Below are 57671 nucleotides of genomic sequence, written 5' to 3' on the forward strand. Positions count from 1 at the left end.
CCCAGGACAAGAAGTACTACCGCTACGCCGAGCCGGCCGACGGGCCGATCGTGCAGCGCTTCGCGAGCCTGGCCAAGGAGCTGGGCATCGTGATGGTGCTGCCGATCTACGAGGAGGCGGACACCGGGGTCTACTACAACACCTCCGTGCTCGTCGACGCCGACGGCACGATCCTCGGCAAGTACCGGAAGAACCATCTGCCCCACGTCGAGAAGTTCTGGGAGAAGTTCTACTTCCGCCCCGGCAACCTCGGCTACCCGGTCTTCGACTCCGCGGTCGGGAAGGTGGGGATGTACATCTGCTACGACCGCCACTTCCCCGAGGGCTGGCGCGAGCTCGGGCTCAACGGGGCCCACATGGTCTTCAACCCCAACGCCACCAAGCCCGGGCTCTCCAACCGGCTCTGGGAGATCGAGCAGCCTGCCGCCGCGGTCGCCAACGGCTACTTCGTGCTCGCACCCAACCGGGTCGGCCTGGAGGACAACGAGTACGGCGACGAGGCGGTCAACTTCTACGGGATGTCGCAGGTCGTCGACCCCCGCGGCAACTACGTGGGCGAGCTCGGCTCGGGCGAGAAGGAGGAGCTGCTCGTACGCGACCTGGACATGGACATGGTCCAGGAGATGCGCGACGACTGGCAGTTCTACCGCGACCGGCGGCCCGATTCGTACACCGCCATCCCCCGACCCTGAGGAGGGCCTCCGCATGACCACGCTCATCACGGGCGGCACGGTCGTCTCCGCGACCGGCCGCACCCAGGCAGACGTGCTGGTGGACGGCGAGAAGATCGTCGCGCTCATCTCCCCCGGGAGCACTCCGCTGGGGACGATCGAGGCCGACGTGACCATCGACGCGACCGGGAAGTACGTCATCCCCGGCGGCGTCGACGCCCACACCCACATGCAGCTGCCGTTCGGTGGCACCAACGCCAGCGACACCTTCGAGACCGGCACCCGGGCCGCAGCCTGGGGCGGCACCACGACGATCATCGACTTCGCGGTGCAGCGCTACGGCGAACGCGTACAGGACGGGTTGGCGCACTGGCACGAGCTGGCCGCCGGCAACTGCGCGATCGACTACGGGTTCCACCAGATCATCGGCGGGGTCGACGACGACGCGCTCAAGGCGATGGACTCGCTCGTGGACGAGGGGATCACCTCCTACAAGCTGTTCATGGCCTACCCGGGTGTCTTCTACTCCGACGACGCGCAGGTGCTGCGGGCGATGCAGAAGGCGACCGACCACGGGCTGCTGACCATGATGCACGCCGAGAACGGGCCGGCGATCGACGTGCTCGCCGCGCAGCTGGCCGAGTCCGGCAAGACGTCTCCCTACTACCACGGCATCGCGCGTGCCTGGCAGATGGAGGAGGAGGCCACCCACCGGGCGATCATGCTCGCCGACGTGACCGGGGCTCCGCTCTACGTGGTGCACGTCAGCGCCAAGCAGGCGGTCGCGCAGCTGGCCACGGCCCGCGACCACGGGAAGAACGTGTTCGGCGAGACCTGCCCGCAGTATCTCTACCTCTCCCTCGAGGACCAGCTCGGCGCGAGGTCGGAGGAGTGGGGCGACTTCGAGGGCGCCAAGTGGGTCTGCTCGACCCCGCTGCGCTCGCGCGAGGAGGGCCACCAGGACGCGATGTGGCAGGCGCTGCGCACCAACGACCTGCAGATGGTCTCCACCGACCACTGCCCCTTCTGCATGAAGGAGCAGAAGGAGCTCGGCAAGGACGACTTCCGGGCCATCCCCAACGGGATCGGGTCGATCGAGCACCGCGTCGACCTGCTCTACCAGGGCGTGGTGACCGGGCAGATCACGCTCGAGCGGTGGGTGGAGCTGATCGCGACCACACCAGCGCGGATGTTCGGGCTCTACGGCCGCAAGGGCGTCATCGCACCTGGGGCGGACGCCGACATCGTCGTCTACGACCCGAACGGTCACACCTCCATCGGAGTCGGCAAGACCCATCACATGAACATGGACCACTCGGCCTGGGAGGGCTACGAGATCGACGGGCATGTCGACGTGGTGCTCTCCCGCGGTTCCGTGGTCGTCGCCGACGGCGAGTTCAGGGGCACCAAGGGCCATGGCAGCTACCTCAAGCGCGACCTCTCCCAGTACCTGGTGTGACGTCATGGACTTCGGTGTCGTCCTCCAAACCAACCCGCCCGCCTGGCGGGTCGTCTCCCTGGCGAAGCAGGCCGAGGCGTACGGCTTCGACTACGTGTGGACGTTCGACAGCCACCTGCTGTGGATGGAGCCGTACGTCATCTACAGCCAGATCCTCGCCGAGACCCGCACCATCAAGGTCGGTCCGTTCGTGACCAACCCGGCGACCCGCGACTGGACGGTGACGGCGTCGGTCTTCGCGACCCTGAACGAGATGTACGGCAACCGCACCGTCTGCGGGATGGGGCGCGGCGACTCGGCGGTGCGGGTGCTCAACGGGAAGCCGTCGACGATCAAGGAGATGCGCGAGGCGACCCGGGTGATCCGCGAGCTCGCCAACCGGCGCCCGGTCGAGATCAACGGCACCACGCTGCAGTTCCCGTGGGCCAAGCGCTCCGAGCTGGAGGTGTGGATCGCCGCCTACGGCCCGCTCGCCTTGAAGGCGGCCGGGGAGGTCGGCGACGGGTTCATCCTGCAGCTGGCCGACCCCGACATCACCGAGTGGATGATCGGGGCGGTCAAGAAGGCGGCCTCCGACGCCGGCCGTGACCCGGAGTCGCTCACGTTCTGCGTGGCCGCTCCCGCGTACGTCACCGACGGGTCGCCCGAGGTCCTGGATCATGCCCGCGAGCAGTGCCGCTGGTTCGGCGGGATGGTGGGCAACCACGTCGCCGACATCGTCACCAAGTACGGCAGCGGTGCCGTCCCGCAGGCGCTCACCGACTACATCAAGAACCGCGAGGGCTACGACTACAACGAGCACGGGCGGGCCGGCAACGTCCACACCCAGTTCGTGCCCGACGAGATCGTCGACCGGTTCTGCATCCTCGGCTCGGTCGAGGAGCAGGTCGCCAAGCTCGAGCAGCTCAAGAGCCTCGGCGTCGACCAGTTCGCCGTCTACCTGCAGCACGATGCGATGGACCAGACCCTGGCGGCGTACGGCGATCTGGTGATCCCCCGGGTGAACCGGCCCGCGACAGCGAAGGCCTGAGGGTGGGTCGCGTCGTCACCGGGGTCACCCGGACGGTCAGCGGGCTGCTCGGGCTGGCCCTGGTGGTGGCGCTGTGGGAGGGCTACAAGCAGTTCGGTCCCGAGGCCGGCTGGGGCATCGGGGAGGCGCGGATCCTGCCGCGGGCGACCGACCTGGCGATGCCGCACGTGTGGGAGATGGGCACCCGGCTCCTCGAGCCGGAGACCTCCGCCTCGACCTCCTCACCGCTGTGGCTGGTCATCCTCCAGGCGGCCCTGGTGTCATTGGGGATCGCGTGCGTCGGGCTGCTCGTCGGCACCGTCGTCGGACTCGCGTTGGCGCTGGCCATGGACCGGTTCCAGCTCGCCGAGCACGGCCTGCTGCCGTGGATCGTGCTGTCCCAGACGGTGCCGCTGATCGCGTTCGCACCGATGGTGAAGTCGTGGGGATCGAACATCGCCATCGGCGCCTGGGAGTGGCCGGCCTGGATGTCGGTCGCCGTGATCGCCTCCTATCTCGCCTTCTTCCCGGTCGCCGTCGGAGCGCTGCGAGGGCTCCAGTCGCCGACCGTGGCGCAGCGCGAGCTCTTCAGGACGTACGACGCCGGCTACTGGCCCACGCTGCGCAAGGTCAAGCTGCCCGCCGCCGTGCCCTACCTGCTCTCCTCGCTGCGCCTGGCAGCGGCCGCCGCTGTGGTCGGGACGGTCGTGGCGGAGGGATCGATCGCCTACCTGGACGGCATCGGACGCAAGCTGATCGGCTACGGCGGCCAGGCCTCCGGCGACCCTGCCAAGGCGTGGGCGCCGATCTTCGGCGCGGCCGTCCTGGGGCTGCTCGCCGCCGGGGTGGTCTGGCTCGTCGGTGTCGCACTGCGGCGCTATCGGCGGGGTGAGGCGACATGATCGACGACGGAAAGGCCACCGTGACCTCTGACTCCCCCTCGACGACGCCCACACCCGAGAGCGGCGACGAGCCGGTCACCCCCGCCGTCTCGCTGGCCGGGGTGACCAAGCAGTTCGCGAGCAAGCAGGGCCAGGTGCAGGCGCTGGCCGACATCGACCTGAGCGTGGCACCGGGCGAGTTCGTCTCGCTCATCGGGCCCTCGGGCTGCGGCAAGTCGACGCTGATGAGGCTGGTGGCCGATCTCGAAACCCCCTCCGAAGGGATTGTGCAGGTGTTCGGCAAGACCGCGACGCGCGCCCGGAAGGACCAGGACTACGGGATCGCTTTCCAACAGTCGGGGCTGCTGGCGTGGCGTACGGTCGCCGACAACATCGCGGTGCCGCTGGAGCTGCACAAGGTCTCCAGGCGCAGGCGACAGGAGCGGGTCGCCGAGCTGGTCGCCCTGGTCGGGCTGGAGGAGTTCACCGGGCACTACCCGGACCAGCTCTCCGGCGGCATGCAGCAGCGGGTGGCGATCGCCCGGGCTCTCGCCGAGCAGCCTCGGCTGCTGCTGATGGACGAGCCGTTCGGCGCGCTCGACGAGATGACCCGCGAGCGTCTCCAGACCGAGCTGTCCCGGCTGGTCCGCAAGACCGGTGCCGCGGTCGTGTTCGTCACCCACTCGATCCCGGAGGCGGTCTTCCTCTCCGAGCGGGTCGTGGTGATGTCGCCGCGGCCGGGCCGGATCACCCGGATCGTGCCGACCGGCCTCGGCCCCGACATCGTCCGCGACGAGGTGCTGCGCGAGTCGGAGCGCTTCTACGAGCTGGTCACCGAGGTCCGCGAGGCGCTGCACTCGCGGCTCGCCTCCGGGGCAGGCTCATGACGCTGTCGCCCTCGCGCCTGCTCGCCCCGCTCGTGGTCGGGCTCCTCGGCCTCGCCCTGTGGGCGCTCATCGTCGACGGGCTCGGCATCGGCACCTTCTTCCTCCCTGGTCCCGGCGAGGTCGTCACCGCACTCGGGGAGAGCTGGGAGCCGATCCGCGCCGCCTTCTGGGTCACCGCGGTCAACTCGCTGTGGGGCCTGGCTGCGGGCGCGGTCCTCGGCGTCGCGCTCGCCGGCGTCGCCGCCGCCACCCGGCTCTTCGACGGCATGCTCGGACCCCTGGTCGCGATCCTCGCGGTCATCCCGATCGTCGCGATCGCGCCACTGCTCTACACGATGCTCGGCACCGACCAGGAGACGCCGCGGCGCATCATCGGCGGCATCGCCGCGTTCGTACCCGTCTTCATCAACACCCTCCGCGGCCTGCGGCAGACCACTCCCCTGCAGCGCGATCTGATGAGGACGTACGCCGCCGGGCCGGTGCAGCGCTTCCGCACCGTCACGCTTCCCGTCGCGATCCCGTACACCTTCACCGGGCTTCGCGTGGCCGGCTCGCTGGCGGTCATCTCGGCGCTGGTCGCGGAGTACTTCGGCGGGGTCAACAACGGTCTCGGCAGCGCCATCAAGAACGCCGCGACCTCCAACCATGCCCGGGCATTCGCGTACGTCGGGGGCGCGATCGTGCTCGGCCTGCTGGTCTTCGCGATCACGGCCGCACTGGAGCGGCTGGCGCGCAGGGCCTATCCGTCAGGAGAGAGCCGCTAGGCGTACGGCCTCCTTCTCGCAGTGTCGCGCGGAGGTCTCGACAAACTAGGACCACCGGAGGAGAAATGAACAGTTTCATACGACAAGGGCTCGCTGCCGCGGCCGCCGTGGTACTGACCTTGGGGCTCGCCGCCTGCGGCGGCTCCGACAGCGAGGGTGATGGCGACGGCGACCTCACCCAGGTCAAGCTGCAGCTGCAGTGGCTGCCGCAGGCACAGTTCGCCGGCTACTACGCGGCGATGGACCAGGGCTTCTTCGAGGACGAGGGGCTCGACGTCGAGATCATCCCCTCGGGTGGCGACATCGTGCCGCAGGACGCCCTGGCCAACGGAGACGTCGACTACGCGGTCGCCTGGGTGCCGAAGGTGCTGGGCTCGATCGAGGGCGGCGCCAACCTGACCAACATCGCCCAGATCTTCCAGCGCTCGGGCACGCTGCAGGTCTCCTGGGCGGACTCCGGCATCGAGTCGGTCGCCGACTTCGAGGGCAAGAAGATCGGCTCGTGGGGCTTCGGCAACGAGTGGGAGATCTTCGCGGCGATGGCGGCGGAGGGACTGGACTCCAAGTCCGTCTCGATCGTCACCCAGGACTTCAACATGAACGCGTTCCTCCAGGGCGACATCGACGCGGCTCAGGCGATGACCTACAACGAGTACGCCCAACTGCTGGAGGCCGAGAACCCCGAGACCGGGGAGCTCTACCAGCCCTCGGACTTCAACGTCATCTCCTACGAGGACACCGAGGGCGCGATGCTCCAGGACGCGCTGTGGGCAGACACCGAGCGGCTCTCGTCGGACGCCGACTACGAGGAGACGACCGTCAAGTTCCTCAAGGCGGTCGTCAAGGGCTGGGCCTACGCCCGGGACAACGCCGAGGAGGTCGCCCCGACCATGGCCGAGCACGAGTCCACCTGGGGACCCTCGCACGAGCTGTGGATGCTCAACGAGACCAACAAGCTCATCTGGCCGGCCGAGAACGGCGTCGGGGTCATCGACGAGGCGGCCTGGAAGCAGACCGTCGACGGCGCGCTCTCCGCGACCAACGAGAAGGGCGAGAAGCTGATCAGCAAGGCTCCGCCGGAGACCGCCTACTCCAACGAGTACATCGAGAAGGCGCTCGACGAGCTCGGCGACGAGGTCGACAGCAAGGGCACCGACTTCAAGCCCATCGAGGTGGAGGTCACCGCCGGCGGCGCGTGATTCAGTCGCCTATAGCACCCGAATGTAACGAAAACGTAGCCGTCGACCTGATATACCGTCGTAATCGGTATTCCGGTTCGGCGGCTACGTTGCCGTTTCCGGCGTAGAGTGAGAATCCAGATCCATGTCCGCCCACGCACCCCAGGGGACAGCCTTGACCAGCGCCGAAACCACCTCAGCGGGGGTCACCCCCGACCCCGTCCTCGATGCCCGCGCCTACGATCTCGACCGGGCGCACGTCTTCCACTCCTGGTCCGCCCAGGCGTCGCTGAAACCGCTGGTCATCGCCGGCGGCAAGGGCTCGCGGGTGTGGGATCACTCCGGACGTACGTATCTGGACTTCTCCTCCCAGCTGGTCAACACCAACATCGGCCACCAGCACCCCCGAGTGGTGGAGGCGATCAAGAAGCAGGCCGAGACGCTGACCACGATCGCGCCGACGACGGCCAACCTGGCCCGCGGCGAGGCGGCCGAGCGGATCACCGACATCGCGCCGGTCGGCTTCAACAAGGTCTTCTTCACCAATGCCGGGGCCGACGCGGTCGAGAACGCGATCCGGATGGCGCGCATCCACACCGGCCGCGACAAGGTGCTCTCGACCTACCGCTCCTACCACGGCAACACCGGGGCGGCGATCGTCGCGACGGGCGACTGGCGACGGATCCCGAACGAGTACGCCCGCGGCCACGTCCACTTCTTCGGCCCCTACCTCTACCGCTCGGAGTTCTGGGCGACCACGCCGGAGCAGGAGGCCGAGCGCGCCCTCCAGCACCTGCGCCGGGTCATCGAGTCCGAGGGACCCGCCTCGATCGCGGCGATCCTCTTGGAGACCATCCCCGGCACCGCCGGGATCATGATCCCGCCGCCGGGCTACCTCCCCGGGGTCAGGGCGCTGGCCGACGAGTTCGGGATCATGCTCATCCTCGACGAGGTCATGGCCGGCTTCGGCCGCACCGGCGAGTGGCTGGCCCTGGATGCCTACAACGTCGTTCCCGACCTGATCACCTTCGCCAAGGGGGTGAACTCCGGCTACGTACCTGCCGGCGGGGTGATCATCTCCGACCCGGTCGCGGCGACCTTCGACGACCAGGTCTTCCCCGGCGGGCTCACCTACTCCGGGCACCCGCTCGCGATGGCGTCGATCGTGGCGACCATCGAGGCGATGAACGAGGAGGGCATCGTCGACAACGCCGCGACCATCGGCACCGACCACATCGCCCCCGGCCTCGCCTCGCTGGCCGAGAAGCACGACGTGATCGGCGAGGTACGCGGCACCGGGGTCTTCTGGGCCCTCGAGCTCGTCGCCGACCGCGAGACGCGGGAGCCGCTGCCGGCCGCGACGATGGGCCGGATCAAGTCCGACCTCATCGCCCGCAACCTGATCCCGTTCACCATGGAAAACCGCATCCACGTGGTGCCCCCGTGCGTCGTCACCCCCGACGAGGTCGCTGAGGCGATCTCGATCTACGACGACGTGCTCGGCTCGCTGTAACAGCTCTCTAAAGGACGCATGACATGACCGATCTCCCCATCCTCGACCACTGGATCGGCGGGGCCACCAACCCCGGCACCGGCACCCGTCTCGGCGACGTCTACAACCCCGCGCTCGGCACCGTCCAAAAACGCGTGCGCTTCGCCTCGGCCGCCGACGTCGACACCGCCGTCTCCGCGGCCAAGAAGGCGTTCGAAGAGTGGAGCGAGACCTCGCTCACCCGGCGTACGGCCGTGCTCTTCAAGTTCCGCGAGCTGCTCAACGCCCGCAAGGGCGAGCTCGCCGAGATCCTCACCGCCGAGCACGGCAAGGTGCTCTCCGACGCCGCCGGCGAGATCGCCCGCGGGCTCGAGGTCGTCGAGTTCGCCTGCGGGCTCTCCCACCTGCTCAAGGGCACGGTCTCCGAGCAGGTCTCGTCCGGCGTGGACGTGACCACGCTCAAGCAGCCGCTCGGCGTGGTGGGCATCATCAGCCCGTTCAACTTCCCCGCCATGGTGCCGATGTGGTTCTTCCCGATCGCGATCGCGGCCGGCAACGCGGTCGTGGTCAAGCCCTCGGAGAAGGACCCGACCGCGTCCAGCTGGATCGCGGAGCTGTGGTCGGAGGCAGGGCTGCCCGACGGGGTCTACAACGTCGTGCACGGCGACAAGGAGGCGGTCGACGCGCTCCTCGACAACCCCGACGTCGCCTCGATCTCCTTCGTCGGCTCCACCCCGATCGCCCGCTACGTCTACGAGCGCGGCACCGCCGCCGGCAAGCGGGTCCAGGCGCTCGGGGGCGCCAAGAACCACATGCTCGTGCTGCCCGACGCCGACCTCGACCTGGTCGCCGACTCGGCGGTCAACGCGGGCTTCGGGTCAGCCGGCGAGCGCTGCATGGCGATCTCGGTGGTGCTCGCGGTCGACTCGGTGGCCGACAGCCTGATCTCGAAGATCACCTCGCGGATGGCCACGCTCAAGACCGGCGACGGCACCCGGGACACCGACATGGGGCCGCTGATCACCGGCGCCCACCGGGACAAGGTGGCGAGCTACGTCGACGTGGCCGCGGCCGACGGTGCCGAGGTCGTCGTCGACGGGCGAGGGATCGAGGTGGACGGCGACCCCAACGGGTTCTGGGTCGGGCCCACACTGGTGGACCGGGTGCCGACCACGTCGACCGTCTACACCGAGGAGATCTTCGGCCCGGTGCTCTCGGTCATCCGCGTCTCCGGCTACGAGGAGGGCCTCGAGCTGATCAACTCCGGCCAGTTCGGCAACGGCACCGCGATCTTCACCAACGACGGCGGCGCCGCCCGCCGGTTCCAGCGTGAGGTGCAGGTCGGGATGGTCGGCGTGAACGTGCCGATCCCGGTGCCCGTCGCCTACCACTCCTTCGGCGGCTGGAAGGCCTCCCTGTTCGGGAACGCGAAGGCGTACGGCCCCGCGGGGCTGGACTTCTTCACCCGGGAGAAGGCGGTCACCACCCGCTGGCTGGACCCGTCGCACGGCGGGATCAACCTGGGTTTCCCGCAGAACTCCTAGTAGTCGTAGTCGTCGTCGGGGCCGACCGCGTCGAGCTTCTGCTCGGCGTAGTCGGCCTCGTTGACGTCGTCCGGCGTCGAGGTCACCGTCTCCTCGGCGTCCAGAGGCGCCTCGTCGTCGACGGTCTCCTTCACGACATCGGTCGCCTGCTCCTCGAGGTCTGCCTCTGCTGCGTTCTCGCTCATCTACCCTCGCTCAGATCGATCCGTGTGCTCGGTCTCCAGTAGACCACCGCCACCCGGGTGCCGCCACGGATCGCTGTGGCTCAGCGCCGGCGTGGGGCCCCCAGGGCAAGGCGGAGATCCTGCTTCAGGGTCGTGTACGCCTCCTTGGGCTGCCGATTCACATCCCAGAGCAGCGCGTAGCCCTCCCCTTCGAACCAGCCAGGTACCCAGGAGTGGGTGTCATCGATGCCCCAGACCGTGAACGATGTGCAGGCGCGTACGGCGAGGCAGGCCTGGAGCATCTGGGAGAACTCATAGGGGTGGGCGAAGAGCGCCAGGTTGTCCGTCGGGACCTGGGTCTCGGCGGAGTCGACGAAGGCGCGTACGTCGGCCTCGGTGACCGCCACCTCGAGACCGAGGTCGGCATAGCGCTGCAGGTCGGCGCGGAAGCGCTCGCCGGAGAAGCCGTACTGGGTGTCGAGGTGGCCCTGATTGCCGACACCGTGGATGGGTACGCCCTGGGCGACCAGGCTCTTGACGAACGCGTAGACCGCGTCCGCCTTGGCGTTGTGGCCGTCCTCCCCGGCGATGTTGTAGTCGTTGTAGAACAGCCGCGCCTTCGGGTCGGCCTGATGGGCCCAGCGGAAGGCGTCGGCGACCACCTCGGGTCCGAGCCGGGAGACCCAGAAGTTGTCCGGGTTGAGCCGCGACGGGTTGGTGTCGGTGAAGAACTCGTTGGCGACGTCCCACTGGTAGACCTTGCCGCGGAAGTGGGCGACCTCGTCGGTGATGTGCTTCTTCAGGATTCCGCGGAGCTCGTCGTTGCTGATGGTGCCGTTGTTGACGCCCTCCGTCAGCCAGGCGGGATTCTGGTTGTGCCAGAGCAGGGTGTGGCCGCGCACCTTCTGGCCATGGGCGCGGGCGAACTCGACAACCTCGTCGGCGCCGGACCAGTCGTAGGTGCCCCGAGTCGGCTCGACGGACTCCCACTTCATCTCGTTCTCGGGAGTGATGCTGGAGAACTCGTCCGCGGCGATGCCGGCGAGCTCCTCGTCCGCGAGCACCTCGGGGTTGGCGGCGACACCGAGGTGCAGCCCGATCTGGGAAGCGTAGGAGCGGAGCGAGTCGGACGGGGGCCGGAAGCCACGTGGCTCGGCCTGGGCCATGGATGACGCGGTGGCCGCGATGGTCGCCGCCGCGGTCACGGTCACGACGATGTGACGAAGTTTCACGGTGCCTCCAGGTGCACTAAGTGTGATCGGCATCACAGACAGGGATCAGGATGTCGAGAGGCCCACAACTTTGTCAATCGTTGTCGATAACGTTTTCCGAAGACGGGCGCCGGAGCTGAATCCCGGCTACGATCCGGTCCATGCCCACCGAGACCTCTGCCCGCGAAGCTCCCGGATCGACGTGGGCCCGCAGCTACGACTACACCGCGCGCGAGCTGGTGCGCCCACGTTCCGTGGATGACGTACGCGACCTCGTGCTGCACGAGCCGCGGCTGCGCGCGTTGGGGTCTCGGCACTCCTTCACCGATCTCGCGGACACGCCGGGAGTGCTGGTCTCGCTAGACCTGGAGAACCCGCCGAGCCTGGCGGGGGACGTGGTCCGGGTGCCCGGCGGGATGCGCTACGGCGAGCTCGCCGCCTGGCTGCAGGAGCATGGCCGGGCGCTGCCCAACCTGGCCTCGCTCCCCCACATCTCGGTCGCCGGCGCGGTCGCGACCGGCACCCATGGCTCCGGGGTCGGCAACGGCTCGCTGGCCACCTCCGTGACCGCGCTGGAGATCGTCGACGGCCGCGGCGACCTGGTTCGGCTGGAGGCCGGCTCGCCCGACTTCGCCGGGGCCGTGGTCGGCATCGGCGCCCTGGGGATCGTGACCCATCTCGAGCTGCTGACCTCGCCGACCTACCAGGTCGCACAGACGGTCCACGAGGGTCTCACCTACGCTGACCTGCGAGAACACCTCGCCGATATCCTCGGCGCCGCCTACTCGGTGTCGATCTTCACGCGTTGGGCCGACGAGCCCGGCGGGTCGGCCGCCCGGGTCTGGGTGAAGTCGCGCTCGACGACGCCGGAGCTCCCCGGGACGGTGCTCGCGACCGAGCCGCGGCACGTCGTCCCCGGCCTCGACCCGGCTCCGTGCACCGAGCAGCTCGGCGTGCCCGGACCGTGGCACGAGCGGCTGCCCCACTTCCGGCTCGACTTCCAGCCGAGCGTCGGCGCGGAGCTGCAGAGCGAGTACCTGATGCCGCTCGATCGCGCACAGGAGGCGGTCGATGCCGTACGGTCACTCGCCGACCGGGTCCGGCCGCTCCTGCAGGTGAGCGAGATCCGCGCAGTCGCCGCCGACGAGCTGTGGCTCTCCCCCGCCTACGGCACCGACACGCTGGCGCTGCACTTCACCTGGAAGGCCGACCCCGTCGGCGTACGCGAGCTCCTGCCCGACCTGGAGCAGCGGCTTCCGGCCGGCACCCGGCCGCACTGGGGCAAGCTCTTCGCCACCAAGGACCCCGGCGCCGAGTTCCCGCGCTGGGACGACTTCCGGGACCTCGTACGCCGCTTCGACCCGGACCGCCGGTTCTGGAACGCCTGGCTGGACCGGGTGCTCGGCTGAGGCTCGCTCAGTCCTCGACGAACTGGCGGTGGTTGCGGATCACCTCGGCGATGATCACGTTGAGGATCTTCTCGGCGAACTCGGGGTCGAGACCGGCGTCGTCGGAGAGCCGGCGGAGTCGCTCGATCTGGACCGCCTCGCGGCTCGGATCGGCCGGCGGGAAGCCCGCGCGCGCCTTCAGCCGGCCGACCTGCTCGGTGCACTTGAAGCGCTCGGCGAGAAGGTGGACAAGGGCGGCGTCGAGGTTGTCGATGCTGCCGCGCAGGCGCAGGAGCTCGTCGTGGGCGTCTTCGGTCACAGCGCTATCAAACCTGATCCGAGTCCCCGAGCACCGACGAGTCTTACTCGCCGGACTCCTTCGAGGACTGCTCGGCCAGGGCCTTGTCGATGTCGAGCTCGACGACGGCATCGATGACCTGCTTGAGCGCGGGCGCGGGGAGCGCACCGGGCTGCGAGAAGACGAGGTTGCCCTTCTTGAAGGCCATCAGCGTCGGGATCGAGGTGATGTTGGCGGCACCGGCGAGCGCCTGCTCGGCCTCGGTGTCGACCTTCCCGAAGACGATCTCGGGGTGCTCCTGGGAGGCGGCGTCGTAGATCGGGCCGAACTGGCGGCACGGGCCGCACCAGGACGCCCAGAAGTCGACGAGGACGATCTCGTTGTCGGTGACGGTGCTCTCGAAGTTCTCTGCGCCGAGCTCGACGGTGGGCATGGGGCTCTCGCTTCCGGTATGGGGTGGGTGCTCGCCGGATCGGCAGGCACGTACGTCTCAACGCACGTGCGCCACTGAGGATTCCCCGTGCGGTTTCCTCGTGGGATCAGGGCAGACGCTTGGTCTTCGACCCGATGTGCCGCTCGATGCGGCTGCGTGGCTGCCCGGTCAGCTTGGCGACGATCGGAACCCGGAACACGTATCCACCGACAGCCGCTGCGATGACCAGCAAGATAATCCAGAACATGTGGTCCAGCGTACGCCGGACCACCCAGGCCCCACCTCAGGATTCTCCCTGAGATGGGGCCCGGATCAGTCCCGGGTCGGCGTCAGGCGGCGCGCCGGCCGCGGCGGCCGGACTCGCGCTTGCGCAGAGCGTCGGTGAGCAGCGAGACCAGGGCCTCGAGCTGCACGTCGGCGGAGTCGGTGACCTCTTCGTCGGAGCCGTCCAGGGCACGGGCCGCGAGGCCGGCCTTGGAGTCGATCAGCTCGGCGATCCGGGTGTCGATGGTCTGCGAGGCGATGATGCGCCAGGCGGTGACCGGCTCGGTCTGGCCGATGCGGTGGACGCGGTCGATCGCCTGGGTCTGCTCGGCGTCGGTCCAGGAGAGCTCGGCCAGGATCAGGTTGGAGGCGGCCTGCAGGTTGACGCCGACACCCGCGGCGCTGAGCGAGCAGACGATGACCTTGACCTCGGGGTCGTTCATGAACTCGTCGATGGCCTTCTCGCGCGCCTTCGAGGTCTGGTCGCCGCGGATCATGGAGTAGCGGATGCCGCGCTCCTCGAAGAGCTTCTGCGCGGTGTCCATGACCTCGATGTGCTTGGCGAAGAAGACGACCTTGCCTACGTTGCGCGCCAGCTGGGCGGCGTAGTCGGCGGCCAGCGAGGCCTTCGCACGACCGATGCGGCGCATCATCCCGAAGACGTTCTCGCCGGTGGAGGCGTCCTGGTCCTCGCGCTCCCAGGTGGCGACGCGGCGGATCAGCTCGAGGTCGAGCTCGCCGGGGGCCGGCTTGGCGCCGGTCACCCGGGTCTCGATCGCGGTGTCGTAACGCTGCATCATCCGCTTGGCCAGCTCAGCCTCGGCGGCCCGGATCGAGCGGCCCTCGGCGTCGTCGAGCTCGACCGGCAGGTCGGCCACGCGGCGCGCCGGGATGTCGCTGGCGACGTCGATCTTGCGGCGGCGCACGATGCCCTGGTTGACGACGACGCGGCGGGCCGCGCCGTAGAAGCTGTTGTCCTGCGGGGTCAGTCCGGTCTCCTCGAGCCCTTCGAGCAGGCCGTTGAGCGGCTTGACGTCATCGATCCAGCCGAGGAACTGCCAGATCGCCCGGAAGTCCTCGATGTCGTTGATCAGCGGGGTGCCGGTCAGCGCCATCAGCAGCGGGTTGGCCGTACGCTGCCGGATCTTCTCCGAGAGCGCCAGCACGTGCTGGGAGCGCTGGGAGGACTTGTTCTTGATGAAGTGGGCCTCGTCGACGACCATGCCCTTGAAGCCGAACTCGCCGAGCCAGCCGACGTGGCGGTCGAGGATCTCGTAGTTGACCACGATGATGTCGGCGAAGCCGTCGATGTCCTCGCCGTTGCCGTGGACGACGGTCGCCTTCTTGGACGGCGTCCAGAGGTCGACCTCGCGGGCCCAGTTGGCCTTGACGACGTTGGGCACGACCACGAGCAGCGGGTAGGCGTTGGCCGCCTCGGCGGCCAGCAGGGCCTGCGCGGTCTTGCCGAGGCCGGGCTCGTCGGCCAGCAGGTAGGAGCGGTGGCCGTCGGCGGCCGAGGCGACCAGCTGCGCCTGGTGGTGCATGAGCTCGCGGGTGCCGGGCGCGTCGATGTGGCCGGGGCCGTAGGCGGGCGGCTCGGGCAGCGGCATGCAGGAGGGGCCAGAGTCGGCGTACTCGAAGCTTCGGAACAGCGGCCCGAGGAGCTCCCAGCCGGACAGGCGGCGGGCGTGCACCGGCGGGCGGGCGTTGGTGAAGTCGGGCACCAGGAACGGGTTGGAGAGCTGGCGCTGGATGACGCTGGTCGGCACCACGCGCTTGTCGGGGACCACGACGGCAGGCGTCTCGTCCTCGTCCTCCTCCTCGTCCTCCGGCACGTCGACGCCACCACGGGCCATCAGCTCGTGCTTGAGGTCGACGGCGGCCTCGGAGATCTCGGCGTCCTCGGCGAGCAGCTCGAACAGGCGCGAGTCCATGGTCGCGGTCTTGGCGAGGATCGTGGCGATCCCGTCCAGACGCTTGAGCTGCTCGGCGCGGCGGCCCTCGTTGAGGGTCTCGTCCTCGAGCACGCGGTGGCGCTCGTCTCGCGCGAGGAGCGCGACGACCTGGAACTTGGTCCGTACGTCGGGCATGGCCGAGCGGCGCTGAACGGCCGACTCCACCTCGCGGACCACCTGCGCGAGCACCGGAATGATGCCCTCGTTGTCCTTGTGGACGCCCTTGCGGCGACCGTTCTGCCCGGACTTGCCGGCATTGCCGTTGCTACGTGAACGGCCGGACCGGTTGTTGCGCCGGGTAGCGGCTCCCTGAGCCAACTGAATCCTCCTTGGGGCCACGCACGGGTGAGTGGCATGTCCAAATGCCGACCCTCATCGGCCGGTCGCCCTCCCAGGGCTCACGCAGATCGATGGCAGACGACTGACGACCGCGTCCAAACAGCGGATACGCGCGATCGGCGCCTCATCGACCGGGCCAGTGACTCGTTCGGTCCCCACGACGAACGTCCACGAGCCGGGCGCTTGCAGCGAGTGTAACCCCACCCACACCGGTTAGCGGAAGTCTCGTTCGGCGTTTTCTGTCAATTGATCAAACACGGGGCTCAGGCAGGCGTCGGATGAGCCCCGTAGAACTCGCGTGCGCGCCTTCCGAGACGGTTGGTGGCGACATCCGAGAGCACCACACCGAGCGGGATGTTGAGCACCGGGATGCCGCGCAGGGCGACACGCCGGGCGACCCGGACACCGACGAGGTGCGCCATCGACCTGGTGGCCTCGACGGTCTTGTTCGCCGCCCAGCGGGAGACGGCCCGGACGCCGAAGCGGCTTCCCGCGGCGCCCGCCACGCTGCCGCCGCCGTCGAAGAGCAGGTTCACGCCGGCCAGCTTGAGGAACTCGTCGATCCGGGCCGGATCCTCCAGGTCGTGCCCGTACGCGGCGGCGATGTGCATCACCAGGCGCTGCTCGATCCACGCCAGCGCGATCAGGTCCCCGAGGATCGCGGTCCCGGCCGCGGCCGCGACCGCAGCCGGTCCGCCGATGACCGCCGGTACCTCGGCGAACGCGATCATCGCGCCGCCGCCGGCACCCTGAAGGCGAGCGAACCAGCGGTGCGTCCTGACCAGCTCGTCGACGTACGCCTCGGTGTCGAAGCCGGGCTCGGCCCGGTCCGCGGCCACCTTCCTGGCGATCTCCGGACCCTGGGTCGCGACCAGGTGGCCGACCAGAACCTGCGGTGCCGCAGACCCTGCCTTGATCAGCTCCTTGACCGGGAACTTCGGCTTCTTGATCATCTGCCCTCCGCGTCGCTCGGCGACCGTGCCACCGTCTGATGTCCCGAACCTATCCGAGTCCGACGCGGCGACGGCCCTGCGACTCAGTCGATCAGGTACTGATCCGCCCAGGCCGAGATGATCCGGGCGGCGCGCTGGGCCTGGCCCCGCTTCGTGAGGAGGTGGTCGGAGCCCTCCAGCGCCACGAAGGACCGCGGGTGGCGGGCGGTGTTGAAGATGTCGGAGGCGTTCTCGATGCCGACCGTGGTGTCGGTCGGGCTGTGCATGACCAGGAGCGGCTTCTTGAGCTGCATGATCTTGTGGCGCAGGTCGGCGCGGCGTACGTCATGGACGAAGTGCTTGCGCAGAGTCAGCGACTTGCCGCCGGCCATCCACGGCGCCTGGCCGTCCTCGAGCACGCGGGAGAGCACCGCGTCGTAGTTGTGCTCGACGTGCGCCGGCTGGAACGGGGCACCGACGGTGGCCACGGCGTCGACACCGACAGCCTCGTTGGCCGCGGCCAGGACGGCGGCACCACCGAAGGAGTGGCCGACGAGGAGCTCGGCCGGGGTGCCGCGCTCGGCCATGAAACGGGCGGCCTCGACGGTGTCGGCGACCTTGTGGGTGAAGGAGCCGTCGCCCCAGTCGCCCTCGGAGTCGCCGAGCCCGAGGTTGTCGAAGCGCAGCATGCCGATGCCCTCGGCGGCGAGCTGCTTGCAGATCCGTGCGGCCGCCGGAGAGTCCTTCCCGAGGGTGAAGCCGTGACTGAACACGCCCCAGCCACGCACCTCACCCTCGGGCAGGTCGATGAGACCGGCCAGCATGGGTCCGGACGTACTCTTGAAGGTCACCTTCTCAGCCACGCCCAGGATTCTCTCAGAATCCGGCGCGACTGCTCGGGTCTGCTCAGCGCTCGACGTAGAACAGACGCTTGTTGAGGAACTCGTCGATCCCGAGCGGGCCGAGCTCGCGGCCGAAACCGGAGCGCTTGGTGCCGCCGAAGGGGACGTCGGCGCCCTCGCCGGCCGGCGTGTTGACGTTGGCCATGCCGACCTCGAGCTGCTGGGCGACGGCGATCGCGCGCGCCTCGTCGGTCGAGAAGACGGCACCGCCGAGGCCGTACTCCACCGCGTTGGCCAGCTCGACGGCCTCCTCGTCGGTGCTCACCTTGTAGACGACGGCGACCGGGCCGAAGAGTTCCTCGGTGTAGGCGCGCATCTCCGGGGTGACACCGGTGAGGACGGCGGGGGCGAAGAAGGCGTCGGGGCCGTCGGAGATCTCGCCGCCGGCGTGGAGCGTGGCGCCCTTGGAGACCGCGTCCTCGATCTGGTCGCGCAGTGCCTCGGCGGCCTTGCGGGCCACCAGCGGGGAGTAGACGGTGTCGTCGCCGTCCTCGCCCTCGAGCGGCTTCATCGCGGTGGCGCGCTTGGTGAGGGCCGCGACGAAGTCGTCGTAGACGCCCTCGTTCACGATCATCCGCTTGTTGCCGTTGCAGACCTGGCCGACGTTCTCCATCCGGGTTGCCCAGGCAGTCTCGGCAGCCTCGTCGATGTCCTCGGAGTCGAGGATGATGTAGGGGTCGGAGCCGCCGAGCTCGAGGACGACCTTCTTCAGGTGGCGGCCGGCGGCCTCGGCGACGGCCGTGCCGGCGCGCTCGGAGCCGGTCAGGGAGACCGCGCGGACCCGCGGGTCGGCGATCATCGTGGCGATCTGCTCGTGGGTGGCGTAGAGGTTCTGGTAGACGCCCTCGGGAAGGCCGGCATCGGCGAAGATCTGCGCGATCGCGGCCGAGGAGCGCGGGCAGTTCTCGGCGTGCTTGAGGATGACCGTGTTGCCGGCGACCAGGTTGGGCGCGGCGAAGCGGGCGACCTGGTAGTAGGGGTAGTTCCACGGCATGACACCGAGCACCGGGCCGAGCGGGAGGCGCTGGATGACCGCCTTGCCCTCGTGGCCGGGCAGGTCGGTCTCCGCGAGCAGCTCGGGGCCGTGGTCGGCGTAGTAGGCGGTGATCTCGCCGGAGAACTCGGCCTCGCCGGCGCCGGAGGAGGCCTTCTTGCCCATCTCGGTGCGGATGATCTTCCCGAGCTCCGCGGCTCGCTCGGTGAAGGGGTCCGCGGCACGCTTCACGATCGCGGAACGCTCCTCGATCGGGGTCGAGCGCCAGGCTTCGTACGCCTTCTTGGACCGCTCCAGCGCCTCCTCCACCTCGGCGTCGGTGGCGAACGGGAAGGTCTCGATCACCTCGCCGGTTGCGGGGTCGGTCACCTGGTAGGGAGGCGTGGTGCTCATCGTCATCCTCTTCGATCGGGGCTGCTTTTGGTGCGATGGTACGTGGTTTTGGAGTGCTTTTGATGACGGAACCGTTACTCTTTACCGGTTTTCGCAACTGAATCCGAAGTTAGGACACGTTCTAGAATGTCCGCATGGATCTCGCATTCTTCCGGCGCACCGATGATGGTTTCGAGCCTACGCCGATGGCTCGCAGCATGTGGGCCGAGGACCACATGCACGGAGTGGCCGCCAGCGGCCTGATCGCCCGCGGCCTCGAGGACCAGATCGAGGAGCTCGGACGTGCCTCGGAACTGGTGCCCTCCCGCTATCACGTGGACCTGTTCCGACCGCCGCGGATGGTGCCGACTCGGATCCGCACGAGGGTCGTACGCAACGGCCCGCGCATCGCGCTGCTCGACGCCGAGATGGTCCAGTCCTCCGGCGACGGCGAGGAGCGGGTCGTCGCCCGCGCGACCTGCACCTATCTGCTCGCCGGCGAGAACCCGGCCGGCGAGGTCTGGTCGGCGACCGAGCGCGCCACTCCCCCGCCGCTCGAGGTCGCGCCGCCGACCTCCGAGCCGCACGTACCGTTCTTCGTCTCCGAGAACCCCTGGTCCGACGACTTCGGCAAGCACCAGAACGCCGGGCGCCACGTCACCTGGCAGGTCGCCGTACCGACCGTCGCCGGCGAGCCGATGACCCCGTTCCAGACCGTGGCCTCCATCGCCGACGCCACCTCGATGGTCACCAACTGGGGCAGCAACGGCGTCGAGTGGATCAACACCGACATCTCGCTCGCCCTCGCCCGGCGGCCGGCAGGGATGGAGGTCGGCCTCGCCACCATCGATCACGTCGCCCACGAGGGCATCTCCGTCGGCACCGCCGAGGTCTTCGACCGCGAAGGCACCATCGGCACTGCCACCGTCACCGCCTTGGCCAACGCCAAGCGCACCGTCGACTTCACCGCTCCTGGGGAGGGTGGCCCCGCCACCCCGGTCTAGCCGAGGCGTCACCCCCGTCGGCCGAGGCGTCACTCACGCTGGCCGAGGCGTCACCGTGGTGCCGTCTCGGCCGACGTACCTGACGTCTCGGCCGACGCTTGTGCCTTCTCGGCGAGGGCGAGGTTCTGGTCGACGAGGGCGGCCATGAGGGCTCGCTGGCGGGTCGGGGTGAGGCCGAAGCCGGAGGGGGTGAGGTCGGGGGTGGCCAGGGACTCGTCGATGCCGTGGAGGCGGGCGGTCGCGTGGTTGACGTCGGCGATGGCTTGGCGGAGGTCGGTGGTCGCGGGGTCGTGGGTGTCGGGGTCGCCGGCGAGGTTGAGTACGCCGGTGATGCCGATCCGGCGCTCGTCGCCGACCCGTTCCAGGGCGGCCAGGAGCGCGACGCCGGCCGGGCGGAGCGGCCCGAGGTCCGCGGGGAACGGGTAGGTGGCACGCAGGCGCGAGGGGTTGTAGCGGTAGGCGGTGTTGAGCATGGTGCCGCCGGCGCGTACCGCCCAGACCCGGTGGAGGTCCGAGGCCAGGAAGGCGTACGCAGCCGCGTCCTGTGTCGGGTAGACGACCAGTCCGTTGGAGAAGACGTGGTCGGCACCGACCAGCACTGGCCACAGGTGTTTGCTGTGCTTGCTGAACGCGATGACGTGCGAGAGCCCGGCGGCGTCGCGGTAGAGCTCGTCGACAGGGCTGAGGAAGCCCCACCAGCGCTCCTTGAGCTGGGGGTACTTCACGAACTGGCGGCGGCGCTCGGCACGCACCTTCGACCGCACCAGACGCGCGAGCGGGCGGTCCTCGGCGAGCTCCTCGAGGCCCAGCTTGCCGACGTCGAGCACGAAGCGGGAGGCGGTCGAGCCGCAGGGCGTCACCAGGTCCTCACCACTCAGATAGGGGCGCACGGTGTGCCCGAGCGGACCGCGTCCGAGAGCCTCCGCCTCGGCCGGCGTCAGGACGAGCGTGCGGCCGAGCACGATCGTGCCCTGATAGCCGTGCGGTAGTGGTACGTCGAGATCCAGCCGTGCCGGCTCCGGAAGCGAGAAGCCGTCCTCGAGCGTCCCGGTGATCGCCGGGACCGAGCGCCCGTCGAGCCACGCGCCGTCGAGCGGCCTGGTGGTGAGCCAGATCTTCGCGAACCGCACACCCGCCGTCGGCCACGGGGCCGAACGCTCCGCCCGGGCGACCTGCCAGCCGCGATCCAACAGCGCACCGAGGCCGAAGCGCGCGGTGTCGCCCTCGCTGATGGAGTCGGTCGTGATCAGCCCGATCTCGCCACGGCTGAGGGCAGCGGCCCGGAGCAGGAAGTAGATGACGTAGTCGGCCCGCCTCGTCGTGCCCGCGGCGAGCGTGTGCGCGAGGTAGTCGCGCAGCTCCTGGCCGATCGCGTCCCGCACCCGCTTCACCCCGAGGTAGGGCGGGTTGCCGACCACCGCGTCGAAGCCGCCGCGCGCCATCACCTCGGGCGCGGCCAGCGCCCAGTGGATCGGCCTGACGGCGGGAACGGGCAGGCGCCGGCCTCGGGCCAGCGCCGCGTACGCCTCCTCGAGCCGTCTCCCCGGCCGACCGCCCAGCGGCAGCGCGACCGCGACCATGGCATCGGCGTACGCCTTGGGGTCATCTACGCCGGCAGGAAGCTCGTCCGCGTCGACGAGCCCGACCAGCGAGTTGCCGCACAGGATCCGGTCGTCGAGGAAGGTCAGTGGGAGCGAGGGGTCCTCGCAGAGCAACCAGAGGGAGAGCTTGGCGAGGTCGACCGCGAACGGGTCGATGTCGGCACCGTAGAGGCAGCGAGTGACGATCTCGGCCACGGGCCGCTCGCACGAGGACGCCAGATAACGGGCGGAGGCGAGGAGGAAGACGCCGGTTCCGGCGGCGATGTCGACCACGGCCGCGTCGGCGGAGGCGACCGGTGCCAGGGCGTGGGCGACTACCTCGTCGGCGAGCTCGGGCGGGGTGTAGTGGGCGCCGTTGTCGCGTCGCGAGGAGACCTCGAGGAGCGCCTCGTAGACGTAACCGATCTCCTCCAGAACCAGATCGTCGACCGCGGCCCCATCCAGGAACAGATAGTTCGACAGCAGATGATCCGGCTTCGGACCGTCCGCGTACGACAGCAGCCCAGCCGCGTCCAGGGCGGCATCGGTGAGCACCATCCCCCGTGCCCGCGCGAACCCCGCCACGACGCTGCGCATCACCGCCGCCACCGCCGAGGGGCCACCGCCCAGCTCGGCAACCGCCGACCGCGCTCGAGTGCGCAGTGCCCGGGGCGTGATCACAGGATGAACCATAGAACGCCCGCAGGTTCACGGAGACGAACCGATGGTGAAGAGTGACGCGCCGGGGTGCCCCCGTTCACCACAACGTCACACCGTGCGTACAGAATCCGGCGCATGTCAATCGACTCGGAGCGGCTCGGGCCCCTCCTTCACATCCGGCCCGGCACGGCTCCCCGCGTGGCGATCATCTCCGCGAGCTACGGCGCCGGCCACAACTCGGCGTCCCGGGAGATCTCACGAGCACTCGGGGAGGCCGGATGCGACGTCGAGATCTTCGACTTCGTCGACCTGATGCCCTGGCGGCTCGGGCACGGGCTGAAGGTCGGCTACAAGATGCAGCTCCAGGTCAGCCCCGACTCGTGGGGCACCACGATGAGTCTGGTCATGCCGGGGCGCCCGCTCCACAAGCCGTTCAACCAGTTCCTGCGTCTCTCCACGCGCAACATCACCGAGGCCATGCGCGGCGCCGATCTGGTCATCTCCACCCACCCGTTCTGCTCCCAGGTCATCGGCCACCTGCGCACCAGCGGACAGCTCACCGTGCCTGCGGTCACCTATCTCACCGACGCCGCGGTCCCGGCGCTGTGGATCAACCCCGGCATGGACCTCAACCTCGCCATCCACGAGGTCGCCGCACGCGAGGCGCGCATGCTCGGCGGCAACGCGGCCGTGGTCCAGCCGCTGGTCCCGCCGGGGGCGGCGTACGTCCCGGGGCAGGTCTTCCCCGATCCACTCGCGGACCTCGACCTGGAAGGTCCGCGGGCGCTGGTCACCGGCGGCTCGCTGGGTGCAGGTGCGCTCGAGCAGACCGCCCGCGACATCCTCGAGCACAGCGACATGACCCCGGTGGTCCTCTGCGCGACCGACCCCTGCCTCAAGCGCCGCCTGGAGCGGATCCCCGGTGTCGTGGCGCTCGGCTGGCGCACCGACGTACGCGCCCTGATGGCGACCAGCGACTGCGTCGTCCAGAACGCCGGCGGCTTCACCTCGCTCGAGGCTCTGGCCTCGGGCACGCCGGTGATCACCTACCGCTCGATCTCCGGCCACGGCGCCGCCAACTCGGCCAACCTGGACCGTGCCGGGCTGATCCCGTGGGCCCGTGACGAGCTCGAGCTCGCCAAGCATCTGGAAGTCGCCGCCGAGTCACCCCGGTTCAACCGGCTCGCTCTCGGCGTCCCCGACATCGTCCAGATCCTGACCGACAGCTACGACGAGACCGCCGTGGCCTAGCCGGCCAGCGGCAGCCCGAAGAGCCGCGCGGCGTTCTCGTAGAGCACCCCGCGCGTCCACTCGTCACCGAACCCGAGGCCCAAGACCCCGTCGACCGCCTCGAGATAGGGATAGGGGATGTTCGGGAAGTCGCTCCCGAACAGCACCCGCTCACCCAGCGCCTTCAGCCGCGGCAGCTCCTCGGCCGGGAAGGGCGTCGACGCCTCGGTGAAGGCGGTGAAGGCCATGGTGGTGTCCAGGTGCACGCTGTCGTACTTCTCCACCAGATCGAGGAACCGCGAGTAGTCCGGCAGCCCCATGTGAGCGACGATCAGCACCAGATCCGGATAGCGTCCGAGCAGCGACTCCATGCCACCCGGCCCGGTGAACCGCCCCGGAGCCGGCCCGTGCCCGGAGTGGATCACCAGCGGCGTACGCGACTGCGAGAGCACCTCCCAGACCGGGTCGAGGAGCGGCGAGTTGGGGTCGTAGTCGCCGACCTGGACGTGCGCCTTGAAGATCCGCGCCCCTGCCTCGACGGCCTCATGCACATAATCCCCCGCGCCCGGCTCCGGGTAGAACGTCGCCGACTGCAGACAGTCCGGCTTGTCCGCCGCGAACTCCGCACCCCACTGGTTGAGCCACGCCGCCATCCCCGGCTTGTGCGGATAGGTGAGCGCCGAGAAGTGACGTACGCCGAGATCCCGCAGCACCTGGAGCCGCTCCTCCTCGGAGTGCCGATAGGCGATCGGCCACGGCTGCCCGGTCAGCGGCCCGACCGCATCGAAGTAGGCCCACACCTTGTCGAGCATCCGCGCGGGCAGGAAGTGCGTGTGTACGTCGAAGATGCCGTCCAGGCCCAGCGCATCGAGCCGCGAGCGGAGCTGCGCGGGCTCGTCGGGGGCGACGGTGACGGTCGGAGGGTTCACGAGGGCCGAACTTACCTGGCTGGAGCGAAGCCCGAAGCAATCTATCCGGCGGTGGCGGAGCCGGACGCCACGGGCGCAGCGAACGTCTCCGCGATCGCGCGTGCCCTCCCGGGCACCTCGTCGGCGGTCAGTCCCCAGGTCCCCTCGGCGAAGCGCCGGGCGAGCTTCGCGAGCGAGTCGGCACCCTCGTTGAGCGCCTCGCCGACGTGGCCGCGCACCCACTCGAACGAGAGCCGGTCGGACTCGCGACACAGGTCGTCGTGCATCCGGGTCAGGCCGGCGAGCTCGGCGCGGTGCTCGCTCTCATAGCCCTTCGGCATCGACAGCTCGCCCCGGAGCCAGTCCTCGATCATCGCGAGCGCGACCCGGGAGTCGGTCCGGATGGTCAGCGTGCGGCGGGGCAGCGCCCGCACCGCCTCGGCGATCGCCTGCAGCTCGGCCAGGACCACCAGCGACTGCGGGTCGCGGATCCGGGCGTTGGGCACCTGCCGGCCGAAGCCGTGCTGGCCGTCGCCGGCGAGCCATCCCCAGCCGATGAACCCGCGGTGGGCCGAACCGTCGGTCGCCACCACCAGCGGCGGCATCGGGCCGGCCCGATGGATCGCCAGCGCCTCCACCGCCTCCGCGCGGATGTCCGCGTCCTCGTCGGCGAACGGCACCACGGTGACCCCGGGATAGGCGTCCGCGATCTCGTCGGTCAGTATCCAGAACCGCGAGTTGGACGGCAGCGCGACCACGACCTGCACAGGCGCGAGCGACTCCAGCGAGTCGTACGCCGCTCCGACCGCCGCGATGATCGCGTCCTCGGTGCCGCGGGCGCCCAGCGATCCCGCCGCGCGCAGCCCTGGACCGGCCAGGACCCAGTCCCATCTCTCGGCATCGCTGCGCTCCTTGACGACGACGAAGCAACGCATTGCTGACCTCCTGACCCGCCCGAACAAGTCGTCCTCGACGTTACCGGGCGGCCCCTGAGAAAGAGACTCCGGCGTCAGGATCCGGACACCGCCGACCGGAACGGTCAGACGAGCCCGAGCTCCCGGGCGCGTACGCCCGCCTGGAACCGGGACGCGGCGCCGAGCGCCTCCATGAGCTCGGCGACCCGGCGCCGGTAGGTGCGTACGCCGAGCCCGAGGGTGCGCGCCGCGGCCTCGTCCTTCACGCCCCGGCCGAGCAGGTCGAGCACCTGGGGCGCGATGTCGCGCAGCTCGGCGATCCGGGCGTCGTAGGCGTCCACCGTCGTCGCCGAACGCCAGGCCGCGTCGAAGAGCGAGGTGACGCCCTGGACGACCTCGGGCTGGGCGACGATGCTGAAGCTGCGCTCGCCCAGGCGCGGGTCGCCGGCGAGGATCGCGACCCGGCGGTCGATCAGGATCGTCTCGTTGATCTCGTCGGAAGTGATCCGGATCTGGGCGCCGCGGGTGTCACGGATCTCGCGCAGATGGGCGGCGGAGACCGGGTCGAGCAGCACGTTGGGCCGGTAGACCTTCCGCAGCCGCACCTCGGCGCCGTCACGACCGCACAGCGCGGCCCTGATGCCGGATTCGGTGCGCGCGGCCGACCAGGTGCGCAGGTCGATCGCCGCACAGGCGATGTCGGTGGCGGCCGCGAACAGGTGCGAGGTGCGCCGCACGAGCTCCTCCTCGCCGCGTACGACGGCGACGGTCCCGCCCGTCCGGATCGTCCCCACCGTGTTGGTCACGGCATCGATTCTCCCCCGCCCACCAAGGCACGAGCCGTGATCGGCAACAACCTGCCAACGGCGTGAGTACGCGGCGTCGGGTCGCGACGCTGGAGGGCATGACCACGAACCACATCACCGCCGGTGCCGCCGGCACCTGGCAGCTCGGCGACAAGCGGATCAACCGGATCGGCTTCGGCGCGATGCGCCTGATCGGCAACCTGTCCACCCCGATCGCCCCCGACCGCGAGAGCGCGATCGCCGTCCTCCGCCGCGCCGTCGAGCTCGGCGTCAACCACATCGACACCGCGACCATCTACTTCACCCCGACGCGCTCGGCCAACGAGCTGATCGCGACCGCCCTCCAGCCGTACGCCGACGACCTGCTGATCGCGACCAAGGTCGGCCCCACCCCGCGCGGCCGCGACGGCGCCTGGCAGTCCGAGCCCCGACCCGAGCGGCTGCGCGACCAGGTCGAGGAGAACATCCGCCAGCTCGGCCTCGACCACCTCGACCTGGTGAACCTGCGCTGGGGAGTCGGACGCGAGCGCGGCACCGGATCGATCGCCGACCACTTCGGCGCCCTGCTCGAGCTGCGCGAGGCGGGCCTGGTCGAGCACGTCGGCCTCTCCAACATCGGCCCCGAGCAGCTCACCGAGGCGCTCGCGATCGGGCCGGTGGCCTGCGTACAGAACCAGTACGGGCTCACCACCCGCCGCGAGGACGACGCCCTGCTGCGGCTGTGCGGCGAGCACGGAGTCGCCTTCGTGCCCTTCAACTCCATCGGTGCCGCCGTCGCCGGCGCCGTCCCCGGCACCGCCCCCGACGAGACCGGTCGCGACGTCGTCGAGGCCGTCGCGGCGGCCCACTCCGCGACCCCCTCCCAGGTACGTCTGGCCTGGACGCTCCACCAGGGCCCGCACGTGCTCGCCATCCCCGGCACCGCCGACCTCGCCCACCTCGAGGAGAACATCGCCGCCGGCGCCCTCCGGCTCACCGACGAGGAGGTGAGCCGTCTGGACGCCGTCGCGGGGTAGGCCGCTCCGGCTCACTCCTGGGTGTAGAGCCCGTCGATGATGTCGGCGTACTTCTTGCTCACCACGCGCCGCTTGAGCTTCAGGGTCGGGGTGAGCTCCTCGGACTCGGCGGTCCACTCCTCACCGAGCAGCTCGAATGCCTTGACCTGCTCGGGGCGGGAGAGGCGGGCGTTGGCGGCGTCGACGGCCTTGGCGACGGCGCCCCGGATGACCGGGTGCTGGGCCAGCTCGGCGAGCGAGCCGGCCTCGACGCCGAGCTTCTGAGCGACCACGGGAGCGATCTCGCCGTCGAGGGTGAGGACGGCGACGACGTACGAACGGCCGTCACCGACCACCATCGCGTGACCGACGAGCGGGCTCTCCTTGAGGAGGTTCTCGATGTTGGAGGGGGCGATGTTCTTGCCCGCGGAGTTGATGATCATCTCCTTCTTGCGGTCGACCACGGTGAGGAAGCCGTCCTCGTCGATCGAGCCGATGTCGCCGGTGTGCAGCCAGCCCTCGGAGTCGAAGAGCGCGGCGGTGGCGTCGGGTCGGCCCACGTAACCCGGGGTCATGATCGGACCACGGAACAGGATCTCGCCGTCATCGGCGATCCGCAGCTCGATCCCGGGCTGGGCGCGGCCGACGGTGCCGAGCCGGAAAGCCTCCGGCCCGTTGCCGGTGGCCGCCCCGGTGGTCTCGGTCATGCCGTAGACGTCGTAGATCTTCAGTCCCAGGCCGGCGAAGAACTTCGCCACCTCGATCGGCATCGGCGCGGCCGCGCTGGCCGCCCACTCGACCCTGTCGAGACCGAGCAGCGCGCGCATGGTCGACAGGACGGCCGCGTCGGCCTGTTCGAACTGTGCCTGGAGCTCGGGCGAGGTGGTCTGCCCGAACTGCTGCGACTCGACGTAGGCCAGCCCGACCGCCATCGCCTTCTCGACACCGGCCTTCTTGGTCTCGTCGGTCTCGGCGGCGAGCAGCGCGGTGACGCCGGTGCGGATCTTCTCCCACACCCGCGGCACCCCGAAGAAGCTGGTCGGGTGCACCTCCTGGAGGGTGGCGAGCAACAGCGCGGGGTCCTGGACCAGGTAGACGTGGCCGCCGTTGAACTGCGGGATGTAGAGGCTGAGCACCCGCTCGGCGATGTGAGCGAACGGCAGGTAGGAGACGAGCACCCCCGGCTCCTCGACGCCGGAGACGGTCAGCGAGCTGGTCGTCTCGAAGACGATGTTGCGGTGAGTGAGCACCACGCCCTTCGGCTGCCCGGTCGTGCCCGAGGTGTAGAGCATCGTGACCGTGTCGTCGGGGGTCACCGCGGCGCTGCGCGCGTCCAGCTCCTCGCCGACCTCGGCCAGCGCGGCCGCGCCCGAGGCCACGAAGTCGTCCCAGGCGATCGCCCGCGGGTCGTCCTCCACGGCGGTGTCGATGGTGACGACGCGTACGATCTCCTCGCGCTTGAGCCCGAGCGCCCAGCGGGCGACGTGGTCGTCGGTCTCGAGCACGACGATCCGGGGGTCCGCATGCTCGGCGACGTAGCCGACCTGGTCGGGCGCGAGGGTGTTGTAGATGCTGATCGGGACACCGCCGGCGAGCACCGTTGCCATGTCGGCGACGACGTGCTCGATGCGGTTCGCGGCCATGATCGCGACCGACTCCCCCGGCTGGAGACCAGCGGCGATGTAGGCGGCGGCCAGTTCGCGGGCGCGCTGGTGCAGCTCGCCCCACGTAAGCGTGCGCCAGCCCGTGCCGTCAGGGGTGTGCCGGTCGGAGAAGGCCGGCTCGGTGCCGCGGTCGGCGACCACCTTGGCGAGCACGTCGACCATGGTCTGGTCGCCGATCTGGGACTCGAGGGCGGCACGGTCGGCGAGGACGTCGGGCATCGGAGCGCTCCTTCTGTGGTTTGTGACTCGGGTCACAATCGGGGTGCCTCGACCGTAGGGACGAGTTGGCGCGGACACAAGGGCCCGTTCGCGCCATTTGGGAATCCTCCCCGGCGGCGTGGTTTCCATTCAGTGGAAGAACGCGCTGGCGGCAGCCGCCCGAACAGGAGTTGACTCACCCCATGGCAGAAGAACGTACGCAGGTTGTGATCGTCGGCGCCGGCCCCGCGGGGATGCTGCTGAGCCATCTCCTCGCCGCCGACGGGGTCGACTCGGTCGTGGTCGAGACCCGGTCGGAGGAGTACGTCGCGGCCCGCATCCGCGCCGGGATCCTGGAGCAGTCGAGCGTCGATCTGCTCACCGAGGTCGGTCTCGGCGACCGGCTCGCCCGCGACGCTGACAAGCACCGCGGGATCTACCTGCAGTGGCCCGAGGAGCGCCACCACCTCGACTTCGTGGACCTGGTCGGCCGGGCGGTCTACGTCTACGGCCAGACCGAGGTGCAGAAGGACCTGATCGACGCCCGCAAGGCCGCCGGTCAGGTCGTCCACTACGAGGTCAGCGACACCGCGCTGCACGACATCGAGTCCGACCGGCCTTCGGTGACCTTCACCGACCCCGCCGGGCTCCCCCAGCGGATCCGGGCGGATGTCATCGTCGGCTGCGACGGCTCCTTCGGCCCGAGCCGCGCCGCGATCCCGGCGCGCGAGAGCTGGGACCGCACCTACCCCTACAGCTGGTTCGGCATCCTCGCCGACGTCGCGCCCTCGACCGACGAGCTGATCTACGCCTGGCACCCCGACGGCTTCGCGCTGCACTCGATGCGCTCGGAGAGCGTCTCGCGGTTCTACCTCCAGGTGCCCAACGGGACCGACCCGGCGACATGGTCCGACGACCAGATCTGGGACGCGCTCGCCGCCCGGCTCGGCCACGACCAGTTCGGCTGGAGCCTGCAGCCGGGCCGGATCACCGACCGCAGCGTCCTCCCGATGCGCTCGCACGTCTCCACGCCGATGCGCCACGGCCGGCTCTTCCTAGCCGGCGACGCCGCCCACATCGTCCCGCCGACCGGCGCCAAGGGGCTCAACCTCGCGGTCGCGGACGTCGCGCTGCTGGCGCCCGCGCTCGCCGCGCTGCTCAAGGGAGACTCGCGACTGGCCGACGACTACTCCGAGACCGCGCTGCGCCGCGTCTGGCGCTGCACCCACTTCTCCTGGTGGATGACCACGATGCTGCACACCGCCGAGGACCCGTTCGACACCCAGCTCCAGCTCTCCCAGCTGCGCTGGGTGACCTCCAGCGAGCACGCCGCCGCCGGGCTCGCGGAGAACTACGCCGGTCTCCCGATCGGCTTCTGAGCGGTTCGCGGCACCGGGTGGCATCGGCGATGGTGGCGGGGCGGGACCGGTCGGCCGGGGCTCGGGCACACTGTGCGCATGCTGCATCTGCGGATCACCGCTCCGACAGACCTGGCCTCCAGTGCCGTCGAGATCCTCGAGGAGGACCCGGCCGTGAGCGGGCTGGTCGTGATGCCCTCGGCATCCAGGAAGCCCGAGGGCGACCTCGTGCTCGCCGACGTCGCCCGTGAGGCCGCCGACGGCGTGATCGGCCAGCTGCGCTCCCTCGGCATCCACAAGAAGGGCAGCATCCATGTCGAGCCGGTCCAGACCTGGCTCTCGCAGTCGGCCTTCGAGGCCGAGCAGGCGGCGCCAGGCAGCAGTGCCGACACGGTCGTGTGGGCGCAGGTCACCCAGCAGACGTACGAGGAATCCGAGCTCAACTGGACCTACATGACCTTCATGACCCTGGCGACCGTGCTCGCCTCGATCGCGATCGTGCTCGACTCCCAGATCCTGGTCATCGGCGCGATGGTCCTCGGCCCGGAGTTCGTCGCCGTGGCCGCCCTCGGACTCGGGCTGGTGCGTGGCCGGACGACGCTGTTCAAACGCGCCGTGCGTACGCTGCTCATCGGGTTCGCGGTGGCGATCGCGGTCACCGCGCTGGCCGCGTTGGCGGCCCGCGGACTCGGCTGGATCACGGAGGCGGACGTCACCGCCGAACGCCCCAGCACGGCTTTCATCTACACCCCCGACAAGTGGTCGTTCATCGTCGCCCTGATCGCGGCCGCCGCCGGCGTACTCTCCCTGACCTCCGCCAAGGTCGGCGGCCTCTCCGGCGTCTTCATCTCCGTCACCACCGTCCCCGCCGCCGGCAACGTCGCACTGGGGCTCGCGTTCGGACTGGGCGACGAGATCTGGGGAAGCACGCTGCAGCTGGTCGTCAACCTGGCCGGTATGGCGGCAGCGGGATGGCTGACGCTGGCCATCCAGCAGGTGGTGTGGAAGCGGATCTCCGAGCAACGCGCGAAGATCGTGGCGCGCCGTCGAAAGCGCCTCGCGTAGCTCCGAGCAACCGACGCGACGGGGCTGCGTCTCTTGCCATCCCAGCGCCACACATGTTTAGGTAAGCCTTACCTAAACAGGAGGTGCCATGGATCCGACCGCCAGCATTGCCCGCAGCATCCTGTCATGCCCCCGTGGCGGCAGCGTGGTGATCGACGGCATCCCCTACTCGATGGAGGAGCTGGAGATGCAGGGCTTCGCCGACGACGGCGGCCGCCCGACGTTCCTGTGCCCGCCCGAGCAGCGGATGGCGTACGCCGGGCGCCGCGGCAGCCATGTCGTGCTCGTCCTCCAGGGCGTGCTCGGCGACGGCGAGGCGGTCCGCCTGACCGGGACGCTGAGGTGGCTGCGTACGGATGCCTGCACGTGCTGCGAGACGGAGTGGGAGGAGGTCGTCATGGACGTCTCCAACGTGATGCTGGTCCGCCGCACCGGCGAGGCGGTCCCGATCCCCCTCGACGCCTTCACCGACCGCGACCTCGATCTCAACGACGGCGTGCTCCACCGCAACCAGGACCACCTCAACAACCACCACGGCAACGAGCTCCGCGAGGCGGTCGCGACCCGCTCCTACATCCCGGTCGACACCATCCTCGCCGCCCAGATCACCGGACTCTGCGCCGACGGCTTCGAGTTCCAGTGGGTCGACGAGCGCGGAGCGCACAGCGCGCGCACCACGTTCGACAGCCCGGCACGGACGCCTGAAGACCTCGTCGCCGGCGTCCGGAAGGCCCTCGCCGCCGAGATCTGCTGAGCGGAACACGCGCTCGAACCTGTTTCCTGGTACACAAATCCCATGTACCTTGGATGACGTATCAACGTCGTGCAAGGAGGCTCGGATGGTTGTGCAGACACTTCGCTCGATCGGTGGCTACGTGGGTGCTGTCGCCGGCGCCCCGGTCCGGATGATCACGCCGACCAGGCCCCTGCCGCACAAGGAGTACGACGAGACACTGCGTACATTGTCGGAGGCGTCGGTCGAGAAGTACTTCAACGCCTTCAAGGACATCGACTGGGACGCCCCCGAGATGGCACTGCCCGAGGACGACGAGCGCTGGATCCTGCCCACGCTCGACCTGCTCGGCGCGCACCCGTGGTACCAGTCGCTGCCCAAGGCGCGACAGATCGAGGTCGGCCGGCACCGCCTCACCGCAATGGTGAAGACCGGCTCCCAGTTCGAGCAGCTGCTCCTCCTCGGCGGCACCCAGTTCCTGATGGGCGTCGACAACGGCGACCCCGAGTTCCGCTACTTCATGCACGAGCTCACCGAGGAGACCCACCACATCCAGATGTTCCAGGAGTTCACCAACCGGGTGTGCCCCGACGTCTCCGGAGCACCGGGGTGGCTGATGCGCGCCATCCCGCTCGTCGGCCACCTCGGCGGGCTCTACCCGGCCCTCTTCTTCTCGATCATCCTCGCCGGCGAGGAGCCGATCGACCACGTGCAGAAGGAATATCTGCGCTCCATCAGCGACGGCCACCCCCTGATGACCCGGATCATGGCCATCCACATCGCCGAGGAGGCCCGCCACATCGGCTTCGCGCACGCCTGGCTCGAGGAGCACGCGCCCTCGCTCAACCCGGTCTCGCGCCTGGCCCTGGGGGTGCTCACCCCGCTCGCGATGCGCCTGGGCGCGGACGCGATCATCATCCCGTCACGCGCCGACCGCGAGCTGATGGGCATGCCCGACGAGGTCGTGCGCGAGGTCTGGGGCACCGGCCCCGAGGCCGCCGCGTTCCGCCGTCACCTCTTCGCCGACGTCCGGATGCTCTTCGACAACCTCGGACTGCGTACGCCGCTGACGCGGTGGTCCTGGAAGGTGCTCGGCGTGGATGGGCGGCCGGCGCGTTTCCGGGCCGAGCCGCCCAGCGCCGCCGCTTGACGAGCAGAGTTGAATGGCATCACCGACTCAGCAGAGGAGCACGATGCCGAACAACGACAATGGCCGCGCGAACATCGGCGTGGTGGGCCTGGCCGTGATGGGGTCCAACCTGGCCCGCAACCTCGCCTCTCGCGAGGGCAACACGGTGGCGGTCTACAACCGCACCTACGCCCGCACCGAGGAGCTCATCACCGAGCACCCGGAGGCCGGCTTCCTCGCCTCCGAGACGATCGACGACTTCGTGGCGACCCTGACCAAGCCGCGTACGGCGATCATCATGGTCCAGGCGGGCAAGGGCACCGACGCGGTGATCGAGCAGCTGGGCGAGCGGTTCGATCCGGGCGACATCATCGTCGACGGCGGCAACGCCAACTTCAACGACACCATCCGCCGCGAGCGCGAGCTGCGTGAGCGTGGCCTGAACTTCGTCGGCACCGGCATCTCCGGCGGCGAAGAGGGTGCGCTCAACGGGCCCTCGATCATGCCCGGCGGCTCGGCAGAGGCCTGGACGACGCTCGGCCCGATCCTGAAGAGCATCGCCGCGGTGGCCGAGGGCGAGCCGTGCGTGACCCATGTCGGCACCGACGGCGCCGGCCACTTCGTGAAGATGGTCCACAACGGCATCGAGTACGCCGACATGCAGCTGATCGCGGAGGCCTACGACCTCCTCCGGCGGGTGGGCGGGCTCTCCGTGGAGCAGCTCGTCGACGTCTTCAAGGACTGGAACACCGGCGACCTGGAGTCCTACCTGATCGAGATCTCCGCGGAGGTGCTCGCCCAGAAGGACGCCGAGACCGGCCAGCCGCTCGTGGACGTGATCCTCGACGAGGCCGGTTCGAAGGGCACCGGCGTCTGGACGGTGCAGAACGCCCTCGGCCTCGGCATCCCGGTCTCCGGCATCGGCGAGGCCGTCTTCGCCCGGGCGGTCTCCTCCAAGCCGGCCCAGCGCAGCGCGATGCGGGCCTCGGTGACCAACCGCCCGAAGGCGCCCGAGGTCCCCGACACGTTCGTCGACGACGTACGCGCGGCTCTCTACGCCTCGAAGGTGGTCGCCTACGCACAGGGGTTCGACCTGATCGTGGCCGGGGCGAAGGAGTACGGCTGGGACATCGACCTCGGTGCGCTCGCCAAGATCTGGCGGGCGGGCTGCATCATCCGGGCCCGCTTCCTCAACCGGATCGTCGACGCCTACGCCACCAAGCCCGACCTGGAGACGCTGCTGGTCGACCCCTACTTCGCCGACGCGGTCGCGTCCGGCGAGGAGGCGTGGCGACGCGTCGTCGGTATCGCGGCTGCCTCCGGCGTACCCGCACCGGGGTTCTCCTCGGCGCTCGCCTACTTCGACTCGCTCGCCGCCGACCGGCTTCCGGCCGCACTCATCCAGGGTCAGCGGGACTTCTTCGGCGCCCACACCTACAAGCGCACCGACAAGGACGGCACCTTCCACACGCTGTGGTCCGACGACCGCTCGGAGATCCCGACGACGCCCTCGACGCACTAGGACACCAGGCATCTGGAGATACCGAACTTAGGGCTGTCGGCGTCGCCGACGGCCGACCTAGCCTGAAGCATGGGGTTCGACGTCACCGCGGAGAGGTACGCCCGTTTCATGGGCCGCTACGCCGAACCCCTCGCACCACACTTCGCCGAGTTCGCCCGGGTCAGCATGGGCCAGCGGGTGCTCGACGTCGGCTGCGGGCCGGGCACGCTCACCCGTCAGCTCGTGACGCTCACCGAGGCCCACCTGGTGGCTGCCGTCGACCCCTCGCCGCCCTTCATCGAGGCGGTCGCACGGCAGCTGGCCAGAGTCGACGTGCACACCGGCGTGGCCGAGGCGCTCCCCTTCGCCGACAACTGGTTCGACGCCTCACTGGCCCAGCTCGTCGTGCACTTCATGACCGACCCAGAGGCCGGCATCAAGGAGATGGTCCGGGTCACCCGGCCCGGCGGCACCGTCGCGGCGTGCGTGTGGGACGGCGACACCGGTGCCGTCGCGCCGTTCTGGGCCTGCGTGCACGAGATCGACCCGGAGGCCGAGGACGAGGCCTTTCTCGCCGGCTCCCGGCTGGGTGACCTGGAGAAGCTGTTCAAGAAGGTCGGCCTCCGCAAGGTCGAGCCCAGCGGCCTGGTCGTCCGCGTCACGCACCCCACGTTCGAGGACTGGTGGGACCCGTACACCTTCGGTGTCGGGCCTGCGGGCGACTACGTGCAGTCCCTCGACGACGCCGGGCGCACCGCGCTCGAGGAGGTCGCTCGACGCCGGTTCGGCAACGGCCCGTTCACCGTGACCGCGACGGCCTGGGCGGCCCGCGGCACCGTCGCCTAGCAACACGCCGGGTCCTGCCGGATTTGCATTGGACCCCTATCCTCCATATGGTTGTAAAAGTCAACCAACTTGGAGGGATGATGATCGGGCACGCGACGTACCAGGAGCTGATCCATCAGCTCAGCGAGGTCGGAGCCGTACGGAAGGGCCTCGTACGCAGGCTTCCGCCCGAGCTGTCGGCCGGCTCCGCGGGGGTGCTGACGATGCTGCGCCGACACGGCGACATGACCATGAGCGAGCTCACCGAGCTGCTCGCCGTGGACATCTCGGTGACCAGCCGACACGTGGCGTGCGTCGCCGACCAGGGCTGGATCGAGCGCTCCCCCAACCCGGCCGACGGACGCTCCCGCATCCTCCGTCTCACCGACGCCGGGCGCGACCTGCTCGACAACGCATCCCACCAGCTCACCGACCTCATCGCAGACCGGCTCAGCGGCTGGGACGAGAGCGACGTACATGAACTCGTACGGCTCGTCACCAAGCTCCGCGACAGCCTCGGCCACTGCGGCACCACCAGCAACTAGGCAGCACCACCAGAAAGGAAGTCCATGGCAACGACGACAGCCGAGCGGACTCACGCCGGTCCACCGGGAGGCCCGTCCGAGGGCTCACCCACCTCGCACGGTCAGATGTCTCACCGCGAGATCATGGAGGCGCTCTCGGGCCTGCTGCTCGGCATGTTCGTGGCGATGATCTCCTCCACGATCGTCTCCAACGCTCTGCCCGAGATCATCGCCGACATCGGCGGCGGGCAGTCGGCCTACACCTGGGTGGTCACCGCCTCCCTGCTGACCATGACGGCCACCACCCCCTTGTGGGGCAAGATGTCCGACCTGTTCAGCAAGAAGCTGCTCATGCAGATCGCACTGGTCCTCTTCGTGGCGGCCTCAGCCGTCGCAGGCCTCGCCCAGAACCCGGGTCAGCTCATCGCCGCCCGGGCGGTCCAGGGCATCGGCATGGGCGGTCTGACCGCTCTGGCCCAGGTCATCATGGCGGCGATGATCTCTCCGCGTGAGCGTGGCCGCTACTCGGGATACCTCGGCGCCGTCTTCGCCGTCGCCACCGTCGGCGGCCCGCTGATCGGCGGGGTCATCACCGACGCCGACTCGCTCGGCTGGCGCTGGTGCTTCTACGTCGGCATCCCGTTCGCGGTCATCGCCTTCATCGTGCTGCAGAAGACCCTGCACCTGCCCGTCATCAAGCGCGACGGCGTCAAGGTCGACTGGGCCGGTGCGTTCTTCATGGCCGCAGGCGTCTGCCTGCTGCTCGTCTGGGTCACCTTCGCCGGCGACAAGTACGACTGGGCGTCCTGGGAGACCGCGGCAATGGTCGGCGGCTCCGTGCTGCTCCTGCTGATCTTCGTCCTCGTCGAGTCGAAGGCCGCCGAGCCGATCATCCCGCTGCGGCTCTTCGCCAACCGGACGATCACGCTCTCCTCGCTGGCCTCGCTCTTCGTCGGCGTGGCGATGTTCGCCGGCACGATCTTCTTCAGCCAGTACTTCCAGCTGGCCCGCGGCGAGTCGCCGACGATGGCCGGGGTGATGACGATCCCGATGATCGCGGGGCTGTTCCTCTCCTCGACCGTCTCCGGTCAGGTCATCACCCGCACCGGGAAGTGGAAGGCCTGGCTCGTCGTCGGCGCCGTCCTCATCGTCGGTGGGCTGGGCCTGCTCGGCACGATCCGCTACGACACCGAGTACTGGCACGTCGCCGTCTTCATGGCGGTCCTCGGCCTCGGCGTCGGCATGACGATGCAGAACCTGGTCCTCTCCACCCAGAACCAGGTCGCACCCGCCGACCTCGGTGCGGCCAGCTCCATGGTGACGTTCTTCCGCAGCCTCGGCGGTGCGATGGGCGTCTCCGCGCTCGGCGCGCTGATGGCTCACCGGGTCACCGACTACGTCCAGGACGGCCTCGCCGACCTCGGTCCGCGCTACGCCGCGCTGGCCCAGGGCACCTCGGGCGAGATCCCGGACATGGACAAGGTCCCCGAGCCGCTGCGGTCGGTGCTGGAGAGTGCGTACGGGCACGGCATCGCCGACATCTTCCTGGTCGCCGCGGGGGCAGCCGTCATCGCGCTGCTGTTCGTGGTGTTCATCAAGGAGGTTCCGCTGAAGACCAAGGGCGGGATCGCCCAGGCCGCCGCGGAGGCTGCCGAGGTCGACCGGCCCGCAGCGGTCGCCGAGGCCGTCGCCGGGGTGCCCGAGCAGCACGCCGCCGCTCCCGCGCCGGTCGCCAACGGGATCGCGCTGCACGGCTTCGTCCGCGGCTCCGGAAGCATTCCGATCCCGCACGCCGCGGTCACGCTGATCTCGCTGTCCGGGCGCCAGCTCGGCCGCTCGGTCGCCCACGCCGACGGCTCCTACGCGGTGGACGCGCCCGGGTCGGGGACGTACGTCCTGATCGCCTCGGCCGACGGCTTCCAGCCGCAGGCCTCCACGGTGGTCGTGGGTGGTGAGCCGGTGGCGTACGACCTCCTGCTCAGCGGCACCACGGGCCTGAAGGGCATCGTGCGCGGCGGCGAGGACGGCGCGCCGATCAAGGACGCGATGGTGATCGTGACCGACGTACGCGGCGACCTGCTCTCCACCGGCACCACCGTCGCGGACGGCACGTTCTTCATCGACGAGCTGGTCCCGGGACCGGCGACGGTCGCGGTCAACGCCGAGGGCTACCGCCCGCGCGCGGTGCCGATCGAGATCGGCGCCACCGGGCTGACCCGGATCGAGGTGGAGATGGTCACCGGCGCTCGCCTGACCGGTGTCGTCAAGGCGGCCTTCGGGCCCCTCGCCGACGCCCGGGTCACGCTGGTCGACGCGGCCGGCAACGTGNCAGCAGGACGAGCGCGACGGCGCTGAGGCCGATCATGTGCGAGGCCTCGATGGGCTCCTGCGGGTAGCGGCCGACCCACCAGAAGGGGGAGATGCCGGCGACCGAGTCCGGGAGGTCGAACAGCGGACCGAACATCCCGGTGATGCATGTGAACGCGAAGAGCGCCCAGATGACCGGCGTGATCTTCGGGACCCAGGCGTACAGCGCCGCGGTGAGGGTCATGAAGACCGCGATGGCAGGCAGGAACGCCGCGCCGCCCTTCAGGAAGGTCCCCAGCTCGACCTCACCGTTGACCAGGGCTCCTGCCCACAGCGCGAGGGCACCCGAGATCATGGTCAGGACGAACGCGCCGACCGCCACGACCGCGAGGTGTGAGGCGAACCAGCGACCGCGTGAGACCGGCTTGGCGAGCGTGATCTCGAGGCGGCCTTCGGTCTCCTCCGACTTGGCCCGCAGGGTGGTGGCGATCGCGTACCCGGCGGCGGCCAGCGCGGCGTACAGGATCATGATCGCCAGGAACCCGGTGAGCGGGTCGTCGCCGAACATCTTGGCAGCCTCGGGGTTGGACGCGGCCATGTCGGCGACCATGTCCTCGACCCCTTCGCCGAGGTAGGTGCCGGTCGCCCCGAACATCACGAACGTGCCGAGAAACCACCAGAACAGGGCCGTACGCTGCTGGCGCCACGCCATCGCCACGGGCGACGCGAGCATCCCGGGCGCCTCGGCCCGGCCGGAGCGGCCGGCGAGCAGCGCCCCGTCGAAGTCGCGCTTGGAGGCCAGGAAGGCACCGACAGCGAGCAGCACGAGGACCGCCACGACGCTCAGCGCCAGCGGCCACCAGCGCAGGTCGACGTACGCCCTCATCTGCTGTGTCCACGCGATCGGCGAGAGCCACGAGAGCCAGGTGCCGTGCTCGCCGGGTCCGGCCTGCAGGTCCCCGATGCCGCGCACCAGCACCGCGACCCCCAGTACCGCGAGGGCGAGACCGGTGGCGCCTCGGCCGTGCGTGGTCAGCTGCGAGGTGACCAGGGCGACCGCGGCGAAGACCAGGCCGCTGACGGCGATCGCCGTCGACATCGCGAAGGTGTCCTCGACCGCGAGGTCACCCCCGGAGATGAGCAGAGCGCTCCCGAGCGCGGCGAAGACGACGTTCACGATGACCACCGTCAGCAGTGAGGCCGCGACCGCCGCGTGCCGCCCCACCGCACCGGACCGGACCAGCTCCGCCCGTCCGCTCTCCTCCTCGGCGCGGGTGTTGCGGACGACCTCGAACATGTTCATGACCCCGAGCAGAGCGATCATCCACAGGGTCATCTCGTTGGCGAACATGGCGCCGATCGTGTAGTCGTCGAGTCCGTAGTTGGGCCCGCCGAGGAACACCGACGCTGGCTGCTGCATCAGGTCGGCGCGTCCCTGCCGGTCTTCGGCCGTCGGGTAGACGGCGCTGAGCGCGGTGACGAAGTAGGCGTACAGCGCGAGCAGCGAGACGGTCCAGACGGTCAGTCGCACCCTGTCGCGCCGCAGCATGAACCGGGTCAGATGCCAGGTGCCGGCGAAGGAGGTCAGTGGCGTACGCCGGGGGAGGGCCGGAGCGAGCGTGCTCATCGCGCCTCCTCCGTCTCGATGACGTCGCCGTAGTGCCGCATGAAGAGCTCCTCGAGCGACGGCGGCGTGATGGTCAGGCCACGTACGTCGAGCTCGGTGAGCGTCTTGAGTACGTCGCCGACGGCGTGGTTGTCCACGTCGAAGGCGACCCGGGTCCCGGCGCCGTTCTGGCTGGTCACGAGGTCGTTGACGGCCTGCAGCCCGCTCAGCGCCGACGGGTCGCCGCCGACGGTGGCGACGACGGAGGAGCGGGTCAGGTGGCGCAGCTCGTCGAGCGTGCCGGACTCGACGGCGACCCCGGCCCGGATGATCGTGACGGTGTCGCAGACCTTCTCGACCTCGCTGAGGATGTGGCTGGAGAGCAGCACCGACGAGCCCCCGGCCTTGGCCTCCCGGGCGTACTCGGTGAAGACGGCCTCCATCAACGGGTCGAGACCGGAGGTCGGCTCGTCGAAGATGTAGAGCTCGGACTCGTCGAGGAACGCCGCGACCAGGGCGACCTTCTGGCGGTTGCCCTTGGAGTAGGTGCGCGCCTTCTTGGTCGGGTCGAGCTGGAACCGCTCCAGCAGGTCGGCCCGACGTGCCTTGCGCTTGGCCTTGTCGCCGCCCGGCTTGAGACGGGTGAGGTAGTCGATGCACTCGCCACCGGTGAGGTTGGGCCACAGCGACACGTCGCCGGGGACGTACGAGATCCGCTTGTGCAGCTCGACGGCGTCGCTCCAGACGTCACCGCCGAACAGCTTTGCGGTGCCGGCGTCGGCGCGCAGCAGCCCGAGCAGGACTTTGATGGTGGTGGACTTGCCGGCGCCATTGGGGCCGAGGAAGCCGGCCACCTGGCCGTGCTGGACGGTCAGGTCGAGGCCGTCGAGGGCCTTGAAGGAACCGAAGGACTTGTGCAGGCCCGCGATCTCGACCGCGGGGATGTTGTCGGACATGGGAACTCGCTTCCGCGTTGGGAGGGTTGGAGGACGTACGCCGACGGGCCTGGCGTCATTCAGACGGGGGCTCCGTGGCGGCGTCCTGCGGCGGGTCCGGGACGTAGAGCAGGTATTCGTCGAGCATCCGGCGGTTGGTGAAGAAGCCCTCGGAGTAGAGCTCGAGCATCGGGAGGTAGCTGGTCATCAGGAAGCCGCGCACGAGCCCGCTGATGTCGCTGGGGTCCTCTTGCGGGTTGAGGGTGAGCTCGAGCATGAGCGTGCCGAGTGCGGAGAGCACCAGGTAGCGCGCTCGTGCCGCCTCGTCCAGGCTCGGTTTGACCAGGCCGGCGTCGACGCCGTGCTTGGTGTAGCCGATGGCGTCCTCGACCATCTGCTCGATGAAGCTGCGGCCGACGGGACCGCCGTCCTGCAGGGAGCGGAGGACGTAGCCGAGCAGTGGTGCGTACTCATCTGTCGCCGCGAACCGGTGCAGGATGCTCTGTCCAGCGGCCAGCTCGTCGATCGACTCGTTCTTGGCCTTACGGATCTCGGCGAGCACCTGCTCGTCGCACTCGGCGTGGAGCTCGTCCTTGGAGCCGAAGTGGTGGATGACCAGGGCTGGACTGACCCCGGCGTCGGTGGCGATCGAACGGATCGAGGCCCCGAAGCCGTCCCGCGCGAACCGAAGCACCGCCGCGTCGCGGATTCGCTCGCGGGTAGTGGAGTCGGCAGGGGCTGAACGCATGTTCAATGCTAAACACGCGTTCAGTCGGAGCGCAAGGGGTAAAAGGCGCCGTGATACCCCGGCGCGTGGCGGCCGATCAGCGACCTCAGTCGGTGGTCCAGGCGAAGTCGACGGCGATCGGGAAGTGGTCGGAGAGCATCAGGCCGGTGCCGTCCTCGCGGAAGTCGGCATCCAGATTGCGGTAAGAGGTCGCGCTCAGGTCGACCCCGTCGCCGTCCCGGTAGAGCACCTTGTCGACGACCTCGCACTCCACGCCCGGGACCACCTGCGGACACCCCAGCGCAGGGCTGCCGCGGTCGGGCTCGTCCCCGTTGCGTACGAGCTCGACCCAGGCGTCGGTGAGGCCGTTGGCGGCGGCGAAGTCGGAGATCCGGTCGCCCTCGGTGGTGTAGCGGGTGTTGGTGTCACCCATGACGAGGACGGCGTTGTCGGCGGAGTGCTCGGAGATGTACGCCGTCAGCTGCTCTAGGTTGCCGCGGCGCGCGGCTTCGTCCAGGCGGTCGTCGCCGGCGTCGGCGTGCAGGTTGTAGACGTCGATCCAGGTGTCCGGAGCGATCTGCGCGCGGTGGAAGGTGAACCCCTTCGGGGTCAGGCAGTCGGCCTGATTGATCCAGCAACGGTTCCAGGTGACGCGGTCGAGCGCCTCGTACGGATGGTGGTGCAGGCTGTTCAGACCGCTCCCGAACGGCACGCCGCCCGAGGTCGGGGTGCGGTGGACGTGCACGTCGGTCTCGTAGAGGTAGGCGTGGTAGTTGAAGTCCTCCTGGACGTTGACGATGTCGAACTCGTCGATCCGCCGGCCGATCTCGTTGGTGGCGGACTTGCGCGGGGTCGGCGCGCTGGAGAGGAACTCCGGGAGGCCGGCGATGTTGTAGGTCAGGGCGCTGAAGCTGCCCTCGGCCGCCTGCGCCGGGGCGCCGAGGAGGGGAAGAGCCGCAGCGAGCGAGGTCGTGGCGGCTAGGGCGAGGAGACGCTTGATCTGAGGCACGAGAAACTCCGATCGAGTGTGGGGGCGAGGGGCTCGCGGGGAGCCCATCCCATCGTGGCGGAGTTCGTGGTGCGTGTCCGAAGATCTCCCGCGTACGTCCTCAGCCCGCGTAGCGTGCGGCCCGAGCGGTCGGTTCGCCCGGCCCGGAGGCGAGCAGCGCGAGCAGCTCGCCCTCGAGGACTCCTCCGACCCGGCGGCAGAACGTCTCCGGCTCGTCGGCGGCGTCGGGGGACTCTGCGACGATCCGGTCGACCACGCCGATCTGCTGGAGGTCGACGGCGAGGACGCGCTGGGCCTCGGCCATCTCGGCGGCGTGGTCGGAGTCGCCGTACACGATCGCGCTCGCGCCCTCCGGCGGAAGCGGGGAGAGCCAGGCGTGCTGGGCGGCGACCACCCGGTCGGCGGGGAGGAATGCGAGCGCGCCACCGCCGTTGCCCTCGCCCAGCATCAGGCTCAGTGTCGGGGTCTCGACATTGACGAGCGTGCCCAATGTACGCGCGATCTCGCCGGCGATGCCGCCGTTCTCCGCCTCCGCCGACAGCGCGGCACCGGGGGTGTCGATGACGGTGACGACGGGGAGCCCGAGCCCGGCGGCGAGCTTCATCCCGCGCTGCGCCTCGCGCAGGCCCTCCGGCCCGAGCGGCTGGTGTGCCTGCTCGCGGCGGTCCTGGGCCAGCACCAGGCACGGCGCTGAACCGAACCGCGCCAGCGCGATGATCAGGCCCGGGTCCCGCTCGCCCTGCCCGGTGCCGTTGAGGGGTACGACGTCCGAGGCCGCGATCCGGAGCAGCGCCCGTGCCCCCGGCCGGTCCGCGCGCCGGGACCGCGTGATCGCATCCCAGGTGTCGACCGCCGAGAAGTCGGCCCCGTCGGCCGAAGCGTCACGGGCTGACCTCTCGGCCGACGCGAGCGACGTCTCGGCCGACGTGGGTGGCTTCTCGGGGCGGAGATCGAGGATGGTCAGGACGCGGTCGACGAGCCCGGCGAGCTCGTCGGGAGGTACGACGCCGTCGACGAGGCCGTGGGCGAAGAGGTTCTCCGCGACCTGGACGCCGGAAGGGAAGGGGCGGCCGTTGAGCACCTCATAGACCTTCGGCCCCAGGAACCCGAGGAGTGCTGCGGGCTCGGCGACGGTGACGTGTCCCAGTGATCCCCACGAGGCCATCACGCCGCCGGTGGTGGGGTGGCGCAGGTAGACGAGGTAGGGGAGACCGGCGGCCTTGTGACGGGTGACCGCCTCGGCGATACGCACCATCTGCACGAACGCCGGAGTACCCTCCTGCATCCGGGTCCCGCCGGAGGCCGGGCCGGCCAGCAGCGGCAGCCCCTCGCGGGTCGCACGCTCCACGGCCGCGATCAGCCGCTCGGCCGACGCGCGCCCGATCGACCCGGCCAGGAACCGGAACTCGGAGAGCACCACGGCCACCCGGCGCCCGGCGATCCGGGCCTCGCCGGTGACCACCGACTCGTCGGTCCCGGCCCGCTCCCGGGCGCGCACCAGGTCGGCGGCGTACGCCTCGGGGACCTCGCCGTGGACGGGCGGGATGTCCCAGGACGTCCAGGTGCCGGGGTCGAGGACGAGGTCGATCAGCTCAGCGGAGGTCAGGCCCATGGATCGGACGATACCCAGGAATTGGCTCAGTGGCTGAGCCTGTCCCGAGGATCGACATCAAATGCGTTAGTCTATTAATTCAATAAACAATTTGAAGGAGTCTGGAATGAGCGCCCCCACGAACCCCGAGCTCCTCTGGTATCTGCCCAACTTCGTCGAGACCGGCCACCGTGGCGACACCGCGTCGCCGGAGGACGGCTACGGCACCCTCGACTACCAGGTCGGCCTGGCCGAGGCGGTCGAGAAGGCCGGCTGGGCCGGTGCCCTGCTCGGCACCAGCTGGGGGAGGCCGGACACCTTCACCGTCGCGACGGCCCTGGCCGCGCGCACCACGACCTTCGAGCCGCTCATCGCGATCCGCCCGGGCTACTGGCGCCCAGCCAACTTCGCCACCTCGGCCGCCACCCTCGACCGGCTCAGCCGCGGCCGCGTGCGGGTCAACATCGTCTCCGGCCAGGACGACCTGGCCGCCTACGGCGACCGCGAGGACTCACGCGCGGCCCGCTACGCGCGGACCAAGGAGTTCATGCGACTGGTGCGGCGGCTGTGGACCGAGGAGAACGTCACCTTCGACGGCGACCACTTCCAGGTCGCCGGCTCCACCATCACCCCGCGTCCGTACGCCACCGAGGACCGCCCGCACCCCAGGCTCTACTTCGGCGGCGCGTCCCCGGAGGCCGAGGCGGTGGCCGCCACCGAGGCCGACGTACAGCTCTTCTGGGGCGAGCCGCTGGACGGCATCGCCGAGCGGGTCGAGCGCCTGCAAGGCCTGGAGCAGTCGCTGGGCCGCGACCTCGCGCCACTCGAGTTCGGGCTGAGGATCACCACCCTGATCCGCGACACTCGCGAGGAGGCCTGGTGCGACGCGGAGGAGAAGGTGCGCCGGATGGCCGACTCCGTCGGAGACCGCGAGTTCCGCCGCGGTCGGTCAGCGGTCGGGCAGAGCCGCCTCCTCGACCTCGCCGACCGTGGCGACGTGCTCGACGAGTGCCTCTACACCGCTCCTGGGAAGTACGGCGGCGGCGGCGCCGGAACCACCTGGCTGGTCGGCTCCGCGGACGACGTCGCCGCCGCGCTGAGCCGCTACCAGGAGCTCGGCGTGACCCACTTCGTCCTCTCGGACACGCCCTACCGGACCGAGGTCACCCGGGTCGGCGAGGCGCTGATCCCGAGGCTCCGAGATGCGGGCCGGGCTGCGCTAACGGGCCCAAACGGCGTACGTCGGGCGTAGTTAACCGGAAAGACACGGTCCTGACCTGCGAAAACCGTTGGTAGGAGGAGGGTGTTCGCTCTATCCTGGAAGCACCCGGTCTCACCACCGGGTCAAATTCACCTGACCAATTGAAGGGCCCACGCATGAGCACGCAGCACTCGACCACCGCCCCGGCGGCCTGGTCGCTGACCGCTGCGCACGAGCGCGACCCTCATGCCCGCGGGAGCCGACAGTGACCTGGGTGCATAGCTGCACCGGATCACTCCGGGCCGCTCCTGCGAGACATGTCTGTCTCGTCGGGGCGGCCCTTTTGTTTCTGTCCGATCTGCATGCGATCTCTATCCGACTCTCCTGGGAGGTAACCGAGTATGACCACGACCATGGGCGCCGTGACCCTGTATAACGCCTCCTTCGAGCCGCTCGGAAGGGTGTCGTTCAAGCACGCCGTGCGGATGCTGTTCCGTGAGGTGGCAGTGGTTCACGAGCAACAGGGCGACAAGATGATCGGGCCACATCCATGGCCCAAGGCGGTGCGGCTGGTCCGCTACATCGCCATGCATTGGATGTATCGGCCGGCTGGCTACTCCCGCGAGGGAGTGCTCAAGCGCGACCAGCATCGTTGTGCCTACTGCGGCGGCCACGCCCGCACCATCGACCACCTGCTGCCACAGTCACGCGGCGGCAGATGGACGTGGATGAACACCGTGGCGGCATGCGGCAAGTGCAACGGCCGCAAGGGCAACCGCACCCCCGAGGAGGCCCACATGGTTCTCCGCATCGAGCCGTACGTCCCGACCCGTGCCCAGCTTGCCGCCATCATCTGACCCACCGAAAGGTCAGTTTCTGGTGCCGAACGCTCCGGAAGCCGAGGTCTCGGTGGCAGAAACTGACCCTTGGGCGTCAGAATGTGACCTCTCGGCGAGGAAAACGTCGTGTCGACTTGACGCAGCATTAATAAGTACGATGGACTAACAAACATGTCCAAGGCGAGACGTCGTACGTTGCGGCCGATCGGTAAGTTGCTGCAGGAGGATGCGCGGCGGCATCACCGATCCCTGGTGCTCCAGCACCTCTTCGCGGTGGGTCCGGCGAGCCGCGCCGACCTGGCTCGAGCCTCGGGCCTGACCCGGGCGACGGTCTCCGATCTGGTGGGCAGCCTGCTCGAGGACGGTCTCGTCGAGGAGCTCGGCGCGCCGGTGGAGAGCCGGGTCGGGAAGCCGCCGATGCTGGTCGGTCTCGCCGCCGACGCCACACACATCGTGACCATCGACGTCTCCGGTGACGACCAGGTCGCCGGGGCCGTGCTCAACCTGACCGGCGACGTCGTCCACCGCACCACCAGGTGCCGGGAGGGCCGCACCGGAAGCGAGGCCGTACGTCTCGTGAAGGAGCTGGTCACCGAGCTGATCGCGAGCACCGACCGGCCGATCCTCGGCATCGGGATCGGTAGCCCCGGCGTGGTCGCGGCCGACGGCACCGTGATCGCCGCACCCAACCTGGGCTGGACCGACGTCGCCCTGGCCGATCAGGTGCGCCGTGAGACCGGCCGACCGACGTACGTCGCCAACGACGCCAACACCGCGGTGCTGGGGGAGTACACCTTCGGCCAGTCCGGCGACGGCGGGCTGATGCTCGTGCGGGTCGGGACCGGTGTCGGTGCCGGGCTCGTGCTCGAAGGCGCCCTGCTCCACGGCTTCGTCGACGCCGCCGGTGAGGTCGGGCACGTGACCGTCGACCCCGAGGGCCCGCTGTGCGCGTGCGGCCGCCGGGGCTGCCTGGAGACCTTCCTCGCGGTGCCGCGCCTGCGCGAGCGCCTCGAGACAGCCCACGACGATGCGCTCGTGGAAGCCGGCGAACATCTTGGAAAGGCATTGGCCCCTGTGGTCGGAACCCTGAATCTTCACGAGCTGGTCCTCTCCGGGCCGACCGAACTGCTGGACGGACCGCTGCGCGAGACCGCCGACCGGATCATCCGCGAGCGGACGATGCCGGTCAGCGGCGAGCCGCTGGAGTTCCGTACGTCGACGCTCGGCGAGGACGTCGTCATCGTCGGCGCCGCGGTGCTGGTCCTCGCCGGAGAGCTGGGGGTCTCGTGATGTCCTCTCCGACAAGCGTCGAGACGCTGGCGCTGCGCGTCCAGGTCTCTGCCTTCGCCGGCCCCGCCCTGCCGCCCGGTTACGCCGAGCTGCTCCGCGAGGGCCTGGGTGGGATCTGCCTCTTCGGCCCCAACACCGAGGCCGGTGAGGATTCCGTACGCAGCCTGGCGGCCGAGATCCGGGCCGCATCCGAAGAGGGTGGCTGGACGCCGGTGATCACCATCGACGAGGAGGGCGGGGACGTCACCCGCCTGGAGGCGCTCACCGGTTCCTCGGTGCTCGGCGCCGCCGCCCTCGGCGCGGCCGACGACCTGGCGCTGACCGAGGAGACCGGGCGGGCGGTCGGGTTGCGGCTGGCGCGAGCAGGCATCAACCTCAACCTGGCACCCGTCGCGGACGTGAACTCCAACCCCGACAACCCGGTGATCGCGACCCGGTCGTTCTCCCACGACGCCGGCGTGGCCGCCAAGCACGTGGCCGCATGGGTGAAGGGCCTGGAGTCGACCGGCGTCGCTGCCTGCGTCAAGCACTTCCCGGGCCACGGCGACACCGGCCAGGACAGCCACGTCTCCGTGCCCGTCCTCGACGCCTCCCTGGACACGCTGCGTGACCGTGAGCTGGTCCCGTTCCTGGCGGCCGCCGAGGCCGGTGCCGCCTCGGTGATGACCTCCCACATCGTGGTACCGGCGCTGGACCCCGAGCTGCCCGGCACGCTCTCCGCGCCTGTGCTGGGACTGCTGCGCGAGCTGGGCTACGACGGGCCGATCGTCTCCGACGCCCTCGACATGGCCGGTGCGTCGGCGAGCCGGGGGATCCCGGCCGCTGCGGTGCTCTCGCTCAAGGCAGGCGCCGATCTGCTCCTGCTCGGCCCCGACAAGCCCACCTCGCTGGTCCACGAGACGACCGCCGCGATCGTGGCGGCGGTCGACTCCGGTGAGCTGCCGCTGGAGCGGCTCCAGGACGCGGTCGCGCGCATCGACCGGCTGCTCGCCGACCTCGCCGGCGCGCAGCAGCGGCCCGAAGGCGCGCTCGACCCCCGGTTCGAGGAACGCTCGGTCGAGGGCGCTCGCCGGGCGCTCGCAACGGCCAGCGACGACCTCGCCGCGATCCCCGACCTCGCCGGCGCCCGGGTCGTGACCGTCGACACCGAGGCCAACATCGCCGTGGGTGACGTGCCCTGGGGGCTGCCGCCGGACATCGTCATCCGCCCTGGCGACCCGCTCCCGGATCTCCCCGACGCACCCCTCATCGTGCAGGTGCGTGACGCGCACCGCCGTCCCGAGGTCGGCCGGACCGTCGCCGAGCTCCCGGGCGCCGTGGTGCTGGTGGAGTGGGGGTGGCCCGGGGCGTACGACGGACCGGGGGTGCCGCGACTGTGTCCGCAGGGGTTCTCCCTGCCGGGCGTGGTCGCCGTCACCGAGGTGCTGCGACGATCGGGTTGGAACCGGTGAACGGCGCACGGGTGGGCCTCGACATCGGCGGCACCAAGGTCCACGGCATCGCGATCGGCGCCGACGGGGCGGTGCTGGCCGAGGACCGTGCCGCCACCACGCCCGGCGGCGAGGGTGTCGTGAAGAGCGGGGCCGCGGTGGTCGCGAGCCTGCGTGACGCGCTCGACGGCGGCGAGATCCGCTCGATCGGGGTCGGCATCCCCGGCATCGTCGACACCCGCGCCGGAACCGTGAAGCATGCGGTCAACCTGGGACTGGACGGCGACGCCTTCCCGCTCGCGGAGCTGCTCGGCGCACGCACGGGAGCGATCGTCACCCTCGAGAACGACACCAATGCGGCGACCCTCGGCGCGCACGCCGTCGAGGATGTCGATGACCTGGTCTACCTCTCGCTCGGCACCGGCCTGGCGGCCGGTCTCTACCTCAGCGGCACGCTCCGCCGAGGCTTCCACGGCGCCGCCGGAGAGGTCGGACACCTCCCGGTCGACCCGAAGGGCCCGGTGTGCGGGTGCGGCCAGCGCGGCTGCCTCGAGCTGGTCGCCTCCGGTGCCGCGCTCGCGGCGGCTTGGCCGACTGCCACCGGCCACCCTGCCGCGGCGCTCTTCGCCGCAGCCGCCTCGGGCGACCCGGCGGCCGTGATCGTGCGGGACCGCTTCGCCGACGGCGTCGCGGCGGCCGTACGCGCCCTCGCTCTCGCCGTCGACCCCGAACGCGTCGTCATCGGCGGGGGTGTCGCGACGGTCGGTGAGCCGCTGCGGGAGGCGATCGCGCTCGCGCTGGTCCGGCAGACCGAGACGTCGCCCTTCCTCGCCTCCCTCGAGCTCGCCTCGCGCCTGCGGGTGGTCTCGGCCGCCCCCGTCGCCGCCATCGGCGCCGCCCTGATCACCCCGACGAAGGACTGACATGGAAGTAGTTGTCCTCGACACCTCGGCCGAGGTGGCATCCCTCGCCGCGGACACGATCGAAGACGTCGTACGTCGCCGGGCGGCCGCCGGCACCCCCGCGGTGCTCGGGCTGGCCACCGGCTCGACGCCGCTGGCGACGTACGAGGAGCTCATCCGGCGTGCCCGGGACGGTCGCGGGCCGTCCTATGACGGTGTGGAGACGTTCAACCTGGACGAGTACGTCGGCCTCCCCGACGGGCACGAGCAGTCCTATCTGGCGACCATCCGGCGCGAGTTCACCGACGCGATCGGCATCCCGCCCGAGCGGGTCCATGGGCCCGACCCGACCGAGGAGACCCTGCCGACGGCCGGGGAGCGCTACGAGGCGGCGATCGTGGCCGCGGGCGGGATCGAGGTGCAGATCCTCGGCATCGGCTCCGACGGCCACCTGGCCTTCAACGAGCCGGGCTCGTCGCTGGCCTCGCTGACCCGGATCAAGACGCTCACGGCCACGACGCGCAAGGACAACGCGCGCTTCTTCGGCTCACCCGACGCGGTGCCGCACCACGTGCTCACCCAGGGCCTCGGCACCATCACCCGAGCCGGCTATCTGCTCCTCCTCGCCACGGGCGAGGGCAAGGCCGAGGCGGTGGCCGCCGCGGTCGAGGGCCCGGTCTCGGCGACCTGCCCGGCGTCGGTCCTCCAGCTCCACGGCCACGTCTCGGTCCTCCTGGACGAGGCCGCGGCCTCCCGGCTCGTACGCCGCGACTACTACCGCGAGGTCTTCGCCGGGAAGCCGGACTGGCAGGGGCTTTAGGGCCCGGCCTCAGAACGCAGTGCGGAGCCGCTCGGCAGCGGTCTCCGGCGGGATGTCGTTGACCCAGAGCGCGACGCCGGACTCGATGCCGGCCAGGTACTTCAGCCGTCCCGGCGCCCGCCGGATGGTGAAGATCTCGGCGGCCAGGTGCCAGGTGTCCTCACGTCCGGTCGGGGCCTGCTGCCAGCCGGCGATGTAGGGAACCGGGCCGGCGTCGTCGAGCCCGTCCATCCGCCGCAGGCACTCCTGGTAGAGCGCGGCGAGGTCGTTCATCTCGTCGGCGGTCAGTCCGGGCAGCGAGCCCACGTGGCGCCGCGGCACGACGCGGATCTCGTAGGGCCAGCGACCGGCGTAGGGCACGTACGCAACGAACGTCCCGTTCTCGGCCACGACCCGCGACCCATCGGCGATCTCGTCGGCGAGCACCGCACACTGCAGGCACTCGCCGGTCTCGTCGCGATGGGCGTCGGCGGCGTTCACGAGCGACTCGATCCGCGGCGGCAGCACCGGCATGGCGTAGATCTGCCCGTGCGGGTGCTGCAGCGTCACCCCGATCTCCTCGCCACGGTTCTCGAAGCAGAAGACGTACGCCACCTCCGGCATCGCCGTCAGCTGCTCGGTGCGATGAGCCAGCGCCGCGAGCACCGTCCGCACCCGCTCGGGAGGGAGGTCGACGAAGCTCTGCTCGTGGTCGCTGGTGAAGCAGACCACCTCGCACCGGCCGCGCCCCGGCTGGGAGACGAACGGCTCGCCGGTCGCCTCGCCGACCGCGACCGTCGAGAGCGCCGGGAACCGGTTCTCGAAGGCCACCACGTCGTAGCTCTCGGCCGGGATCTCGGTCAGCCGTCCGTCGACGGACGGGCACAGCGGGCACTCGTCCGAGGGCGGCTTGAACGTACGCGTCTGCCGGTGCCCCGCCACCGCCGTCCAGGTCGCGGTCAGCCGGTCCCAGCGCAGCTGCGACCCGCCCGCTCGCGGCTCCAGCGGCCGCTCGTCGTGCACCGACCGCAGCGTCGGCTGCTCGTCGAAGAACCAGATCTCGCGTCCGTCCGCCAGCTTCGCTGACGTCGCCACCGGGTTGGTCGGCGCAGGGGTGTTCGGCATGCGCCCAGTATCGCCTGCGCCGGGCTACTTGCTGACGCAGGCCTGGGCTGCGCCCTGGGAGACGTTGCCGTTCTCACCGAGGGAGCGGACCTGGATGCAGACCTTGGTGGCGCCGTCGAGGAGTACGACAGCCTTGGGACGGTCCACGTTGCCGCTGGTGGAGTTGTCGCCGACCCACTTGTAGCCGGTCGCTCCGGGCACGCCGGACCAGGTGAAGACCGCGCGGTTGCCCTTGAGGGTGCCCTTGACCTTGCCTGGGGCGGCTGGGCCGGTGACACCGGGGAGGTCGGTCTCGACGGGCGGGGGCGGCACCTCGTCGGGCTTCTCGTCGTCGCCGCCGCGGGAGAGCACGATGCCGATGGCGGCGGCGATGAGGAAGAGGACGACGACGCCGATGATCGCCGGGGTCTTGCTGCGGCCCTCCGAGGGGCGCGCGCCGGTGAGGACCGACGGGCCCTCCTCCGTCCGCGGGTAGCTGAACCGGGTGCGGTCGGCCGAGGCCGAGCCGGCATCCGCCACCGGCGCCGATGCGAGCGAGGCCGGCGGCTGGGTGATCGGCGCCTGCGCGATCACCTGGGACGGTGGCTTGAGCTCGGTGGCCTTCTCCATCTCCGGGTCGGAGGGCGGAGAGGGGAGACGCGAACGGCCCGAGCCCGTGGTCGGACCCTCACCCCGCGCGGCCGGAATGTCGGGAACGACCGGGATCGACCCGCTGCCGCCGGCGTCGCGGTCGAGGACCTGCACCTCGGTGCGTCCCAGCCGCAGCTCCTGCTCGATCCGCTGGAAGTGGCGGGCCAGGTCGAGGACCGTCCTCGGCCGGTAGGTCGGGTCCTTCGCCATCGCCTGCTGCAGCACCCGGTCCAGCGACGGAGGTACGTCGGGCCGGCCCGTGGCCGGCGGAGCGGTGTGCAGGATGCGGGAGAAGACGGCGCGGTCGGAGTTGTTGCCCCGCTCCGCGAACGGCGAGCGGCCCACGAGCAGGTGCCAGACGGTCGCGGCCAGCGAGTAGACGTCGGAGGCGACCGAACCGTTGGAGGCCGAGGTGAGGACCTCGGGCGGCGACCACGGCAGCGAGACCCCGATGTCACCCTCGTCGTCGCGCGGGCGGCCGGCGATGCCGAAGTCGGCCAGGCCGGGCACGTCGTAGCGGGAGAGCAGGATGTTGGACGGCTTGATGTCGCGGTGGATGATCCCGGCGCGGTGCGCGGTCTCGACCGCCGACGCCATCTGGATCCCGAAGCGCAGCGCGTCCTGCACCTTCATCGGGTTGTTGCGTACGCGGGCACCGAGGTCGGCGTTGGGGTAGTAGCCCATCACCAGGTAGGGGCGGCCGTCCGGCGTCTCGCCGGCGCTGTGCACCGGCACGATGAACGGATGCTCGGCCAGCTCGGCCATCACCGCCGCCTCCGCGGCGAACTGTGCCCGCTGCGCCTCGGCGAGGTCGGAGGACCGCATCAGCTTCACCGCGACCCGGACCTTCGGGTGGTGGCGCTCGTAGAGGTAGACGTCGGCGAAGCCGCCCGAGCCGAGCCGGCCCAGGCAGGTCATCCCCGGCAGCTCGGGACCGAGCTCGGGGTGTGGTGTCTGGGTCACGCGACCACCCCCGTAGCGCAAGCGCCAGGATACGGGCGTGGTCGCGTGATGATTGGTTGGCTCACTCGCTGGCGCTCGCTCACCCGAGAACCTCATAGGTCAGGTTGATGGAGCCGGCGAGGCTCACCACGGCGCCGGGCTCCAGGGCGTACTCCTCCATCGGCCGCATCTGCTGCGGACGTCCGCCGGGCAGGGTCAGGTAGGACCCGTTGGCGGAGCCGAGGTCGCGGACGAGCACCTGCCACTCCTCCAGGCGCACTTCGGTGTGCAGCCGGCTGATGTCGGGCAGCATCACCTTCACCAGATGCGGAGGTACGCTACCGGCCCCCGTGTTGCCGTTGGCATCAGCGCGGGGCGACCGCCCGAAGACGGCACCCCGGTCCAGGATGACGACTCGGCCGTCGCCCAGCTTGAGCTGGCCCAGCGCGGGGCGCGGGACCGAGACCGGCTGCTGGTGCGGCGGCAGCGCCATCCGGCAGATGCGGCAGGTCGGGGAGTAGGGCGGCGAGGCGTGGCCCTGCGGGCAGTAGACCGCCCATACGGTCGGCCCGCCCGCCGGCGGTACCGGGGTCGGCGTCGCGACGTCGCGGACCCGGGTCGCCATGTCGTTGGGCGGCGTCGGCGTGGGCGCCGGCGCGGGCATCGGGGGAGGAGGCGCTGTGGGCCGCGGCGCCGGCGGTGTCGCGGACGGGGGTGAGGGCTGCCGGTCCGGCGGACCCCACGCGTTCGGGTCGGGCTTCTTGGCGCCCTTCTTCCGCCACGGAAGCCCGTCGATGATGCCCTTCTTGGACTCGGGCGCGGGCTGGGACGGCGCCACCGGTGGCGGCGGCACGGGCGACGGGGGAGGGCTCTGGAACGACGGGACGCCCGGCATCCCCGGAGGGGGAGCGGCCGGCGGCATCGCGGGCGGCGGGGAGGCGGCCAGGTCCGAGCGCCGGATGGTGTGGTCCAGCGGCGTCATGGTCGCGTCGGGCTGCACCTGGGCGTAGAAGTCGGGGTCGAAGACGACGTCCAACGAGCGCGCGTGGGCGGTGTCGACCAGCGGCTGGTCCTCCTCCATCCCGCCCCAGGCACCGTTGGCGAGCTCGGCCCGCTCAGGGACGGCGGCGAAGTGGCCGTCGGCCCACTTGCCGGAGACGTCGATGCCGTCGATGAAGACCGGAACCTCGTTGACGACGGCGGTCACCTTGGCAGGGGAGCGTACGGCGTACCGCACCCGTGGGCCCTCGCGCCCGACCAGCGCGAAGCCGGGGGCTCGCGGCCCGTCGGCGGAGAGCAGCCCGGCGATCGCGTCGACCGGCCGGGGGTCGGCAAGAGCGGCCTGGACGCCGCCGACCCGCGGATCACCGGGCCCGAGCTGCACCAGCGCCCAGCACCGGTCGCCCTTCAACGCGAGCCAGTGCCCAGCACAGTAGGTAGCGGTATCACTCATGGGACGACGAGACGTCCCCTGCGGATCGTGAGGAGCCTGATGTCGAGACGTCAGCCTCCGCGGGGGCGGCGAAGAGCGAGGGAGGGGGTGTCACGAGTACCACAGTGACATTGTCGCGCCCGCCCGATGCAACCGCAGCGTCCACCAGCCTCTGGGCGAGGTTGTCGATGCTTCCGCCGACACCGAGCGTCTTGGACGCGATCTCGTGGATCTCGTGGTCCTCGAGCTCGCCGGTGAGGCCGTCGGAGCAGAGCAGGAAGATGTCGTCGGGCGCCACAGCCATCAGCCAGGTGTCGGCCTCGGGAGACGGGTAGGTGCCGAGCGACCGGGTGATGACGTTGCGCAGCGGGTGGACGCGGGCCTCCGCGGCGGTGATCATCCCTGCCTGGACCATGACGGCGACCTCGGAATGGTCGATGGTCACCTGCGTGACGCCGGCCGGCGAGAGCCGGTAGACGCGCGAGTCGCCGACGTTGAACACCAGCCAGTGGGGAGCGCCCTCGAACTCGACGAGCGCCACGCCGGTCAGGGTCGTACCCATGCCCTGCTTCTCGGAGTTGCGAGCCGCCTCCGAGGTGATCGCGGAGTTGGCGGCGTGGACGGCGTCCTGGATGTCCTCGGGAACCGGGCAGATGGTCGCGAAGCGACTCTGGAAGGTCTCGACCGCGAGGGCACTGGCGACATCGCCGCTGGCATGACCGCCCATCCCGTCGGCGACGACGGCCACCGCGGGCAGCATGACGAACGAGTCCTCGTTCACTTCGCGGACCCGGCCGACGTCAGTCGCCCCCGCGGCACGCAGGGCTGGGTAAGCGGTCATGCTGTTCCTTTGCGGTGCCAATTCATCGGGGACATCCCAGGCAGGATGCAAAAATAGTGGTGCTGGAAGCGGACACTTTAGAACATCCCGTACGGTATCGGTGAGCGTGTTCACTGAGCCGTGTGCCACGTTTGGCTAGTTCGTGTGGCTTCTACCCTGAGGCGCGCCTAGAGTAAGCCAGACTTTTTGTGTCGGCTGGCCATTTGGCATGGAAGGACTTGGGGAGAGTCTTGGTGGCACGTTTCGGGATGGCGCCCGGGTGGATGCGGCGTCATCGGACCTCCATCGCGTCCTGGGCAGCACTTGCCGTCGTTGCGAGCGGTTTGACCGTCTACGCGATCCAGTCGACCGGCTATCCCGTGCACAAGGCCGATCTCGACGACGGCGGCATCTGGGTGACCAACCAGTCCTGGGGCACCCTGGGCCGCCAGAACCGCCCCGTCGCCCAGCTCGACGGTGTCGTCTGGGCGGGCAACGAGACCGGGTCCAGGTCCGAGCGCGCCGGCCTCGACGTGGTTCAGAACGGCATCGCGGTGGCCTCCGTCGACCGCGACGCCCGCACCATCACGCCGGTCAACACCAAGCTCGCCGAGGGCATCGACGACGACGCGGTGACCGTGAAGGACAGCCGCGTGGTGATGGGTGGCAACACCATCGGCGTCGCCGAGCAGAAGACCGGCAAGGTCTGGCTCACCTCCGTCGACCCGACCGCCGGCGTCGGCGACCTCTCCGACCTCTCCGGCTCCACGAAGCCCACCGAGACGGTCGGCGCCGACGCGGTGCTCACCATCGGCACCGACGGGACCGCGTACGCCGTCTCCGCCGCAAAGCGGACGCTGACCGCCTTCGCCCCGGACGGTGAGCGGTTCGCCGATCCCGAGAAGACCAAGCTCCCGAAGGCTCCGGAGTACGCGGAGACCCCGACCTCGGCGACCGTCGTCGGCGACGACGTCATCACCCTCGACCAGGCCGGCTGGCTGCTCGGCGCCTCCAAGGGCTCCGACATCGCTGTGGACTTCGGTGACACCGCGGAGAGCGCGGTCCTCCAGCAACCCTCCGTCAAGGCCAAGGAGGTGCTCGTCGGCGACGCGACGGGCCTCAAGGCCGTCGCCCTCAGCAACGGCGAGATCCGCCACGTCGCAGAGTCCGCCGGCGACCCGGCCGCCCCGGTCCGGCTCGGCGACTGCGTCTTCGGTGCCTGGGCCAACGGCTCGACCGGCTCGGTGGTGACCCAGTGCGGCGAGGGCGAGCCGATCCTGGGCGAGATCCCGACCCTCGGCCCGGCCGCCGAGCTGGAGTTCCGGATCAACCGTGGCCAGCTGGTGCTCAACGACCTGCGCAACGGTGATGTCTGGGAGATCGACGGCGCCGACATCAAGAAGATCTCCAACTGGGAGGCGTTCCAGCCGCAGACCCAGAAGCAGAACCAGAAGAAGGACAAGCAGCAGCAGCAGACCAAGGCCGCCCAGGCGCCGAAGGCCAAGGATGACCAGCTCGGTGCCCGCGCCGGACGCACCACGGTCCTGCACGTCCTCGACAACGACTCCTCGGCCAAGGACTCGATCCTGAGCGTGGTCTCGGTCGGCGAGGCCTCCGTCAAGGGCGTCGAGGCCACCATCGCCCCCGACCGGCAGTCGGTCCTGGTGACCGCTCCCGAGTCGGCGCAGGGGAAGAAGACCAGCTTCAAATACACCGTCGACGACGGGATGAAGGGCAAGGCCGGCCAGGACGACGCCAGCGTCGAGCTCAGCATCGAGGGCTCGGGCGGCACCGGCAAGCCGACGCTGCGCGAGCACTACACACCGACCGACTACACCGTCGCGGCCGGCGGCAC

Annotated in this window: 50 protein-coding genes (2 of these 50 cut by a window edge); 28 read left to right on the top strand and 22 right to left on the bottom strand. The window is 70.1% G+C overall.

What is annotated here, in order from left to right; translation table 11 throughout:
• The 9 genes from ACFX43_RS19575 to ACFX43_RS19615 all read left to right on the top strand — a co-directional run.
• Positions 1-692, top strand: partial view of a nitrilase-related carbon-nitrogen hydrolase gene (locus ACFX43_RS19575; protein ID WP_378832890.1) — the 3' portion only. The gene continues 157 nt to the left of window position 1, outside the view; the window shows 692 of its 849 coding nt (coding positions 158-849); its start codon lies off the left edge, out of view; its stop codon occupies positions 690-692.
• A 13-nt stretch (positions 693-705) separates the two neighbouring features.
• Positions 706-2130, top strand: coding sequence for a dihydropyrimidinase (gene hydA, locus ACFX43_RS19580; RefSeq protein WP_378832895.1), 1425 nt, complete (start codon positions 706-708; stop codon positions 2128-2130).
• 4 nt (positions 2131-2134) lie between these two features.
• Positions 2135-3160, top strand: a complete 1026-nt coding sequence (locus tag ACFX43_RS19585) for a TIGR03842 family LLM class F420-dependent oxidoreductase (RefSeq protein WP_378832903.1) — start codon at positions 2135-2137, stop codon at positions 3158-3160.
• A gap of 2 nt (positions 3161-3162) precedes the next feature.
• Complete coding sequence (locus ACFX43_RS19590; RefSeq protein WP_378832912.1) at positions 3163-4041, top strand: ABC transporter permease; 879 nt, start codon at positions 3163-3165, stop codon at positions 4039-4041.
• Positions 4038-4907 (top strand): ABC transporter ATP-binding protein, encoded by an 870-nt coding sequence (locus ACFX43_RS19595; RefSeq protein ID WP_378832917.1) that lies wholly within the window; start codon positions 4038-4040, stop codon positions 4905-4907. Before ACFX43_RS19590 ends, ACFX43_RS19595 begins: the two co-directional genes overlap by 4 nt.
• A complete protein-coding gene (locus tag ACFX43_RS19600; RefSeq protein WP_378832921.1) occupies positions 4904-5671 on the top strand; it encodes an ABC transporter permease in 768 nt (255 codons plus the stop codon). Before ACFX43_RS19595 ends, ACFX43_RS19600 begins: the two co-directional genes overlap by 4 nt.
• Before the next feature lie 65 nt (positions 5672-5736).
• Positions 5737-6870, top strand: a complete 1134-nt coding sequence (locus tag ACFX43_RS19605) for an ABC transporter substrate-binding protein (protein ID WP_378832930.1) — start codon at positions 5737-5739, stop codon at positions 6868-6870.
• Positions 6871-7024: 154 nt separating this feature from the next.
• Positions 7025-8362 carry an aspartate aminotransferase family protein gene (locus ACFX43_RS19610; protein ID WP_378832934.1) on the top strand — a complete coding sequence of 446 codons (1338 nt, stop codon included), beginning with the start codon at positions 7025-7027 and terminating at the stop codon, positions 8360-8362.
• A gap of 23 nt (positions 8363-8385) precedes the next feature.
• Positions 8386-9885, top strand: a complete 1500-nt coding sequence (locus tag ACFX43_RS19615) for a CoA-acylating methylmalonate-semialdehyde dehydrogenase (RefSeq protein ID WP_378832938.1) — start codon at positions 8386-8388, stop codon at positions 9883-9885.
• Here the strand turns inward: ACFX43_RS19615 and ACFX43_RS19620 are convergent.
• Together ACFX43_RS19620 and ACFX43_RS19625 are read right to left on the bottom strand one after the other, a co-directional pair.
• Positions 9882-10070, bottom strand: coding sequence for a hypothetical protein (locus ACFX43_RS19620; protein WP_378832942.1), 189 nt, complete (start codon positions 10068-10070; stop codon positions 9882-9884). The genes ACFX43_RS19615 and ACFX43_RS19620 overlap by 4 nt on opposite strands.
• An 80-nt stretch (positions 10071-10150) precedes the next feature.
• Positions 10151-11281: an endo-1,4-beta-xylanase gene (locus ACFX43_RS19625; protein ID WP_378832945.1), complete on the bottom strand. Its 1131-nt coding sequence runs from the start codon at positions 11279-11281 to the stop codon at positions 10151-10153.
• A gap of 140 nt (positions 11282-11421) precedes the next feature.
• On the opposite strand from ACFX43_RS19625, the gene ACFX43_RS19630 reads away from it, so the two are divergent.
• Entirely contained in the window at positions 11422-12669 is a 1248-nt protein-coding gene (locus tag ACFX43_RS19630; protein ID WP_378832955.1) for an FAD-binding protein, read from the top strand.
• 7 nt (positions 12670-12676) lie between these two features.
• Here the strand turns inward: ACFX43_RS19630 and ACFX43_RS19635 are convergent, their stop codons facing one another.
• The 7 genes from ACFX43_RS19635 to ACFX43_RS19665 all read right to left on the bottom strand — a co-directional run bounded on the left by ACFX43_RS19635 (position 12677) and on the right by ACFX43_RS19665 (position 19158).
• A complete protein-coding gene (locus ACFX43_RS19635; RefSeq protein WP_201451241.1) occupies positions 12677-12967 on the bottom strand; it encodes a chorismate mutase in 291 nt (96 codons plus the stop codon).
• A 43-nt stretch (positions 12968-13010) separates the two neighbouring features.
• On the bottom strand, positions 13011-13379 hold the full coding sequence (gene trxA / locus ACFX43_RS19640) for a thioredoxin (RefSeq protein WP_160027609.1): 369 nt from the start codon (positions 13377-13379) through the stop codon (positions 13011-13013).
• 106 nt (positions 13380-13485) lie between these two features.
• Positions 13486-13626 (bottom strand): hypothetical protein, encoded by a 141-nt coding sequence (locus tag ACFX43_RS19645; protein ID WP_378832968.1) that lies wholly within the window; start codon positions 13624-13626, stop codon positions 13486-13488.
• Positions 13627-13708: 82 nt separating this feature from the next.
• Complete coding sequence (locus ACFX43_RS19650; protein WP_378832973.1) at positions 13709-15916, bottom strand: DEAD/DEAH box helicase; 2208 nt, start codon at positions 15914-15916, stop codon at positions 13709-13711.
• 284 nt (positions 15917-16200) lie between these two features.
• Positions 16201-16890, bottom strand: a complete 690-nt coding sequence (locus ACFX43_RS19655; RefSeq protein WP_378832975.1) for a hypothetical protein — start codon at positions 16888-16890, stop codon at positions 16201-16203.
• 83 nt (positions 16891-16973) lie between these two features.
• Positions 16974-17732: an alpha/beta hydrolase family protein gene (locus tag ACFX43_RS19660; protein ID WP_378832980.1), complete on the bottom strand. Its 759-nt coding sequence runs from the start codon at positions 17730-17732 to the stop codon at positions 16974-16976.
• Positions 17733-17775: 43 nt separating this feature from the next.
• Positions 17776-19158 carry an NAD-dependent succinate-semialdehyde dehydrogenase gene (locus tag ACFX43_RS19665; RefSeq protein ID WP_378832984.1) on the bottom strand — a complete coding sequence of 461 codons (1383 nt, stop codon included), beginning with the start codon at positions 19156-19158 and terminating at the stop codon, positions 17776-17778.
• 134 nt (positions 19159-19292) lie between these two features.
• On the opposite strand from ACFX43_RS19665, the gene ACFX43_RS19670 reads away from it, so the two are divergent.
• Positions 19293-20141, top strand: a complete 849-nt coding sequence (locus ACFX43_RS19670; protein ID WP_355019209.1) for an acyl-CoA thioesterase domain-containing protein — start codon at positions 19293-19295, stop codon at positions 20139-20141.
• Positions 20142-20191: 50 nt separating this feature from the next.
• Here the strand turns inward: ACFX43_RS19670 and ACFX43_RS19675 are convergent, their stop codons facing one another.
• Positions 20192-22402 carry an Eco57I restriction-modification methylase domain-containing protein gene (locus ACFX43_RS19675; RefSeq protein WP_378832995.1) on the bottom strand — a complete coding sequence of 737 codons (2211 nt, stop codon included), beginning with the start codon at positions 22400-22402 and terminating at the stop codon, positions 20192-20194.
• 114 nt (positions 22403-22516) lie between these two features.
• On the opposite strand from ACFX43_RS19675, the gene ACFX43_RS19680 reads away from it, so the two are divergent.
• Positions 22517-23632, top strand: coding sequence for a galactosyldiacylglycerol synthase (locus ACFX43_RS19680; RefSeq protein ID WP_378832999.1), 1116 nt, complete (start codon positions 22517-22519; stop codon positions 23630-23632).
• Here ACFX43_RS19680 and ACFX43_RS19685 read toward each other — a convergent pair.
• From ACFX43_RS19685 to ACFX43_RS19695, 3 genes are all read right to left on the bottom strand, one after another.
• Positions 23629-24540, bottom strand: a complete 912-nt coding sequence (locus tag ACFX43_RS19685) for an amidohydrolase family protein (protein WP_378833007.1) — start codon at positions 24538-24540, stop codon at positions 23629-23631. The genes ACFX43_RS19680 and ACFX43_RS19685 overlap by 4 nt on opposite strands.
• 41 nt (positions 24541-24581) lie before the next feature.
• A complete protein-coding gene (locus tag ACFX43_RS19690; RefSeq protein WP_378833011.1) occupies positions 24582-25454 on the bottom strand; it encodes an RNase H family protein in 873 nt (290 codons plus the stop codon).
• Between the two features lie 104 nt (positions 25455-25558).
• Positions 25559-26239 (bottom strand): DNA-binding response regulator, encoded by a 681-nt coding sequence (locus ACFX43_RS19695; protein WP_378833017.1) that lies wholly within the window; start codon positions 26237-26239, stop codon positions 25559-25561.
• A gap of 98 nt (positions 26240-26337) precedes the next feature.
• Here ACFX43_RS19695 and ACFX43_RS19700 point away from each other — a divergent pair, with 98 nt between their 5' ends.
• Complete coding sequence (locus ACFX43_RS19700; protein ID WP_378833020.1) at positions 26338-27255, top strand: oxidoreductase; 918 nt, start codon at positions 26338-26340, stop codon at positions 27253-27255.
• Positions 27256-27266: 11 nt separating this feature from the next.
• Here the strand turns inward: ACFX43_RS19700 and ACFX43_RS19705 are convergent, their stop codons facing one another.
• Positions 27267-29117 (bottom strand): AMP-dependent synthetase/ligase, encoded by a 1851-nt coding sequence (locus ACFX43_RS19705; RefSeq protein ID WP_378833029.1) that lies wholly within the window; start codon positions 29115-29117, stop codon positions 27267-27269.
• A gap of 182 nt (positions 29118-29299) precedes the next feature.
• On the opposite strand from ACFX43_RS19705, the gene ACFX43_RS19710 reads away from it, so the two are divergent.
• The 8 genes from ACFX43_RS19710 (at position 29300) to ACFX43_RS19745 (ending at position 38586) form a co-directional block, all read left to right on the top strand.
• Positions 29300-30475: a 4-hydroxybenzoate 3-monooxygenase gene (locus ACFX43_RS19710; protein ID WP_378833034.1), complete on the top strand. Its 1176-nt coding sequence runs from the start codon at positions 29300-29302 to the stop codon at positions 30473-30475.
• A 78-nt stretch (positions 30476-30553) separates the two neighbouring features.
• The gene (locus tag ACFX43_RS19715; protein WP_378833039.1) at positions 30554-31519 is read left to right on the top strand and encodes a DUF389 domain-containing protein; all 966 of its coding nucleotides are present in this window, start codon (positions 30554-30556) and stop codon (positions 31517-31519) included.
• An 88-nt stretch (positions 31520-31607) separates the two neighbouring features.
• Positions 31608-32273: a hypothetical protein gene (locus ACFX43_RS19720; protein ID WP_378833048.1), complete on the top strand. Its 666-nt coding sequence runs from the start codon at positions 31608-31610 to the stop codon at positions 32271-32273.
• A gap of 85 nt (positions 32274-32358) precedes the next feature.
• Positions 32359-33402 (top strand): diiron oxygenase, encoded by a 1044-nt coding sequence (locus tag ACFX43_RS19725; protein ID WP_378833051.1) that lies wholly within the window; start codon positions 32359-32361, stop codon positions 33400-33402.
• Between the two features lie 43 nt (positions 33403-33445).
• The gene (gndA, locus tag ACFX43_RS19730) at positions 33446-34903 is read left to right on the top strand and encodes an NADP-dependent phosphogluconate dehydrogenase (protein WP_378833055.1); all 1458 of its coding nucleotides are present in this window, start codon (positions 33446-33448) and stop codon (positions 34901-34903) included.
• Positions 34904-34972: 69 nt separating this feature from the next.
• Positions 34973-35728 carry a class I SAM-dependent methyltransferase gene (locus tag ACFX43_RS19735; RefSeq protein WP_378833060.1) on the top strand — a complete coding sequence of 252 codons (756 nt, stop codon included), beginning with the start codon at positions 34973-34975 and terminating at the stop codon, positions 35726-35728.
• 77 nt (positions 35729-35805) lie between these two features.
• Positions 35806-36252, top strand: a complete 447-nt coding sequence (locus tag ACFX43_RS19740) for a MarR family winged helix-turn-helix transcriptional regulator (RefSeq protein WP_378833067.1) — start codon at positions 35806-35808, stop codon at positions 36250-36252.
• Between the two features lie 24 nt (positions 36253-36276).
• Positions 36277-38586 (top strand): MFS transporter, encoded by a 2310-nt coding sequence (locus tag ACFX43_RS19745; protein ID WP_378833072.1) that lies wholly within the window; start codon positions 36277-36279, stop codon positions 38584-38586.
• A gap of 1575 nt (positions 38587-40161) precedes the next feature.
• Here the strand turns inward: ACFX43_RS19745 and ACFX43_RS19750 are convergent.
• The 4 genes from ACFX43_RS19750 to ACFX43_RS19765 form a co-directional block, all read right to left on the bottom strand.
• Positions 40162-41100, bottom strand: a complete 939-nt coding sequence (locus ACFX43_RS19750; RefSeq protein WP_378833083.1) for an ATP-binding cassette domain-containing protein — start codon at positions 41098-41100, stop codon at positions 40162-40164.
• A 55-nt stretch (positions 41101-41155) separates the two neighbouring features.
• Positions 41156-41827, bottom strand: coding sequence for a TetR family transcriptional regulator (locus ACFX43_RS19755; protein ID WP_378833088.1), 672 nt, complete (start codon positions 41825-41827; stop codon positions 41156-41158).
• Positions 41828-41912: 85 nt separating this feature from the next.
• A complete protein-coding gene (locus tag ACFX43_RS19760; protein WP_378833093.1) occupies positions 41913-42815 on the bottom strand; it encodes a hypothetical protein in 903 nt (300 codons plus the stop codon).
• A gap of 100 nt (positions 42816-42915) precedes the next feature.
• The gene (locus ACFX43_RS19765; RefSeq protein ID WP_378833101.1) at positions 42916-44427 is read right to left on the bottom strand and encodes a carboxyl transferase domain-containing protein; all 1512 of its coding nucleotides are present in this window, start codon (positions 44425-44427) and stop codon (positions 42916-42918) included.
• A gap of 106 nt (positions 44428-44533) precedes the next feature.
• On the opposite strand from ACFX43_RS19765, the gene ACFX43_RS19770 reads away from it, so the two are divergent.
• The 6 genes from ACFX43_RS19770 to nagB all read left to right on the top strand — a co-directional run bounded on the left by ACFX43_RS19770 (position 44534) and on the right by nagB (position 50888).
• A complete protein-coding gene (locus ACFX43_RS19770; protein ID WP_378833106.1) occupies positions 44534-45658 on the top strand; it encodes an LLM class flavin-dependent oxidoreductase in 1125 nt (374 codons plus the stop codon).
• 350 nt (positions 45659-46008) lie between these two features.
• The gene (locus ACFX43_RS19775; RefSeq protein WP_350718554.1) at positions 46009-46464 is read left to right on the top strand and encodes an HNH endonuclease; all 456 of its coding nucleotides are present in this window, start codon (positions 46009-46011) and stop codon (positions 46462-46464) included.
• A 153-nt stretch (positions 46465-46617) separates the two neighbouring features.
• Positions 46618-47736, top strand: coding sequence for an ROK family protein (locus ACFX43_RS19780; RefSeq protein ID WP_378833113.1), 1119 nt, complete (start codon positions 46618-46620; stop codon positions 47734-47736).
• Positions 47736-49187, top strand: a complete 1452-nt coding sequence (locus ACFX43_RS19785) for a glycoside hydrolase family 3 N-terminal domain-containing protein (RefSeq protein WP_378833120.1) — start codon at positions 47736-47738, stop codon at positions 49185-49187. The genes ACFX43_RS19780 and ACFX43_RS19785 overlap by 1 nt, the downstream gene beginning before the upstream one ends.
• Complete coding sequence (locus ACFX43_RS19790; RefSeq protein WP_378833124.1) at positions 49184-50089, top strand: ROK family protein; 906 nt, start codon at positions 49184-49186, stop codon at positions 50087-50089. Before ACFX43_RS19785 ends, ACFX43_RS19790 begins: the two co-directional genes overlap by 4 nt.
• 1 nt (position 50090) lies before the next feature.
• Positions 50091-50888: a glucosamine-6-phosphate deaminase gene (nagB, locus tag ACFX43_RS19795; RefSeq protein ID WP_378833127.1), complete on the top strand. Its 798-nt coding sequence runs from the start codon at positions 50091-50093 to the stop codon at positions 50886-50888.
• Positions 50889-50897: 9 nt separating this feature from the next.
• Here the strand turns inward: nagB and galT are convergent, their stop codons facing one another.
• The 4 genes from galT to ACFX43_RS19815 all read right to left on the bottom strand — a co-directional run bounded on the left by galT (position 50898) and on the right by ACFX43_RS19815 (position 55837).
• Positions 50898-51992 carry a galactose-1-phosphate uridylyltransferase gene (galT, locus tag ACFX43_RS19800; RefSeq protein WP_378833134.1) on the bottom strand — a complete coding sequence of 365 codons (1095 nt, stop codon included), beginning with the start codon at positions 51990-51992 and terminating at the stop codon, positions 50898-50900.
• A gap of 24 nt (positions 51993-52016) precedes the next feature.
• Positions 52017-53585 (bottom strand): protein kinase, encoded by a 1569-nt coding sequence (locus tag ACFX43_RS19805; RefSeq protein ID WP_378833145.1) that lies wholly within the window; start codon positions 53583-53585, stop codon positions 52017-52019.
• A gap of 79 nt (positions 53586-53664) precedes the next feature.
• The gene (locus tag ACFX43_RS19810) at positions 53665-55017 is read right to left on the bottom strand and encodes an FHA domain-containing protein (protein WP_378833149.1); all 1353 of its coding nucleotides are present in this window, start codon (positions 55015-55017) and stop codon (positions 53665-53667) included.
• Positions 55010-55837, bottom strand: coding sequence for a PP2C family protein-serine/threonine phosphatase (locus ACFX43_RS19815; protein ID WP_378833155.1), 828 nt, complete (start codon positions 55835-55837; stop codon positions 55010-55012). The genes ACFX43_RS19810 and ACFX43_RS19815 overlap by 8 nt, the downstream gene beginning before the upstream one ends.
• Positions 55838-56070: 233 nt before the next feature.
• Here ACFX43_RS19815 and ACFX43_RS19820 point away from each other — a divergent pair, with 233 nt between their 5' ends.
• Positions 56071-57671 carry the 5' end (the start) of an Ig-like domain-containing protein gene (locus tag ACFX43_RS19820; protein ID WP_378833163.1) on the top strand. Its footprint extends 4705 nt past the window's final position, so only the first 1601 of its 6306 coding nucleotides appear in the window; its start codon is at positions 56071-56073; its stop codon lies beyond the right edge, outside the window.

Origin of the sequence: Nocardioides sp. YIM B13467 (genome assembly GCF_042788075.1) — a bacterium.
GTDB lineage: Bacteria > Actinomycetota > Actinomycetes > Propionibacteriales > Nocardioidaceae > Nocardioides.

Excerpts from the sequence above, each read along its gene's own strand:
- ACFX43_RS19720 (WP_378833048.1), top strand. The coding sequence starts at position 31,608 with ATGGATCCGACCGCCAGCATTGCCCGCAGCATCCTGTCATGCCCCCGT.
- ACFX43_RS19755 (WP_378833088.1), bottom strand. The coding sequence starts at position 41,827 with ATGCGTTCAGCCCCTGCCGACTCCACTACCCGCGAGCGAATCCGCGAC.
- ACFX43_RS19770 (WP_378833106.1), top strand. The coding sequence starts at position 44,534 with ATGAGCGCCCCCACGAACCCCGAGCTCCTCTGGTATCTGCCCAACTTC.
- ACFX43_RS19765 (WP_378833101.1), bottom strand. The coding sequence starts at position 44,427 with ATGGGCCTGACCTCCGCTGAGCTGATCGACCTCGTCCTCGACCCCGGC.
- ACFX43_RS19585 (WP_378832903.1), top strand. The coding sequence starts at position 2,135 with ATGGACTTCGGTGTCGTCCTCCAAACCAACCCGCCCGCCTGGCGGGTC.
- trxA (WP_160027609.1), bottom strand. The coding sequence starts at position 13,379 with ATGCCCACCGTCGAGCTCGGCGCAGAGAACTTCGAGAGCACCGTCACC.
- ACFX43_RS19715 (WP_378833039.1), top strand. The coding sequence starts at position 30,554 with ATGCTGCATCTGCGGATCACCGCTCCGACAGACCTGGCCTCCAGTGCC.
- ACFX43_RS19750 (WP_378833083.1), bottom strand. The coding sequence starts at position 41,100 with ATGTCCGACAACATCCCCGCGGTCGAGATCGCGGGCCTGCACAAGTCC.
- ACFX43_RS19680 (WP_378832999.1), top strand. The coding sequence starts at position 22,517 with ATGTCAATCGACTCGGAGCGGCTCGGGCCCCTCCTTCACATCCGGCCC.
- ACFX43_RS19655 (WP_378832975.1), bottom strand. The coding sequence starts at position 16,890 with ATGATCAAGAAGCCGAAGTTCCCGGTCAAGGAGCTGATCAAGGCAGGG.
- ACFX43_RS19645 (WP_378832968.1), bottom strand. The coding sequence starts at position 13,626 with ATGTTCTGGATTATCTTGCTGGTCATCGCAGCGGCTGTCGGTGGATAC.
- ACFX43_RS19740 (WP_378833067.1), top strand. The coding sequence starts at position 35,806 with ATGATGATCGGGCACGCGACGTACCAGGAGCTGATCCATCAGCTCAGC.
- ACFX43_RS19620 (WP_378832942.1), bottom strand. The coding sequence starts at position 10,070 with ATGAGCGAGAACGCAGCAGAGGCAGACCTCGAGGAGCAGGCGACCGAT.
- ACFX43_RS19595 (WP_378832917.1), top strand. The coding sequence starts at position 4,038 with ATGATCGACGACGGAAAGGCCACCGTGACCTCTGACTCCCCCTCGACG.
- ACFX43_RS19735 (WP_378833060.1), top strand. The coding sequence starts at position 34,973 with ATGGGGTTCGACGTCACCGCGGAGAGGTACGCCCGTTTCATGGGCCGC.
- ACFX43_RS19615 (WP_378832938.1), top strand. The coding sequence starts at position 8,386 with ATGACCGATCTCCCCATCCTCGACCACTGGATCGGCGGGGCCACCAAC.
- hydA (WP_378832895.1), top strand. The coding sequence starts at position 706 with ATGACCACGCTCATCACGGGCGGCACGGTCGTCTCCGCGACCGGCCGC.
- ACFX43_RS19705 (WP_378833029.1), bottom strand. The coding sequence starts at position 29,117 with ATGCCCGACGTCCTCGCCGACCGTGCCGCCCTCGAGTCCCAGATCGGC.
- ACFX43_RS19665 (WP_378832984.1), bottom strand. The coding sequence starts at position 19,158 with ATGAGCACCACGCCTCCCTACCAGGTGACCGACCCCGCAACCGGCGAG.
- ACFX43_RS19785 (WP_378833120.1), top strand. The coding sequence starts at position 47,736 with ATGTCCTCTCCGACAAGCGTCGAGACGCTGGCGCTGCGCGTCCAGGTC.
- ACFX43_RS19700 (WP_378833020.1), top strand. The coding sequence starts at position 26,338 with ATGACCACGAACCACATCACCGCCGGTGCCGCCGGCACCTGGCAGCTC.
- ACFX43_RS19815 (WP_378833155.1), bottom strand. The coding sequence starts at position 55,837 with ATGACCGCTTACCCAGCCCTGCGTGCCGCGGGGGCGACTGACGTCGGC.
- ACFX43_RS19780 (WP_378833113.1), top strand. The coding sequence starts at position 46,618 with ATGTCCAAGGCGAGACGTCGTACGTTGCGGCCGATCGGTAAGTTGCTG.
- ACFX43_RS19600 (WP_378832921.1), top strand. The coding sequence starts at position 4,904 with ATGACGCTGTCGCCCTCGCGCCTGCTCGCCCCGCTCGTGGTCGGGCTC.
- ACFX43_RS19630 (WP_378832955.1), top strand. The coding sequence starts at position 11,422 with ATGCCCACCGAGACCTCTGCCCGCGAAGCTCCCGGATCGACGTGGGCC.
- ACFX43_RS19710 (WP_378833034.1), top strand. The coding sequence starts at position 29,300 with ATGGCAGAAGAACGTACGCAGGTTGTGATCGTCGGCGCCGGCCCCGCG.
- ACFX43_RS19725 (WP_378833051.1), top strand. The coding sequence starts at position 32,359 with ATGGTTGTGCAGACACTTCGCTCGATCGGTGGCTACGTGGGTGCTGTC.
- ACFX43_RS19605 (WP_378832930.1), top strand. The coding sequence starts at position 5,737 with ATGAACAGTTTCATACGACAAGGGCTCGCTGCCGCGGCCGCCGTGGTA.
- nagB (WP_378833127.1), top strand. The coding sequence starts at position 50,091 with ATGGAAGTAGTTGTCCTCGACACCTCGGCCGAGGTGGCATCCCTCGCC.
- ACFX43_RS19670 (WP_355019209.1), top strand. The coding sequence starts at position 19,293 with ATGGATCTCGCATTCTTCCGGCGCACCGATGATGGTTTCGAGCCTACG.
- gndA (WP_378833055.1), top strand. The coding sequence starts at position 33,446 with ATGCCGAACAACGACAATGGCCGCGCGAACATCGGCGTGGTGGGCCTG.
- ACFX43_RS19690 (WP_378833011.1), bottom strand. The coding sequence starts at position 25,454 with ATGCGTTGCTTCGTCGTCGTCAAGGAGCGCAGCGATGCCGAGAGATGG.
- ACFX43_RS19775 (WP_350718554.1), top strand. The coding sequence starts at position 46,009 with ATGACCACGACCATGGGCGCCGTGACCCTGTATAACGCCTCCTTCGAG.
- galT (WP_378833134.1), bottom strand. The coding sequence starts at position 51,992 with ATGCCGAACACCCCTGCGCCGACCAACCCGGTGGCGACGTCAGCGAAG.
- ACFX43_RS19810 (WP_378833149.1), bottom strand. The coding sequence starts at position 55,017 with ATGAGTGATACCGCTACCTACTGTGCTGGGCACTGGCTCGCGTTGAAG.